Below are 57,481 nucleotides of genomic sequence, written 5' to 3' on the forward strand. Positions count from 1 at the left end.
CTTCGTCGAGCCGGATGATCTTCTCGTTCCCGGAAGCCGTCGCTTCCTCTTCTCTCTCTTTCTCGCTCATTGTCTTGGTTCCTTATCTGAACCTTCCTGAGCACCTCCAAATCAAAAGTGCGAAAAATACCCTACGTTATCACGGAATTTTTTCCTTCATAATCGATACCTTTTTTTCAGGTTAAAATAAAGACGGTGCGTTTTCTATCTGAAGAATTTGTTACGTTATCTCGTGACGATTGGTAGGTCAAGATGTTCGATAACGTCGTAACGTAGGGTATTTTCCGCATATTCAATTCGAACATTACTCGCCACGGACCAAAGTCATAGGCTGCCATCCGCTCTGTCAATCTTTCTGCAAGTTTTCGTGAACTGACCCCTTTTGATCCCTCTTAAGTGGACTTTTTTCGGACTTTTTTGACCCTTTCGCTTTTGGAAAGTCGTGTTCGCCCCTCAACTCTTCATCTGGAAACCCGACTCCTCAAGCAACCTCAAAATCGTCGTTACAACACCATCATTTTGGTCTTTTGGTTTCACTACATCGATGTGGCCAGCACTTAGAATTGGAATCGGGTCAGGGTCAAGACCTGTGGCACTATTTAATGAAACCACTTTATCTTCGTCGCCCACAATACAACGAATTACGCTTTCTTTCGAATAATCACTTGATGTCCATTTGCTCCAATCTGCATTTAATGAAAACAGAAAGCTTGAATCAGTGGCTAAATCTCTGAGCTGTGCTTTTCTTAATGTTGGCACATGCTTACCTATATTTGCCAGATTTGCTCCATTGTGAGGAGATGCAATGAAGACAAAAAGTCGGACTAATCTATCAATCCGGTCCTCACGTTCGAACTGGAGTGACACAAAACGACGAGCCACGACACCGCCCATACTATGTGCCACAATAGCAATTCGTTGAGCTTTTACATTGTTTCTAACCCAGTTGTCGAAGTTCCGTGCAATCATTTCTAGCGAGGGTGATTTTCTCCAGATACCGGTAGGATAGGTATATAAGCCTATTTGGCAGTCTACGTTCTCTGATATGTAGCTTGGCATATCCCCGAACGAGTCTTCACCACCACACCAACCATGAATAAAAAGAACCGAGTCCTTTTGTTTCTCAGGTGCTTTTTTCTCTTCTTCGACTCTTATCCTAAAATGCGAATGCAAGGAGTCGACAGACCATTTTTTACAAAACTCTAAAAAGTCCTGCAATTGGCTTGGAACTTCCCCGTCGAAAGAGCTTCCAATTTCAAAGTATTCAATTAATCTTTTGACAGCTTCATTGTCTAGGTCTCCATCGAAAATTACACATCCGGAAGAAAACCTAACATCTGCAATTTCGTCTACCGGACATCCAGAGATTTTCGATAAATCAGATAGAAATTCAACTCTATCAGAATCACTGAAGTCAGAGAATTCTCGATTCATTCTTATCCGGAGTGATTTTTTTATCATTCTATTTAATCTTCTCTAAGTTTACGTAGACTTAAAGGATTATTGAAGGAATCTGATCAGAATATCGGACACTAACATCATTTTTGACCGGAACTCTACTCTTGATATTTAAGCTACTTATACGAATCTGTCGATATAGATAAGATCACTAAAACAATTAATTACAGCAGCAACAAACCTAGCTAAAGTTGATTATTCATCGCACTTGTCACCTACCGGATCATTAAGAATAAGGAATAAAACAAAAGTAGCACTATAAAAAGATCTTTACGATAAGAATCTACCGAAAAAGATTTTGGTGAAAAAGTTAGTATGAGCTTTGGGCATTAAAACCCTCGAGCAGGTTTAATTCCACAATCTGCGATTTTCTGAAATTTTTTACGCGAAGAATGCAAAGTCGGTAGGTCTGAGGCTAGAAGCATTGCACGAGCTACACCAACTTTCTGGACACTACCTCTCGGAAACCTCCGTTACCGACAAGGATCTCAGAAGACATCAGGTCTTGACTCTTGTGCGCCGAGCAAAGCGAGGCGTTTCCTGCTAGGGGAAGATCCCGGCTATTAAAAACCTAACCAGTATAATATATCGAATGTTGCGCGGATGTGAGCTAAATCGCCAAAAGAGAATGACCCTGATTTAGGAGGTCGAACCGTGAGCTTTGCAAGAGAGGCAACGGGCGGTGGAACAGCATCTGTGAAGCGTACACAGAGAAGGCTGCAGGCCGTAGGGGAGATCGCAGAACCCCGGGAGTTGATACAGCCTCAAAAGGAAGCGTGACACGGGATCAGTCCACGATTTCTTGATTTTGGAGAAGGTCAAAACACTTCTCCCTCCCCAATTTCCGGTGCCTGCTGATCAAACTACTCACGCTATCACGGGTTTCCATTTGTAAACGCGTGTCGATCCATTGGTGCAAAGTACTTTTCCCGAAGCCGTCGAGCGAGTGCGAACACCCAAACCTCGCCTTTACGACTCCGTCAGAAAACTCTTCCGGGCCACTTCGCTCTCAAAGATCGAGATCCGGAATTCTCCACGACTGAGGGTAAGGTATAACGCTCCCGCGCATTCGATCCAAATCTTTTTCGCTAATGCATTCTAATCGAAGGCACGTAGTTGCTCAGTCAACATTTTTGAAAGTTTACGTTGCTGACCACTTTTCGTTCCCGCTTGGGCATGGAACTTTTCGGATAAACTTGCGCTCGTTCTCCAGAAAGATCAGTCTGACGTCACATGGACAGGAAGATGAACTTCTACCTCTACTCCGCGACAACGGATCAAAGCAGCAAGGTGACACTTGAGGAGGATACTTCTCGAAATCGCCAGCAAGCCTCTTGACAAAAGAGAGAAAGCCGTGAACGGAAGAACCATCAGACTCGAAGAGTTAGAAAGAGTAGTGATAGGTGGGAAGAAATACTTTGCTGGTTGTCTTGCTCAATTGCGGAGCATGGCACTTCCCTCAAAAGTTCGAAAGGGGAGCCCTCTTTCTGACCTTGGATTGGATTCCGAAGAGAGTCTAGCGGAACCAACAGGGTTTCTATATCTTCCCGAGAAGGATCGTCTGGTGTATTCTCGAATCCAGAGTTCTGTAGTGATCGGAAACTTCCAAAGGTATCTCTCGGCTTTCGCAGAGAAAGGTGTAGTGCACGTCACACCAGTTATTCGAACAGACGCACTCGAACGAGTGAAGAAATCTAGTTGGCTAAATCGGATGGATCTTAAATTTCAGATGCCCTCTGACGGCAAAATTCCTCAAACAAGTAGCGGTTCTATAGGTGGGGCCATTAAGGCAGCCAGCTCAGTTGGAGGCGCTGTGGTGAAGCTCAGTATATCTGCAAAGGCGGGTAAGAATGACCACCTGAGTAAAAGTAGTGTTATCAGCGATGCGGAGCAAATAATCGCCGAAGCAGAGCAACACCAAATCGCTCTTGACGCTCTGGACATACATGCGAACGTCGAAGGGACCGAACGAGCAGAGAAGATTCCTTTGCTGAATTTTTCGGTCCAGAATTGGCAAGATATTGAGAATGCGACCCGCACTCTAACATGGAAGACTCTTAAGAACGCCGCAATCAGAGCCGCCCGTGAGATTCAGATGTAAAGACTGTAAGATGCCGTGAAAAACCATGGCGATACTCGCGACCTTCTGCAGCGTTTTGCGGAACGGCGGTTTCCTTTCGTGGTTGGCGTTTTGACAGCCATCGTAGTTCTCTCTCTCAACACCAAACCACAGATTGATAAGCTGTTACCATTATCTGTGAGCGTTGCCTCAACCGCTGTCGGATTCTTAGCAGGTGCGATATCGATTCTGATAGCTGTAAAGGACTCAACGGTTGTTAGAATTCTCCGAAGAGACGGGCACATTAAAATTCTTGTAGCATACTTCAGAACCGCAATAACGGCTACCATCGGCCTGATTGTTTTCAGCGTAATCCTGATCGCTTTTACTTTTCCTTGGGGAAACTACGTCGCTGTATTTTGGTTAGGCCTGGGTGCATTCTCAGCAGCAGCTTCGTTTAGAATAGTTTGGCTGCTTATGGGAATCTTGAGAAGCTATCTTGGGGAAGACTGATATTGAAATTTTGAAGGAAACCAATGGGGTCAAAGTTTTCATGCTTGTGCTCGCCTCAGCGATAGAAGCATTCTCGATAAGTCCTCTCTTATGGTCAGAGAAAGCGGCCTCAGAACACAAAGAAGGCGCCTCCCCTCTCGGAGAGACGCCTTGAAATTTCTTATCTCGAAACCTCCTAGACGGCTTGCTCGCTCGTTTCGTCTTCCGGCACCTCTTCGGCGTCGAGGCCTAGGGTGTCGATCTTTAGGTGGCGATAGGTGGGGAGGCCGGAACCGGCGGGGATTAGGTTACCCATGATCACGTTCTCCTTGAAGCCTTTCAGTCCGTCGACCTTGCCGAGGGTGGCCGCGTCGGTAAGGACGCGGGTGGTTTCCTGGAAGGAGGCGGCGGAGATGAAGCTTTCCGTTTCGATCGAGGCCTTGGTAATCCCCAAGAGTACCGGCTCGGCTTCGGCTGGCTTACCACCGGCTTCTTCCAGACGCTCGTTCTCTTCCATGAAGGTGAAGCGGTCGATTTGTTCCCCCCAGAAGAACTCGGAGTCGCCCGGATCGGTGATCCGCACTTTCCGCAGCATTTGAGAGAGAATGACTTCGATGTGCTTGTCGTTAATCGTCACCCCTTGGAGGCGATAGACCTTCTGAATCTCGGTAAGGAGGTATTCCTGAACCGCGTTCGGCCCGAGGATTTCGAGCATTTCATGCGGATCGGCTGCGCCCTCGGTGAGGTGCTGGCCCTTGGTCACGTAGTCACCCGGCTGCACGATAAGGTGCTTGCCGTGTGGGATGAGGTGTTCTTCGGTTTCCTCATCATCCTTCGTGATGCCTTCGCTGGCCACTTCCTCGGGATCCTTCTTCGTGACGAAGAGACGACGCTTCCCGCGGACAGTTCCGGAGATGACCACACGACCATCAATCTTGGCCATGTCGGTCGCATCCTTCGGGCAACGGGCTTCGAAAAGCTCGGCCACTCGCGGAAGACCACCGGTAATGTCCTGGGTCTTGGACGCCTGACGCGGAGTCTTCGCAATCCACGTTCCGCGATCCACTTCGTCGCCTTCTTCCACAACGATCTGTGCTCCCACCGGAATCGCGTAAGTGGCGATTTCCTTGCCCTTCTCATCGAGGATGAGGACCTGAGGGTTCAAGTCTTCCTTGTGCTCGATGACGACGCTGGTGATCCCCTGAGACTCAGGGTCCTGCTCGCGCTTGATGGTAACGCCCGGAATCATGTCCCGGAAGCCGATCTTACCTCCCTTTTCGGAGAGAATCGGAACACTGTGAGGGTCCCATGCGCAAAGCAGGGTTCCCGGAGCGACTTCTTCCCCGTCGTTGACGAAGAGAATTGATCCGACCGGAATCTTGTAGTTCTCGACTTCCTTGTCTTTCTCATCGGAAACGATGATCGAACCGGTCTTGTTCAGGACTACGAAACGTCCGTCTGCGGTTTCCACCTTACGGAGGTCTTCGGAGAAGCTGATCTTACCACCCTTCCGGATGACGATCTTCGGATCACGCAACACCTGACTGGCGATCCCCCCGATGTGGAAAGTACGCATGGTCAACTGAGTTCCCGGCTCACCGATGGACTGGGCAGCGATGATTCCTACAGCGGTTCCGATGTCGACAGTCCGGCTGGAGGCTGGGTTGATTCCATACTCCTTGGCGGTAATTCCGTCGCGCTGACGAGTGGTTAGCGGGGAGAGGATCTTCACGCGCTCGATACCGAGGGTCTCGATCCGCTTCGCGGTCGCTTCGTCGATCTGTTCGGCTTCCTTGACGAGTAGTTCCGAAGGCTCGGTCGGATTGGGAACGTTCTCCGCGGAGGTACGTCCAACAATCCGTTCGGCGAGGCCAACAATTGTTTCGTCACCGTCCATGATCGGACGCTTCCAGATCCCGTTCCGGTTTCCATCATCCTCGACGGTGGTAATGCAATCCATTGCCACGTCGCAGAGCTTACGGGTCAGGTATCCGGCGTCTGCGGTCTTCAAGGCGGTATCCGCGAGACCCTTACGGGCACCGTGGGTCGAGATGAAGTATTCGAGAACGGAGAGACCTTCACGGAACGAGGAAAGAATCGGACGTTCGATGATATCACCGGACGGCTTCGCCATCAGACCACGCTGACCGCAGAGCTGACGAACCTGCTGCTTGTTCCCCCGCGCACCGGAGTGCATCATGAGGAAGACCGGGTTGACGTTTTCAACCGTCGAGCTTGCTTCGAGACCGGTGTAAACCGCCTCGGCGATATCGTCAGTCAGCTTCGACCAGATCGCGATGATCTTGTTGTAGCGCTCACCCGGGGTCAGCTGACCCTTCCGGTATTGCTTCTCCACGCCATCGATCTGCTTGCGGGCCTCGGTGATCATCTTCGGCTTCGCCGGAGGAATGATCATATCGTCGATACCGATTGAGATACCGGCACGGGTCGCGGTCTTGAAACCAACTTCCTTCAAGCGGTCGAGAGTCTCAATCGTCTCTTCCTGTCCAGTCTCGTTGTAAGTCGCGAGAATGAGATCGCCCAGCTTACCCTTCGGTGCGAGGTCGTTGTAGAAACCGACTTCGTCTGGCCAGATCGTGTTGAAGATCACGCGACCCACGGTCGTGCGGAGGATCTTCTTCTCGGGCTTTCCGAAAGTGGTCTTCTTGCCGTAGTCCGGGTTTTGGATGTCGATCCAGTCGTGCTTCTTGAGAACGTGCTCGGCCTCGGCGACCATGACTTCCTCAACGCTCGCCATGAGCGGAACGTGATCTCCTTCGGCCGGCGTTTCCTTTGGCTCCATCGTGAGGTAGTAGGAACCCAACACGATGTCCTGAGAGGGAGTCAGAATCGGCTTTCCGCTGGAGGGCGAGAAGATGTTGTTCGTCGCCATCATCAGCATCTTGGCTTCCATAACCGCCTCGATGGAGAGAGGAACATGGACCGCCATCTGGTCCCCGTCAAAGTCCGCATTGTAAGCGGTACAGACGAGCGGGTGAACACGAATCGCGTCGCCTTCAATCAAGACCGGCTCGAACGCCTGAATCGAGAGACGGTGGAGGGTTGGCGCACGGTTGAGGAGGACCGGATGACCCTTGGTCACTTCTTCCAAAATGTCCCAGACTTCCGGCGAGCGCTTTTCAATCATCTTACGCGCACCCCGAACGGTGTGGACAAAGCCCAGCTCCTTCAGGCGACGGATGATGAATGGCTCGAAGAGAACGAGGGCCATTTTCTTCGGAAGACCGCACTGGTTGAGCTTCAGCTCGGGACCAATCACGATCACCGAACGACCGGAGTAGTCGACGCGCTTCCCGAGAAGGTTCTGGCGGAAACGACCCTGCTTCCCCTTGAGCATATCACTCAAGGACTTGAGCGGACGGTTTCCAGCGCCAGTAACCGCGCGGCCATGACGACCGTTGTCAAAGAGAGCGTCCACCGCTTCCTGCAGCATCCGCTTCTCATTGTGAATGATCACGTCCGGAGTCTTCAACTGGAGGAGGTTCCGCAAACGGTTGTTCCGGTTGATCACCCGACGGTAGAGGTCGTTCAAGTCGGAAGTCGCAAAACGGCCGCCTTCGAGAGGAACGAGCGGACGAAGATCCGGTGGGATGACCGGAAGAACTTTGAGGACCATCCAGCTCGGATCCGACTGGGAATGGATGAAGCCTTGGATGACCTTGAGGCGCTTCGAGAGCTTTTTCTTGATCTGCTTCGACCGGGTGGCGTGCATCTGCTCGTGCAGCTCGTCAACGAGAGGCTCCAGCTCCATGCCTTCGAGCACTTCGTGGACGGCTTCGGCACCCATCTTGGCGACGAAAGCGTCTTCACCGTATTCGTCCTGGGCCTGCAGGAATTCCTGTTCGGTCAGCAACTGGCGCGGCTCGAGAGGAGTCCGGCCGGGATCGGTTACCATGTAGTTCTCGTAGTAGACGACGCGCTCGAGGCTACGGGCGGTCATGTCGAGGAGCAGACCCAAACGACTGGGCATGCTCTTGAGGAACCAAATGTGGGTTACCGGAACGGCGAGGTCGATGTGACCCATCCGCTCCCGTCGCACGCGGGAGACCGTGACTTCGACTCCGCAGCGTTCGCAGACGATTCCCTTGAACTTGATCCCTTTGTACTTTCCGCATCCGCACTCGTAATCGCGGACCGGTCCGAAGATCTTTTGGCAAAAGAGGCCGCCCGGCTCCGGCTTGAAGGTCCGGTAGTTGATCGTCTCGGGATTCCGGACTTCGCCACTGCTCCAGCTCTCGATCGACTCCGGAGAGGCAATCGCGATTGAGACACTGTTGTAGAGTTCCTCTGGTTCGGCGGTGAGGGTTCCGCTACTTTCTTCCATACTCATACTCATTTCAATTTCTCCTTAGGCGGTTGCGGTTACAGCGACATGGTAACTTTACCACGTTTCACATCGAGGCAAAGACTTTGGATCTCTTTCATCAAAACGTTGAACGACTGCGGCGTTCCGGCGGAGAGGCTGCGGTCACCCTTCACGAGAGACTCGTAGATTTTCGTCCGGCCTTGAACGTCGTCAGACTTTACGGTGAGTAGCTCCTGCAGAGTGTATGCCGCCCCATAAGCTTCGAGGGCCCAGACCTCCATCTCCCCGAAACGCTGGCCACCGTATTGGGCCTTTCCGCCGAGAGGCTGCTGGGTGATGAGGCTGTAAGGTCCAACCGCACGGGCGTGGATCTTCTCCGCGACGAGGTGGTTGAGCTTCAGCATGTAGATGTAGCCGACCACGACTTTCTGGTCGAGCTTCTCGCAGGTCTGACCGTCGTAGAGGTCGCTCTTTCCACTTTCAGGAAGTCCGGCGTCTCTCAGGTAGCCGCGGACCTTCTCCTCGGGAATCCCGTCGAAGATCGGTGTCGCTACCTTGATGCCGAGCTTCTTACAAGCCCAGCCAAGGTGAGTTTCGAGGACCTGTCCCACGTTCATCCGGCTCGGAACCCCGAGAGGGTTCAGGCAGATTTCAATCGGAGTTCCATCAGGGAGGAACGGCATGTCTTCCTCGGGAACGATGCGGGCAACCACACCCTTGTTCCCGTGACGACCCGCCATCTTATCACCAACCTGAATCTTACGCTTGGTCGCGACATAAACCTTAACGCTCTTGATGACCCCCTGCTCGAGGTCGTCGCCCTGCTCTACTGCCGTGATCCGGCGGTCGCGATCTCCTTCGATTTCGTCGAACTTCGTTTGGAAGCTCTTGACGATCTCCATGATCTTGATGCGGACCGGCGAAGGATCGATTTCGATGTGCTTCGAAACCTGTGCAAGTTTCCGCAGAAGGGTCTTCGTGATCTTCCGGTTTGCCGGAATGATCAGGTCACCGGTCTCGGAGTTCTTCACGTCGAGTGGGATCTTTTCCCCGAGAAGAATGTTCGAAAGAGACTCGGTCAGCTCTTCGCGCAGGCGCTCGTACTGAACCTTGTAGTCTTCGTTGATCTTCTTCTTCTGACGGTTGCGATCGGAAGCGGAGAGCTTCTCCGACTCGCCTTCCACGCGGGTCGAAACCTTGACGTCCATGACGATCCCATTGACGCCCGAAGGAACAACAAGCGAGGAGTCCTTAACGTCTGCGGCCTTCTCCCCGAAGATCGCGCGAAGCAATTTCTCTTCCGGAGCCAGCTCGGTCTCGCTCTTCGGTGTAATCTTACCGACAAGGATGTCGCCCGGCTTCACTTCCGCACCGACGCGGATCACCCCGTTGTGGTCGAGGTTGCGGAGAGCTTCCTCGCCCACGTTCGGGATGTCGTAAGTGATTTCTTCGGGTCCGAGCTTGGTGTCACGGGCAGTCACTTCGAAGTCCTCAATATGGATCGAAGTGAAGACGTCGTCCTTGATCATCTTTTCGCTCAAGAGAATCGCGTCCTCAAAATTGTAACCGTTCCACGGCATAAAGGCCACGAGAACATTCCGTCCGATCGCGAGATCCCCTTCGTCGGTCGCCGCACCGTCTGCGAGGAGGGTACCCGGCTCCACCTTCTGACCCTTCAAGACACGGGGCTGTTGGTTGAAGCAGGTGCCTGCGTTCGAACGGATGAACTTGCGGAGGTGGTAAACGTAGGTGCCTCTGTTTGGATCACTCTTAGGGTTGCGGGCCAGCTTGGTACTGACTTCGCCGTCCTCAGTGATGATGATCCGACGTGCATCGACAGATGCGACAATCCCTTTGGCTTCGGCCCGGATGACGGTCTTCGAATCACTAGCGACACGGGCCTCGATACCGGTTCCGACAAAGGGAGCTTCCGTCTGGAGGAGCGGCACCCCTTGGCGTTGCATGTTCGATCCCATGAGCGCGCGATTCGCATCGTCGTGCTCGAGGAACGGAATCAAACCAGCAGCCACCGAAACGACCTGCTTCGGAGACACGTCCATGTAGTCGACGCGGTCTCCTTCGACTTCGAGAATCTGGTCACGGAAACGGCAGGTCACCTTGCCAACGAAGTTACCCTTGGAATCGAGTTCGGAGTTCGCCTGCGCAATTACGTGAGGCTCCTCCTGGTCGGCATTGAGGTAAACGACCTCGTCACTGACCTTGCCGTTTTTGACGGTGCGGAAGGGCGTCTCGATGAAGCCAAACTCATTGACCTTCGAGTAGGTCGAAAGCGAGTTGATCAAACCGATGTTCGGACCTTCAGGTGTTTCAATCGGGCAGATCCGTCCATAGTGACTTGGATGCACGTCGCGGACTTCGAATCCGGCACGCTCCCGATTCAAACCTCCCGGTCCCAATGCGGACAAGCGGCGCTTGTGCGTCAGCTCGGCCAAAGGATTGATTTGGTCCATGAACTGGGACAGCTGGCTCCGCGCAAAGAAGTCGCGGATGACCGTGCTGAGAGCCTTCGGGTTGATCAGCTTCTGAGGCATGATCGAGTCGACGCTCTGGTCGAGCAGAGTCATTCTCTCTTTTACGAGACGCTCGGTCCGGGCGAGACCAATCCGGCACTGGTTGGCGAGCAATTCACCTACGGTTCGCACGCGGCGGCTGCCGAGGTGATCAATGTCGTCCACATATCCGTCACCGCGCTTCAACTTGATGAGGTAGCGGGTGGATTCGACAATATCCTCCACGTTCATCACGCGGTTTTCGAGATCAGTCGAAAGATTCAGCTTTTGGTTGATCTTGTAACGACCCACACGGCCCAAATCATAGCGCTTCGGATCCTGCAACAGACGCTTCAACAGTGCCTTCGCATTGGCAGTCGTAGGCGGCTCGCCGGGGCGGAGACGCTTGTAAATATCTTTGAGCGCTTCTTCCTCGTTGCGGGTCGGATCCTTTTTGAGGCATCGAACGATCAGTCCCTCATCCGAAGTGGTATCAATGACCGAAATCTTCGTGATGCCAGCCTTCTCGAAAGAGCGGATCGTGGTGCGGGTGAGTGGCTCAAACGCACGGGCAAGAACGACACCCTTCTCTGCATCGACGATGTCCTCGACGAGGATCAGGTTGGAAACGTTTTCCATCTTGAGACCCTCGGCAACAGAGAGGTCCTTGAGCTCATAGAAAAGATTCAAAATGTCGAAATCGGAGCTGTAACCCATCGCCCGCAAAAGCGTAGTGATGAGAAACTTCCGACGCCGGCGACGGCGATCGAGATAGACGTAGAGAAGATCGTTTTGGTCAAACTGTGCTTCCAGCCACGTTCCTCGATCCGGGATAATCCGGAAAGAATGCAGCATCTTGCCACTGGTATGCGGAGCCTGTTCAAAGCAGAGACCCGGTGAACGGTGTAGCTGGGAAACGATGACGCGTTCGGCCCCATTAATGATGAAGCTACCGCGAGTGGTGATCATCGGGAGTTCTCCCATGTAGATCTCCTCTTCCTTCATCTGTTCTTCCTCGCGGAGGGAGAATTTGACGTAGAGGCCGACGGAATAAGTCACCCCGTCGCGGAGACACTCGATCTCTGAATACTTTGGATCGGTCAGCTTGTAGCTTGAAAAGTCGAGCATGCAGCGGCCGTCGTAACTTTCGATCGGGAACAAATCGCGGAAAACGGACTGTAAACCGACGTTTTGCCGCTGTCCGGGAGCGACCTCCAGTTGCAGAAACTCGTTGAACGAGTCGATCTGGTTTTGGATCAGATTGGGTGGTTCGATGACCTCTTGCAGTTTTCCGAAGTTGATGCGTTCAGACATGATAGCGGTGGTGCTGGCGGTTGGGCTTGGATTCAAACGGGAGCGTTTAAGGCGGATCTATTAAAACAGCACAGCCGCGCAGGATAAACCTGCGCGGTCTGGCTGGAAATGGTTCTGTGGAAAAAAGCTTTCGATATTATTTGACCTCCACTTTGGCACCGGCGGCTTCGAGCTTCTTCTGGATCTCGGCCGCTTCGTCCTTCGTGGTGGCTTCTTTGACTGGCTTGGGAGCGCCTTCAACCAGTTCCTTGGCCTCTTTCAGGCCAAGTCCGGTGATTGCGCGGATCTCCTTAATAACGGCGATCTTGTTGCCTCCGAAGTCCGCGAGGATGACGTCGAATTCGTCCTTCTCCTCGGCTGCGGGTGCGTCGCCTGCGGCGGCTGCTCCGCCAGCGGCTACAGCAACAGGTGCTGCAGCACTCACGCCCCACTTTTCTTCGAGCTCGCTGACGAGTCCTGCGATATCGAGGACCGACTGCGCGCTAAGCCAATCAATTACTTCTTCTTTAGTGATGTCTGCCATGTTTACCTCCTGAGCGGATAGTGATTCAGAGAAATCGTTTTAAGGGAAATTCCCCTACCCGCTTCACTCTTGGTTATTTATTGTTCTGTTTCTTCACCGGAGGAACGTCCTCCGATAGAAATTCTAGTTTGCTCCTCCTTGGTCGGCTTTTGCCTTCAATAGGTTGACCACGCTCTGCGGAACGGCGTTGACTACCGAGACAAACCGCTGAGCAGGAGTGTTGAGAAGAGAAAGAAATTTCGCCTGTAGCTCTTCCAACCCAGGAAGGTCGGCGAGTTTGACGAGATCCTCCGCTGAGAAGGCTTGGTCTCCGAGGATTCCAACCTTCATCTCCACTTTCTCCTTGTCCTCGAAAAACTTCTTGAGGACTTTGGCCACACCGGAGGGATTCTCACCACCCACGATAATCGCAGTCGGTCCGCTGAGGTGCTCTTTGAGGTCCGGCTTTTCCCGACGGCGTAGGGCGAGATTCAAGATGCTATTCTTCACTACGTGAAACTCGGCGCTTTCGGCAGCCAGAAGTTCCCGCAAAGACTCGGTCTCCTCAACGGTGATGCTCTCATAATTCGTCAGGAAGACGTAGTCGGACTTATCGAGATGTCCGTCAACGTCGCTAACGAGGAGTTCTTTTTCAGGTCTCATGGTTTCGAATCTCCTTAAAATTTGTCGTAGGTCGAAGGCGAAAGAGCGATTCCGGGGCTCATGGTAGAGCTGAGGGTGAGGCTCTTGATGAATTTTCCGCGAAGAGTCTCGGGGCGTGCTTTGCCAAGAACTTCGATCGCCGCTAAAGCGTTTTCCTCGACCTGATCGGCAGTGAAAGAACGCTTTCCAATCACGATTGCGACGTTAGCCGTCTTGTCCATTTTGAACTCAACGCGTCCGGCTTTGACCGCCTGAACGGCTTCTGAAAGATTGTCGGAAACTGTGCCAGCCTTCGGATTCGGCATCAGACCACGAGGTCCGAGAACGCGGGCCACTTTGCGGACTTCTTTCATTGCAGCAGTCGTGGCAACCGCTACGTCGAAATCCATCCAACCTTCCTGCACCTTTTCGATCAGGTCGGTCAGTCCAGCTTCGTCGGCTCCTGCTTTCTTCGCATCTTCGACGTTGTCGGTAAAGGCGATCACACGAACGGTTTTTCCTGAACCGTGGGGAAGGCTGACGGTGCCCCGGACCATTTGGGTGCTTTGCTTCGGGTCGACGTAGAGTCTTGCTTGAAGCTCAACGGTTTCGTCAAAAGCGGTTTTGGGCAGGCCCTGGAGGACCGCTACTGCGTCTTTCAACCCAAGAGACTCGGTCTCTGGAGCGAGTTCCGCTGCTTTTCGGTAGCGTTTACTGCGTGTTGCTGTGGCCATTTTACTCTCCTCGATTCGTTTTTCTGTAGTCTTTGTGGGATTAGCCCTCTACCTCGATCCCCATACTGCGGGCGGTCCCCATGATAATCTTGGCGGCCTGATCCGGATCGCTGGCGTTCAAATCGTTCTTCTTCACCGCGACAATTTCGTCGATCTGCTTGCGAGTCACCTTGCCCACCTTGTCGCGGTTCGGCACACCGGAGCCCTTTGCAATACCAGCCGCTTTCTTGAGCAATACCGGAGCCGGTGGGCTCTTGAGAATGTAGCTGAAAGAGCGATCTGCGTAAACCGTGATGACCACAGGGAGGACCGTGCCTGCCTGCTCTTTGGTGCGGGCATTAAAATCCTTACAAAATGCCATGATGTTTACTCCCTGAGCACCCAAAGCGGGACCCACGGGTGGAGCGGGATTAGCCGCTCCTGCAGGCAACTGCAGCCGAATTTCTCCAATAACTTTCTTAGACATCGATAATCCTTACTCTTCGACCCTTTCAACCTGCCAATATTCCAGGTCGACGGGGGTAAACCGTCCAAAAATTGATACCGAGACCTTGAGTCGACCCCGCTCCGGGTCCACTTCGTCGATTTTTCCAGTGAGATTCGAAAACGGTCCGTCGTTAATCTTCACCTCGTCGCCCGCTTCGTACTCTACCTTCGGGCGCTCCTTGCCCTGTGCGTCCGTAATTTGCTTCTGGATGCGGTCAATCTCATCTGCTTTTAGAGGAACTGGCCGCTCACCGCCTACGAAATTGATCACTCCCTGAGCATCTTTAACAAAATACCACGCTTCCTGGTCCAAGTTTCCATCATCATCATAGAGGCGCATCTCGACAAAGATGTAGCCGGGATAGAACTTCCGCGTGCGCTGAGACTTCTTGCCGCTCTTCACCTCCGTAACGGTTTCGGTGGGCATGAGCACTTGAGAAATCCGATCTCCCATTTCCTCAATCTCGACAAACTTATCCAGATACGACTTTGCCTTCTGCTCCTGATTGGAAAGCGTTTGGACTGCAAACCAGCGGTGGCCGCTTATGGTGGTGTTGGATACCATGTTTTCGTGAAAAGGACGGTGGATTACAGAGTCGGACGGGTCCACTCGGTAACCAGCTCAATCGAATTAAGGAGGAAAAAGTCAGAAACTCCAATGAAGGCTCCCAAAATCGCTACCCCAATCAGCACAACGATAGTGTACTCGCGGAGTTCCTTGCGGGTTGGCCACGAGGCTTTCCGGAGTTCGATCATCATCTCCTTCCAGAATGTGCGGATTGAGCGGAATGGATTTTTCATCGGTGATTACAGGAAAAACAGTGGCGGGAGAAGAGGGACTCGAACCCCCAGCCTACGGTTTTGGAGACCGTTGCTCTACCAGTTGAGCTATTCTCCCTGATCTGGTTATTGCTCGTATTTTTTTAGAACGAATGCCGAAGACACGAAAATCGCGCCTTCGGCACCCGAAAAACAAACTCTGATGGAAACGAAACTTACTCGGTTACCTCCGCGATTCGACCCGCGCCAATCGTCCGACCACCCTCGCGGATAGCGAACCGTTGTCCGGCTTCCATGGCGATCGGCTTCTGAAGCACGATATTGATACCGAGGTTGTCGCCCGGCATCACCATTTCGACAGCTTCGGGAAGCTCGACAATACCGGTGACATCAGCCGTTCCAAAGAAGAATTGCGGGCGGTAGCCCTTGAAGAATGGAGTGTGCCGTCCACCTTCGTCCTTCGTCAGAACATAGATCTCAGCCTTAGCCTTCATGTGAGGAGTGATGCTACCGGGCTTTGCCAAAACCTGGCCGCGCTCGATTGCGTCCTTCTCCACTCCACGAAGAAGTAGACCCACGTTGTCGCCAGCCTGACCCGAATCAAGGGTCTTGCGGAACATTTCCACACCGGTGACGGTGGTCTTGCCTTCCTTTTCGAGACCAACGATGGCGACTTCTTCACCAACCTTGACCTGACCACGCTCAATACGACCGGTGGCAACAGTTCCACGACCAGTGATCGAGAAGACGTCTTCGACAGACATGAGGAAAGGCTTGTCTACGGCGCGCTCTGGCTCGGGAACGTCCGAGTCGATCGCATCCATGAGATTCTGGATCGCTTCCTGGCCTTCCGGCTTGTCTTCGAGGGCAGCAAGCGCCGAACCACGGACGATGGTGATATTGTCACCGTCGAACTCGTATTTGGAAAGAAGGTCGCGGATTTCCATTTCGACGAGCTCGAGAAGCTCTTCGTCATCGAGAAGGTCGACCTTGTTCAGGAAAACCACGATGTTAGGCACGCCGACCTGGCGAGCCAGAAGAATGTGCTCGCGGGTCTGCGGCATAGGTCCGTCAGCAGCGCTAACCACGAGAATGGCTCCGTCCATTTGCGCAGCACCCGTGATCATGTTTTTCACGAAGTCCGCGTGGCCTGGGCAGTCGACGTGTGCGTAGTGCCGCTTGTCAGACTCATACTCTACGTGAGACACAGCAATGGTCACGATCTTGGAGGCATCCCGAACCGTACCGCCTTTGGCGATGTCCGAGTAGCTCTTCGCCTCAGCCAATCCCTTACCCGCCTGGGTGTGGAGAATCGCTGCCGTGAGCGTAGTTTTACCGTGGTCGACGTGACCGATGGTTCCCACGTTGAGGTGGGGTTTCGTGCGTTCGAATGATTCCTTAGCCATGAGATGGATTCGTGCTTGTTATCGAGTTAGATTGTTGTGAAAATGGAGCCCTCGAGCGGATTTGAACCGCCGACCTCGTCCTTACCAAGGACGCGCTCTGCCGACTGAGCTACAAGGGCGGCGAATTTGCCTTTTGGGATTAGGTTTGTGCGGGTGTTTTGAAGGTGTGTTTGTGGACGAAAGCGATAAAGAATGAGATTGACCAAAACCCTCGTCAATCCCCGATTTTTCTTTTTTCTCAACAAATATGGAAAAGGCACCCAAAAAATTCGAAATCATCGGCGATGAACTCGCCATTCTCTGGCCGGACGGCCACGAAACCTACTTTTCCCATGAATACCTTAGGGAAAAGTCCCCGAGCGCGGAAAATATGGGTGAAGTGGATATTCTCGGGCAAAGACACGGAGGAGACGGCCCACGCTTTTTCCCCGGAGTAAAAATCGTCGGATGGGAAAAAGTCGGCAACTACGCGATCTGTTTCCACTTCTCAGACGGTCACTCCACCGGTCTTTATTCGTGGCCCTATTTGAGAAAATTGGAGGAAAAGCTGAGTGAAAAAGACTAGTGGGGACACTTTAGCAAATGAACCTACCGGGAGGGGTGAGCTCTGTCTCGTCCGTAAGTCTTAACCAGAAAAGTAGGAGCGCGAATCCCATCCACTCAGTGACTACTAGATCCGGAGACCACTCCACCGCTCGGACGACACAGAGGTCGTCCTTCCCAAAGGAAACGCGTGGCCCAACAACCCAAAAGAATTCTTATTGGTTCCCCACAAACAATAACGCTCGCCGATGGAGAAACTGGTTGTCATTCGCCCGTTGAATAGCCAATCAGACCTTATGAAGAAACCCATTGTCGAGTTCATCGGAACTTTCTTTCTCGTTTTCGCAGTCGGAAGCACTGCAGCAATCGCAGGATTTCCAGGTGCTCTTGCACCACTTGCAATTGCGGCGACCCTAACCGCGCTGATCTACGCAGGTGGTCACATTTCCGGAGCCCACTACAACCCGGCAGTAACGATTGCCCTTTACTTAAGAGGCAACACTCGCTCCGCAGAGGTGATCCCCTACCTCGTCGCGCAGATCGTTGCTGCGGTGTTGGCGGCGATTTGCGTTGGATTAGTCCACTCACCCGCCGAGCTCGCAGCCGCCTCAATTCCAGCAGGACCATCCCTCCTTGCGGAGTTTCTATTCACCTTCGCCCTCGTGTTCGTCATCCTAAACGTCGCGACTGCAAAAGGAACGGAAGGAAATTCTTTCTATGGCCTCGCAATCGGTCTAATTGTGGCTGCCGGTGCCTACGCAGTCGGACCCGTTTCAGCAGCAGTCTTTAACCCCGCAGTGGCCATCGGCGGTATGACCCTCGGTATACTGCCATGGAGCGCGATCTGGATTTACCTCATTGCAAACTTTGGCGGAGCACTGGTAGCCGCAATCGTTTTCCGGATTGTGAGCGACGATTGAGGCCGGGCCTTCAAACAGACAGACGCTACAAAACTCCCGCGTCCGAAAAGCTGTAGTATCCGATCCCGGACGGATCAGCAGCTTTGTTGCCGATCACCACGTGGTCCAGGAGGGATAGATCAAGAGTTTTAGCCGCTTCCCGCAAGTGCCTCGTCACCCGAATATCGGCGGCACTGGGTGAGGGATCACCGCTTGGATGATTGTGGGCGACGATCGCCGCCGATCCGCCTTCGCGAATGACCTCCCGAAAGACTTCACGAGGATGAACAAGGCTGGCGTCTGCGATCCCTTTCGTCACCTGAACCGAACGGATCATGTGGTTCTTGCGGTTCAGCACCAAAACCCAGAATACCTCTACGTCCAATCCACTGGATAGTGGCTGAAGAAACAGAAACACCTTTTCCGGATCGTCGAAGACAACTGGTTTCTCGCGGTCGCTCTGCAGTATCGCCCTCCGGGCTACTTCCATAATGGCTGCCAGCTGCAATGCCTTGACTCGCCCGATTCCTTTCACACGGCGAAAATCAGCCGCTGTCCAGCGCACCAGCTGCGCGACCGATCCCGCCTCATGAATCAGTTGCTCGGAAACCTCCATGACATCGTGACCCGCCGTTCCACTGCGAATAAGAAGAGCGAGAAGCTCTCTATCACTAAGAGCTCCCGCACCATGACGCTCCATCCTTTCCTGAGGACGATCCTCGCGGGCGATCCGTTGGAGACTTGAGGGATAGTCGCTCACAGACTAAGGGGAATTGCACGAATCGGCAGTGACTAGTTTTAGATAGGCCTCCCGGTAATCCTCTAGTCCATCGACCTCGATTGCTTCAACACTCTTGGTCTTCAGCTCAAAGCGGGAAGCGATCTCACCTAGCTCCACCTCTTCGACCATTTTCCAGACACACAGGGCCGTTCCAAACGAGGTAGCCTCGCGCATTTCACTCAGTTTCACCTTGTTTCCGGGGACCAGAGCGGCAAGAAGGCCGCAGTAGAGATCATTCTCAGAAAACCCGCCCTCAACAAAAATCACTCCCCCGTCAGCTCGACCCGTATGGTTCAACAACTCGACAGTCTGGATCGCTATTGACAAAATAAGAGCCGAAAGAAGCTGATCCGCAGTTACTCCATATTCCTCTGGTCCTTGTTCTTTGAGCGTTTTGAATTCTACAAATTTGTCACCGACGTAGAGACCAGGCTCAGAATGGCTAAACGCTTTTGCGTCCTCAACCAAACCACCCGTCAAAAAAAGTTCTCTTTCAATACATACCTGTCGCAGGACCAATTGATCTTTGACTTCAGTGGCCCCTGCAATGTCTGCAAATTCAGAAAACTCCAAACCTCCCGGAAAAATCGCCGCCTTCACAGGACGGTTGAAAGCGCTGAGAATATAAAATGTCTTTGTCCCGAGCTCGTCCGATGCGAAATCAAAGTTGGCTGACGGAGTCATAGCGACGCACCACGTGCCCGTTGAAACGAGGGTAAATTGCCCCACGTCTTTTGCCAGATATGGAAGCAGCGATGCATTTGAATCGTGTATGCCTACCATCACGGGAATTTCACCCTCGATTCCGAAGCGACCAGAAACCCGTGTCGAAATTTTACCCAGCTTTTCCCATGGCGCCGAAATTCTTGAAGGCATCATTCGATCAATCCCCAGAATCTTAGCTATTTCACTGGGCCGATTCTCGGAGAGGTTCCAGAGGTATGTGTGACAGCCGAGGTAGGTGGGGTCAGCGGCAATGTTTCCAGTAAGGAGATATCCAATGTATTGAGGAAAATAAAGGATATGAGCGGCTCTTTCCCAGTCCTCGGGGAACATCTTCTGCAGATAGAAGATCTGCTTGGCGACATTTGCGAAGCCAAACGGTGGTGTGCAAGTCTCCACATGGATCTCCTCCGGCGTTCCAAATTCTCGGTAGAACTCCTCTTCAACCATACTCCCAGCAGGACTGAGGTAGGAGAAAACTGGATGAACCAAATCACCCTGTTCGTCTACCGCCGCGAAGGTTGCTCCATGTGTGGTAACTCCAAATCCACGAATCTGGTATTGGCGCGAATATTCCGCTAGTGAACGACAAGTCCAATCGAAAAGCTCCCCGGTCTTCTCATACTCGAGGCCGTCTCCAGTCGGAGTTGGGTTCAAAGCAATTTTCCGAAAGTCGACCGGGTTGAGTGCCACGTCGTATAAAGCCAGTTTTTTATTCGTCTTTCCAACGTCTAAAACGGCAATCACTTCGGGCTTGTCCATTTCTCAAACTGTCACCTCACCAGTGTCGGCGTCAATCCAGCGAAATCGAAAACGAAGTTTGCGTTTCTTGAGGGACACTGAACCCTCTCAGCTATGGGAGAAAGAGAAAAGAAAAGCATACTTGTGCTGGGTGGTGGTTTCGGAGGCATGGAATTTTGCAACCGCTTCTCGGGCGAGAACACAAAGATCATGCTGGTGGACCATAAGAACCATCATTTGTTTCAACCGCTGCTCTATCAAGTAGCTACCTGCGGTCTTGCTGGACCGCAGATCGCCCAGCCTCTTCGGGGAATTTTTCAGAAGAAGGAGCATGTCGAAACCTACTTGGATGAGATAGAGTCGATCTCTTTGGACGAAAACAAAGCCGAAGGGAAGAAGCGAACCTACGAATATGACTTCTTGATTCTCGCTCTTGGAGCGCAGACCAGTTTTTTCGGAAACGACCAATGGGAAAAACACACCTACGGTCTCAAGACGCTCCAAGACGCGGTTCGAATTCGTAGTCATGTTCTAAAGTGTTTCGAAATGGCGGAAATGGAAGCCGACGAAGCTCGCAGAAAACGACTAATGACATTTTTGGTGGTTGGCGGTGGTCCTACTGGAGTTGAAATGGCAGGCGCACTCGCCGAACTGGGAAAAAATGCTCTGCGAAAAAACTTTCGCCACATCGATCCATCACAGATTCAAGTGATACTCATTGAAGGAACAGATCGAATTCTAGGGAACTACAGCGAATCCCTCTCGCGGAAGGCCACGAAGCAGATCGAAAGTCTCGGAGTTGAAGTGCGGTGTGGGAACAACGTTACCGATGTGCGGAGACACGAGTTGGATGTCGGCAATGAAACCATCCACGCTGAGACGATCGTCTGGGGTGCGGGCGTGCAAGCGGTTCCCCTTACGCGGCAGTTAGGAGTTCCAGTGGACCGCGCTGGTAGGGTCAAAGTGCTACCAGATTGCTCAATACCAGGCTACCCAAATACATTTGCTATAGGAGACCTAGCCCATCTTGAAGATGCGAAAGGGAACATCGTCCCAGGGGTATCGCCCGCTGCGATGCAGACTGCCAGGCATGTCGCTAAAATTATTGAGGAGGAGATAAAAGCGGGCACGCCGAAGAGTCCGGAGAAGCGCAAAGCGTTCGTTTACTTCAACAAGGGAAACATGGCGACTATCGGTCGCTCAAAAGCGATTGCGGAGATTGGAAAACTAAAGTTCTCCGGTTTTCCCGCCTGGCTTGCCTGGCTTTTCGTTCACCTGGTCTTCCTGATCGGCTTCCGCAATCGTATTCTCGTCCTTATCGACTGGTTTTACAGCTACGCCACTTACCGCAGGGGAGCGCGCGTCATTTTTGAGTGAGGCTCTCGGAAGAAGAGCATATCTAGGATTTGAAAAGCAACCGAAAGCCTCGCGTTCGGCAACTGTTCATGAGCCAACGTCTAGAAAGCGCTTCTTCGCTCCAACAGCAAGGAGCGAAAAGGACACTCCTACGGGGACGGCGATTAGTGAGAAAAACAGAATCTGCCAACTAGGGGCTCTTACTGCTTCACCTGAAGCACCCCTCAAATACTCTGTAGCTAGATAAAATCCGAGCCCAACAGCTAGGGTGACCGTGAGACCCAAAGTAAAAACTACTGAAGAAACGAACTCTCCTCTTTTCGTCTTTGCGAAAATGACTCTCCCATATGCCGCTAGGCTTACGAATGGAGGTAGAACAGCCAAAAAAGTAATTACGATCAGCTGCATTCGGATGTAATTTTTATGCGGGGTATTTGGGGGAGGGACGGGCTCCGTCCCGTCCAAATTGTTTCGGCTGGACGACCACTCAGACGCGCGGACCACGCGGAGGTGGTCCCTCCAGAAATACTAATGAGCTTACCTCGTGGATTTAATTGCACCCGCTGAGTTCTCTCTTCATCAATCCTATTGGTAAATTAGGAGGGAGTAGAAAGTGCTTCCGCGCAAGCGGCTCTCATGACTGCTGCATCCACCGGTCTTCCTGTCCAGGTTTCAAGAGACTTAACGCCCTGGTGCACGAGCATGCCTAGTCCGTTCGACACTGGATACCCACGATCGCGACCCGCCTCTAAGAACGGAGTAAGGGAGGGATTGTAGATCATGTCGAAAAACAAGCAGTTCTCTGGAAGGTCTGAAACGGTCAATGGAAGGTGATCAGTAGCCTTGAGCCCAAGCGAGGTCGCATTGATTACTATCGTCCCGGCTCGAATCAACCCTCCCAGCTCATCCGGAGTCACTGCATCAAGTATGCAACTGGATTCAGATCCGCGAAAACGATCAGCAATTCCAACTGCCTTTTCAATGGTTCGATTGGCAATCGTCACCCTGTTTGCCCCAGAAGCAATACACTGGGCAACAGCCGCTCGGCTTGCCCCTCCGGCCCCAAGGATAAGAAATTCGCGTCCTTCTAGACTGATCCCGAAGGCTTCCTCCAATGCCTTCTCCAAACCATAGCCGTCAGTGTTGTACCCGAGAACTCGATCCCCTTCGAAAACGACTGTGTTCACCGCGCCCATTCCTCGAGCCTCAGAAGCGATTTCATCGATGAAGGGAAGGACATCGACTTTGTGCGGAACTGTTAGGTTGACGCCTCTAAATCCCTTCTCATGGAAAAGAGTGATCGCTTCTTCAAGATCGTCCGGTGGCAACTCGAAGGCACTGTAGGTCCAATCCAAAAACCTATCGTCCGTCCTGCTAAGGGCAGACAATGCCGCTTGATGCATGGCAGGACTGATCGAATGCCTTACTGGCCAGCCGACTACACCCAACTGATTAGGACGCGCTGACAGTTCTTGAAGCCCCCCGAGATCGTAAACTGCCTCAGGGGGATTCGCGCTCATAAGCCTGCTCGAATTCCTGAATGTAACCCGCAAATTGACGGGCTCTTTTCAGATCGTTTTTGAGCGTGTATTGATGAACCAGATTGCGGCAAATTCGGCAAATCACCTCGCCAACTGGCGACGGAAGCAGGTATTCCGCCCCGTCCTCAATGTTTCTTGTAAGAAGCATGTGGCGGACCTCATCCTCGGATCGAATCCGACCCCGGTCAAAAGGATCGATATAGAAAGGAGAGTCCTCATTCAGGCTGGCCAACAAGAAGCGGCCTGGGGCACCGATAGGATCGAGGGAAACCCGACACCGGTCTGCGACGAGAAGATAAATGATGCTCAGAGAAATGGGAATTCCCCGCCGCCTTTCAATCACCGAGCGAATAAAGTTGTTCTCAGGGTCATGGAAATGCTCCACGTCACCCTCGAACCCATACTCGTGAAACAGAACCAAATTGATCTGCTTGCATTTCTCGAAAGTGGAGGAGTCGGGATCGATAAACTCACCGCAACGCGCGGACACAGCATCAAGAAACCGTGATACCTCTCGCCAGTCTACGTGTGGGTGAACGGTTCTTTCCAAAAGAAAGCATCCTGTTTCCAGCTCATAGCGCAGTGAACGGATGAAACTGACGAAGTCACCATCCGGATCATCCGCACCCATCGCTTTTAGGATATCCCGGGCGAACTGCTCAACACCACTCCCGGGCTGCCTTGCAACCTCCTGCAAGAATCCAACACCCTCCTCATTTTCATTGGAAATCTCCTGAAGCAAAGCGCGGCGGACTGTCGGACTTTCATCGTCCATCAGTTTGAGAAGAGCCTCTTTCTTTGCCTCCGTAAGCATGGTTCTTAAACTATCAGCGCAGTTCCCTGATGAAAGGCAAATCGTATGCCACAATTCATTTCTGATTGTAGGAACCTGCCTCTAATCCTTTACTGCTCTCCATGTTCGAAAGCCTAACCGACCGAATGAGCCGTGCTCTCCGAAATATCCGGGGGGTCGGTAGATTAACGGAAGACAATATGGCAGAGGCCCTCAAAGAAGTCCGCTCTGCCCTACTCTCGGCGGACGTTCACTTTAAAGTCGCCCGTGAGTTCGTCGAACGGGTAAAGGCGAAAAGTGAAGGAGTTGAAGTCACCAAATCGATTACTCCCGGTCAGCAGATCGTAAAGATCATCAATGACGAACTGGTGGATCTCCTGGGAAGTGATTCGGCCGAGCTGACTTCCGCTCGCCCTCTTCGGATTTTAATGGTGGGTCTTCACGGCTCGGGTAAAACCACAACAACAGCAAAGCTTGCCAAACTCCTTCAGAAGAAAGGAATGACTCCTGGAGTAGTCGCTTGTGACGTCTATCGCCCGGCCGCGATCGACCAAATCGAGACTCTAGGTTCAGAGGGTGGTTTTCCCGTTTACGCGGAGAGGGATAACCAGAAAGTGGTCAAAATCGCAAAGAACGGCGAAAAGGCTCTTTTGTCTGAAGGATGTGACGCTGTCATTTTCGATACGGCTGGAAGACTTCAAATTGAAGATGACTTGATTGGTGAGATTCGGGACTTGAAAGGGCAAATCAAACCAGAGGAAGTCTTTCTGGTTGCAGATAGCGCCCTCGGACAGGAAGCCGTAAATGTCTCGAAGACTTTTCATGAGGCGACTCCGCTGACGGGTATCGTCCTAACCAAATTGGATGGCGACGCTCGAGGCGGGGCAGCTCTATCCATGAAAAGTCTTACCGGCGTTCCGATCACCTTTGTGGGAACAGGGGAAAAAATGGACGCAATCGAACCGTTCTACCCCGACCGAATGGCGTCCCGTATTCTCGGTATGGGAGATGTCGTCTCTTTGGTCGAGAAGGCACAGGAGAACGTCGACCAAGACGAGGCAGAAAGAATGGCGAAGAAGCTGCGGAAGGCAGACTTCAATTTGGATGATATGCTTTCCCAAATGCGTCAGGTTAAGAAAATGGGCTCGCTCGGCTCGATTATGAAGATGTTACCAGGGATGAACGGAGTTGAGATTGGAGACGACGAAAACGCGAAAATGGCCCGCACTGAGGCTATCCTCCTTTCGATGACCCCCAAAGAACGGGCTTCTCCAAACTTGATCAACGGACGACGCCGGATGCGAATCGCAAACGGTTCAGGCACTCACGTCAAAGACGTAAACCAGCTCCTCAAGCAATTCGGACAGATGCGGAAAATGATGAGAAAAATGAAAGGCAAGGATCCTCAAAAGATGATGCGCCAGATGGGTGGTGCTCCAGGCGGTGGTCTACCTGGTGGGTTCCCGGGAAGGTAAAAGGAGAAAACCAAAACCCGAAATCAAAGGTTCTTTACCTTCAAGGGTGCCCTACCTCTTTCTGTCTCCGAACCAAACAGTCTCTCCGATGTAGCGAACGGGACCGATCATGGTCACGCTGAAGTCTTCGCTGAGAGACAGTTCCAGAGTTCCACCGGGCATGTGGACAGTCACATTTGAGTCTATCAGACCCAACTTCTTCGCAACCGAGGCGGCAGCACTGGAGCTACTTCCCGAAGCAAGTGTATATCCCGCTCCCCTTTCCCAAATCTCCAGTCGAATGTTTTTCCTATCAATCACCTGGAGGAACTGAACGTTTGTGCGATTGGGAAAGATCGGATGGACCTCCAATTTTGGACCGAGTTCAACTGCCTCAGCGGCTGATACGTTTTCCCGCAAAACGACACAATGAGGATTGCCGATCGTTGCAGCACAGAAGTTCACCTTCTGGCCATCAATCTCGATCTCCTCTTCCAACACATCCCTTTCACCACCCTCAACCGGAATGTCCGAACTGGAAAACGACACTCGACCCATTTCGACTTCGATTCGGTCAGAGGGATCGTGGACGCAAGCTGCCACGACGCCACCCATTGTTTCGATAGTAAAAGGCGTTTCGCTCACCTCTCCCCTATCGAACAGAAAACGGCAGAATATTCTTAGTCCATTACCACTCTTTTCTGCCTCGCTTCCATCCGGGTTGATGATCCGCAGCCGGAAATCGGCCTTTGATGAGGGTAATGGACCTTCCAAAATTCCATCCGAACCTACACCGAAGTTACGGTGGCAGATTTCTCGGACCGTCTCCTCATCTGGCAGCTCACCATGATTCGGGTCCAGAACAAGATAGTCGTTCCCGAGAGCATGGTATTTTTGCAGCAATAGCCCCACTTTTACGGCACTGCTAGATCGCCTCTACAATTTTATCTACTAACCCGTACTCTATTGCCTCTTCAGCGGTAAGGTAAAAGTCTCTGTCTGTATCCTTTTCAATCTCAGACAGTTTCTTTCCAGAAGCTTCAGCAAGGATCTTGTTCAACTCGTCGCGCACTCTCTCCATCTCCTGCGCCTGGATGTTGATGTCGACTGCCGGAGCGATAAAACGACCACTGATCAACGGCTGATGGATCAATACTCTTCCGTGCGGGTAAATCAACCGACGCCCTTTTTCCGCACCCGAAAGCAGAATTGACCCCATGCTCGCTGCCATTCCCGTCACGATCACGGTTACCGGACTCGAGATGAGTTTCATCGTGTCGTAAACCGCCATCCCGGCAGTGATCGATCCACCGGGAGTGTTGATGTAAAACCGGATTTCCTCACCAGGCTTCTCCGCTTCCAGGAACAAGAGCTTCTCGGTCATTTCCTTGGCAGACTCGTCAGAAACCTCTCCCCAAAGAAATATTTTTCGATCCTTCAGGAAGCGCTTTTGAACCAAATCGCCCAAGCCGCCGGCCTTTTCCTTACTTTCCTCGTCTTTGTTCTTCTCAGTATCCATTTCTCCCTACAAACGTGCAAGTCTTCTCAATGTCAAAACCGGAACTGCCTTCACCCCTCGGGCTCGATCTTGTTGATTCTCCGTTCGTGTCTCCCACCTTCGAAATCAGAAGAAAGCCAGGCATCGGTAATTGCGAGGACGTCATTGATCGTGGTTTGCCTCGCACCAAATGAAAGAACATTTGCATTGTTGTGCTGTTTCGCGAGACGCCCGGTTTCAACGTTCCAACACAAAGCACAACGGATCCCTTTCACTTTATTCGCAGTGATTGCTTCTCCGTTCCCGCTACCTCCAAAAACAATACCAAGGTCAACTTGTCCGCTTGCGACCGCTTCCGCTGCTGGCCGAATGAAGTCAGGGTAGTCCACTGCCTCAATTGAATTGGTCCCAAAGTCAACTACCTCGTGGCCTGCATTCTCAAGGTGTCTCTTTAGAGCTTCTTTGTGCGCTACGCCGGCATGGTCTGTCCCAAGCGAAAATTTCATCCATCGACTCTGACAGTATCCCTGAGTCCGAGCCAACTCTATTTTCCCAGCCAGAGTTTCTGAACGATCTCGACACTGGAACTTCAGGATATTACTTATTCGTTGATGAAAAGTGGAACGCCCAAGCCGTCACCAGAGTTGAATCTCATTGTTGAAACCAAGAGGAACTCAGCCTCCGACTCCTGTTCTATTGTGTCCGAAGCCGCTGCGTGGGTAAAATCCCAGTTGATGGGCGCGAAGGTGACCTTTAGCTACGGAGCCTGCCAGAATGACATCCATACCGCTTTCTCTTCCTTCACCATTCTAAGAATCTCCGAGGGTAGAAAACTCTCCTTTCAACTGAAAATCGCCGAGATTGATCGTTGTCCGTTTGCGTTTGTTGATGTCTATCCAGTTGGACAACCAATGGAGAGGGGTTTCCCGTTCTTTGGAGAGATCAAAAGCGAACAGGGAAGATCGCTGGTTCTCAATTACGTTGCTGACTTCCTCCTTAGTTCCGAAGCGATCGATTAGCTATTTTTACAGAAGGGACGCCAACGTCTCTATCTGCCAAATTCGTTAATGGATCATTCATTTGCCAATTGGATTCTTGCAGCCCGCCTGCAGACGCTCCCAGCTGCCATAACCCCTGTCATTGTTGGTTCCGCGATCGCTCAGAGCGAAAACTCCTTTTCGTTGGCACCGGCAATTCTCTGCGCTGTGTTTGCAGTGTTGGTTCAAGTGGGAACGAATTTTGCCAATGACTACTATGACTGGAAGCAAGGTGCGGACAACGAAGAGCGAAAAGGACCAACCCGATTGGTAGCAGCGGGATTAATTGCTCCTCATACCATGAAACGAGCAGCTTTTGCGACATTGGCTATTTCATTTCTAATTGGACTATCCCTAGTCTACTGGGGTGGTTATTGGCTCGTTTTCATTGGAATTGTAAGCGTAGTTTCCGCCGTTGGATATACGGCTCAGCCAATTGCCCTGGGATACAGAGGACTCGGGGATATTTTCGTCATAACCTTTTTTGGCCTTGTCGCAGTTTCATTTACCGCCTACGTGCAGCTCGGCTATTTTCCACCAGAGGGATGGTTTGTTGGACTATCCATCGGGCTTCTGACGAACAACTTACTGGTCGTGAATAACTACAGGGACCGGGAAACGGACAAGGCAGCAGGCAAGAAGACGCTGATCGTTCGTTTCGGCCCAGGGATCGGCGAACACCTCGTTCTCGCGAGCTTGATCAGCGGTCTTCTCGTATCCCTTGGTTTTGCATTTATCAACGGCTATTGGTTCACCCTCCCTGCAATTCTCGGTCTCTATCCAGTCTACACCGTATGGAAACGCCTTCCAAGAGCCCTCCGGCGATCAGGGTTCTCGGTTCTCCTAAAAAAATCGTCCACCGGGCTTTTCCTGTTCGGAATTTTGCTCTCAATCGGACTGGTTGTTTCCTGACAAACTGCCGGAAAGAGTTTGAGATCACTAGGCGAAGTACTATAACTCGTTCAATGCTAACCGAAACGCGTCCAAAATGGCTCAAAGGTCGCCTCCCGAGCGGACCCGGGTTTGACGAGGTCAAGAACAACGTCGAGAAAAACAACCTTCATACCGTCTGCAGTAGTGCCCAATGTCCAAACATGGGAGAGTGCTGGTCCAGGGGAACAGCCACCCTAATGATTCTAGGTAACGTCTGCACGCGAGCCTGTTCTTTTTGTGCAATTCAGACCGGCCGCCCCACAGAGCTGGACATTGGCGAACCTGCAAGAGTGGCTGAGTCGGTTCGGAGAATGGGCTTAAAACACTGTGTGATCACGTCGGTTGCGCGGGATGATTTGAAGGATGGAGGAGCGTCTATCTGGGCAGCAACGGTTCGGGCCATCCGATATAAAAACCCTAATACCGCTGTCGAAATCCTAACTGCAGATTTCCGTGGCAGAGCCGAACACCTCGACATCGTGCTCGATGCTGAACCCGACATTTTCAATCACAATCTAGAGACGGTGGAGCGACTTCAGAGGCCCATTCGAAGAACCGCCCGTTATGACCGTTCTCTTTGGTGCCTAAAGCATGCAGAATCCCGTGGATTTGTCACAAAGTCTGGGATCATGCTTGGAATTGGAGAAAAAGAAGACGAAATCAAAACGGTTATGCGCGATATCCTCGACGCAGGGGTCAAGATCCTGACGATTGGCCAATATCTATCTCCGTCTCCCAAACACGCACCCGTCGACCGTTGGGTTAGGCCCGAGGAGTTTGAAGAATGGAAGGCTTTCGGGATGGAAATTGGATACGACTTCGTGGAATCCGGGCCACTCGTTCGCTCCTCCTACCACGCAGATGAGCAGTCGGCAAAGTTCAGCGCTCGACGCCAGGAGTTGGCAGCTAGTGCGTAGGTTACCAGCGAAACCCCTACGTTTGGCTTTGAAAAGCGCGGACGAAGGCTGCTTGGACTACTGCAGGGGGCCTGCACGGACGGTTGTTTAAGTCCATAAAGCCGTGAAGGGTTCTACCTTCACACAGCAAAGTTTCATCTTCGCGAAGAACGTTGTAGAAGACTTCTAACCGTGCCTTTGGAAGCTCCCTTACCTCTGCATCGATGACGATACGATCATCGAAGTAGGCCGGCTGGCGGTATCGACAATTCACTTCTACTACTGGCAACCGTACGCCTAACGTCTCCATCTCGCGATAGGAGACTCCCAGATCATCCAACATTTCAATACGGGCGCACTCGAACCAAGGGAAGTAGCGACTGTGGTACACGATCCCCATCATATCCGTCTCCGCGTAGCGCACGCGAACGAGAGTCTTTGATCGGATCACCCCAACTCCGAGAATCGCTGGCCTATTCTGTCATAGGCTTGGGGCTCTGGTAAGATCATAGGCCATACTACCCACCAGGTGTAGAGTAGACCGAACGAAAGAAGAACAAGGCCAGTCCTTTGGGTGAACTGCCTATACTTCTTCTTTCGACGACCTTTAAAATACTTTTCGTAGATCCGGTCCAGATTCCATCCATCAATATTGTAAAAGAGATAACGCAAACCTAACCCGATTAAAACGAAAACAGGAGCGACTTTGACACAAACCAAAGCCGCCAGGATCAAATCTGTAACGCCCATACGCTCTTCCAATAAATTCTTAAAAAACCGAGGACACTTGCCAAAAAATAGAGCCAAGCCAATTCGAAAAAAACCTAATTTTCATACCTTCTCCCACGAGTATTTTCGATACCCCTAGGTGGAGCAATCAGAGTCAACAAGCTTCGTTCATTGCATTGATGAACCCTCAGCGGTCGTCAATACCACCTTCCAGAAACTCCGAAATCCATTTCCGATGAGGCCCTGAAATCGCCTCTTTATTTAAGCAGGAAGTATCTCTCCAGAATAGATCCGAACCTTCAGGCAGTATCAAATCCGGACAATTTTCAACTCGGTAGAACCATTCTGTAATCAACTCATTTCCTATCCCACGCTTTTTCTTAGCAAAAGGTTCCTTGAGAGGATTCCAACGTTGTGGGAGCGTATCAAGTCGAGGCAACTCTACCATCCCTGCAAGTCTCTTCGCGTTTGCGGGAACACGACGAAGTAGAACCTTTCCCCTCCTAAAGATCCACGCTCTGCGGACGGTTTTTTTGACTTTGGATGCTTTCTTGATCCTTGGCAGGGAACTTGCCAAGCCTGAAGCGGCTCCACGGCAATGCGAAACGAGCGGGCAAACCGTGCAGAGAGGAGTTCGGGGTGTACACACCAAAGCCCCCAATTCCATCACACTTTCATTATGAGAACCCGGGTGATCAGGATTCAAAAATCCGTCCGCTAAGGACTGAAAGCTGCGGACAGCATCGCCTGCTGATTTCCAGGGAGTATCGTCAGCCGTTAGTCGAGCCAAGACACGTACCACGTTTCCGTCGACTACTGCTTCTGGAACGCCCAGCGCAATACTCATAATGGCTGCAGAGGTGTAGTCGCCGATTCCCGGTAAAGACTTCCAGCCTTCTCTGGTCTCGGGGATACCGTCGGCAGCCACTCGCTTGGAAAGTCTATGGAGATTCCGAGCCCTCGAATAGTACCCCAAGCCTTGCCAGTGTTGGAGGACCTCCCCTTCTTCAGCGCAGGCAAGAGTCTCAAAGTCGGGGAAAGATTTCGTCCAGCGGTCAAAGTAAGGCAAAACGGTGATTACCCTGGTTTGCTGAAGCATAAACTCGGATACGACTGTGCGGTAGACCGACCGCTCGGATCGCCAAGGCAGGACCCTTGCGTTTACTGCAAACCACCGAGACAGGTCCTCCGAAGCGGCAGACCAATCGATCTCATGAAAACGATTCGAGGAGTCTTTCGACTTCAGCACGTTTTCGTTCGTTTTCTTCCAGTTGTCGCTTAGCACCTTCAATGACCGATTCAGGAGCTTTTTCCAGAAACGCCTGATTCTCAAGCCGCTTCTCAGAACCCAGAATCACTTTGTCCAATTTTACCAGTTCCATCGACAACCGTTCTTTCTCCGCTTCGATATCCATCGAAGAGGACAGGTCCAAATGAAAGGTTCCAAGGGGAGTGACCACCGCAGGTCCGGAGGAGGCAGGCTCTGAGACCGTTTCAATATCAGCAAAGCCCCCGACCGATTCGATTACTGCGAACACCTCTCCCGTGCTGAAGTCGAGATGAAGGGTCGACTCCTCAACGGAAAGACGAACATCCCGCCGGTTGCTCAATTGATAGTCAGCTTTCAAGGACCGCAGGATCGTGACCGCTTCCCTAATTTCATCCACCTGTGCAACCGCATTTCGGTCCAGCGACAAGCCATTGCGTTCAAAAAGGTCTTCAAGATCATCCGAGGAAATGGGGCGTTGGTCTTGAAGGTGACTTCGCTTTCCTCCGAATCCAAGAAGGCGCCAGAGCTCTTCCGTAATAAACGGACAGAATGGATGCAGGAGTAAGAGCGTTTGGCGAAGGATAAGGTCCTGCACTCCAAGACAAGTGTCACGGACACTCTCGTCCCTCACTTTATCCTTGGACACCTCTACATACCAATCGCAGAAATCACTCCAGAAAAACGCGTAGATCTGTTGGGTGATACCGCTGAAGGAGTATGCCTCGTAGGCCTCATCAACCAGTCGTATCGTATCCAGCAAACGTCCGAGAATCGAATGGTCCTGAAGATCCATTTTTTCCGGGTCAATCCTCTGCAACAGGTCGGTGATTTCATATACAGGCTCGACGGTGCCGGAGATCTGCCGGAACCGGCATGCATTCCAGAGCTTGTTACAGAAATTCCTTCCGAGCACCACCCGCTGCTCTCCAAAGCGAATATCCTGACCTTGAGGGGCTATACTCATGATCCCAAACCGCAGACCATCCGCACCAAATTTATCAATCAGGTCGAGGGGATCCGGTGAGTTGCCCAACGATTTGGACATTTTTCGGCCGTCGAGGTCACGAATAATTCCGGTAAAGTAAACGTCCTTGAACGGTATCCGGGCTTCAATTTCCTCTATTGAAAGATTCTCTTTTTCGTCCCCAGCAAACTCGAGGCCAGCCATAATCATCCGAGCCACCCAAAAAAAGATAATGTCGGGCCCGGTGACCAGTGCGGAGGTCGGATAAAAAGCAGCAAAACCCTTCTTCTTCATCGCGCTTTCATCCGGCCAGCCCAAAGTAGCGAGCGGCCAAAGCCACGAAGAAGCCCAAGTGTCTAACACGTCCTCATCCTGCTCCCAATTCTCAGCATCTTCAGGGCCTTCAACCGATATATGCCAGTTCTCAGAGTTCGCTCGATCTTCTCCCTTTCGATACCAGACTGGGATCCGGTGCCCCCACCAAAGCTGACGGCTTATGCACCAATCGCGAATGTTGTCCATCCAGTGCAAGTAGGTCTTCTCCCAGCGCTTTGGATAGAAACGAATCAGACCCTCACGAACTGCCGCCTTCGCTTCCTCAACCTTCGGGTATTTCAGAAACCACTGTTCGGAGAGACGGGGCTCGATCGGGACATCCGCCCTTTCTGAAAAACCAACGTTGTTTTCATAGTCATCCTCGCGAATCAACAAATCAAGTTCCTTCAACCGTTCTGCAGCAACTTTGCGTGCCTCAAAACGGTCGAGGCCTACGAAGGGATCCCCCGCCAGATCGTTCAAACGTCCGTCAGGGGTGAAAACGTCAATCACCTCAAGGCCATTCCGTTCTCCGATTTCAAAATCAAGTGGGTCATGGGCGGGGGTTACTTTTAGAACTCCAGTTCCAAATTCGCGATCGATCGACTTATCCCCGACGATCGGGATTTCCTTTCGTGGAAAAGGGCGCCATGCCCGTTTCCCGATCAAATGATTGTAGCGACTATCCTCAGGGTGAACGGCAATCCCGGAGTCCCCCATAATCGTCTCTGGACGAGTGGTCGCGATCTCAAGAAACTCCCCCGGGGAATCCACCAACTCATACCGCATGTAGTAAAGCTTACTTTTCTGCGGCTTCATGATCACTTCCTCATCCGAGAGCGCAGTCAGGCTCACTGGACACCAGTTGACCATCCGCTTTCCCCGGTAGATCATCCCTCTCTCATGGAGTGAGACAAACGCCTGAATCACCGCTTCGCTGTAATCTGAATCCAACGTGTGAACCGTTCTTTCCCAGTCACAAGAGGCTCCAAGTTTCTTCAGTTGCTGTAAGATGATCCCTCCGTGCCGATCCCGCCAATCGATCGCTTTCTCGACAAATTTCCTTCGTCCAAGGTCATGCCTCGTCATCCCCTTGGCTCTAAGCTCCCTCTCGACACGTGTTTGAGTCGCTATCCCTGCATGATCCGTTCCCGGAAGCCAAAGGGCCGATCGTCCCAATTGCCGATTTCTTCGGATCAAAATATCCTGTATCGTGTTGTTCAGGACGTGACCCATGGTCAAAACGCCGGTCACGTTCGGAGGTGGAATCATGATCGTGTAGCTTTTCCCTTCCTCTTCAGGCGCGCCTTGAAAACAACCGTCTTTGAGCCACTCAGCATAAAGACGATCTTCAACCGATTGCGGATCGTATGATTTCGGAATTTCAGCCATCTTTGTAAACGGACCAGAGTAACGGAGCGGCCATGAAATCCAAGTGATTTTATAGTGGTTTAGGAGGAATCTGCCTGTCTCAAAAGGACTTCCTTCACTTCTGAAAAAACCCGATCGCATTCCAGCGTGGCCAAATTTCCGTCCGGTGCCATCACTACCCGGTTTATATTGCGGTCGAGAGGGTATGGACCGTAGCACCGAGGATCTGTTGGACCGAAGACCCCAACAACCGGTCGATTCATAGCGGCAGCAAGATGGATCGGACCACTGTCGTTGGCCACGGTAACCGACGATTCCCTCACAAGAGCAGGAAGCGAAACCAGAGAAACCTTTTGGCGGCCGTCTATCAACGCGGATATGCCGTGAAGACTGTCTTGGAGTGGCTCAGTGCCAGTCCCCAGCCACACAATCTCTTTCTCCGGAAACTCACTGGAAAGCCTCTTTGCAAGGTCTCCAAACCCGCCCCATTCCTTTTCGGGCCGACGACTCTCAGGAAAGAGGAGAATCGACCCTTTTCGAACGGAAAAATCTGGTCTCTCACTGTTCGCAAAATCGAGGACTCCGGGCGAGAGGTTCTCGAGCCCCATCGAGTGCTGGAACTGCCTTAAAATGTCAATTGCATGAAACGGAGAAGTTCCACTTGGGGGTGCGGTCTGTATCCGGGCGAAGAGGCGTGATCCCTCTCGTCCATCGAATCGTCCAATTTTCACTTTTGACCGAGAGGCCAACAGCATAAGTCCACTTCGAGCCAGGCCCTGAAAATCCAAAACGGTATCGTAGGTCTCGCTCCGAAGTTGCTTCACTATCTGCAAAAATCCTCTCGGCGAGCGATGGAACTCGTAAACCTTCTCCACCAAACCGGAAGCCCTTACAAGACCGGCAAATAGGTCTCTAGCCACCCAGTCGATGCGAGCTCCCGGTAGTTGAGAAAGGATCCTCTCCGCGACAACCAAACCGTGGACAATGTCCCCAAACGAAGAAGGCTTAATGATTAAAATCCGCACGGTCGTTCCTAAACTGAAGGCAGGAACGAACACCAACAAGGACTAATAAAGGGCCCTACAGCAGCCTCGAGTCTTGCTACGCCTTTTCCTGAGCAATCTTCAATTTCCGAAGGTGTCTTCCGAACATCTTCATCACAAAGAGGTGGATTCTAGCCTGCGTCTGTGAATAGAGCCACCAAGGCAGCCGCGGCTGAAAGTCGTGTATCGCTGCAGTCAGGAAACCGTTCTCTGGGAAAAGGCGAAACTCAAACCTGCCGGGCGGATCCGGAGACAAAGTCAAAAAACCACCTGAAATATAGAATGCCCGACGCCTTTGGTTCCTCAACGAATAAGGAGTAGGTTTCAACAGGAGTAGACGCACCTTCGGAAAGACTAAATCGAAAGAGAGTTCTCCTTCAGAGCCAATCGAAACTTTCAAAAGACCCCAGAAGCGTTTCGTCAACCACTTGCCATACTCCTCTTCGACCTGTCCTGCCAACCAGCCTTCAGGAAGTGGCATTCGCTGAACGGAACGCACATGCTTTTCCCTTTTGATTTTTGGGCCGTCTTCCTTGAACACCTCTCGACGGGGATTCGGTAAAGGGTTGCCTTTTCGATCAACGGACTGCCGAAGAGATTCTTCAAACGGAACAGCTGAGCTCGCAATCTCGTCTAGAAGTGGGTTTGGCGTCGCTTCCAGGTCGTGAGTCAAGCTCTCCAACAAAGGCCCTACCAAACTTGTTGAAACGCCTCCAAAAAGGGAGACCCAGTGTCTCGATAGACCAAACGCGTTAACCGGAACGTCCAGGCAGTGGCTCTTATTTCCAAGTTGCTCGCCGGTCTTCAGAATCAGTTCTCGGTAAGTCATAGGTTTATGCCCTCCAAGGTCGAAAATTCCTTCTCCGAAACGGTCGTCGGTAAGGGCGAGGTCAATGGCCCTCACTACATCGTGAATATCGATCGAGTGAGTGCGGGACCGAACCCACCGTGGGAGAATCATGACCGGCAATCGCCTAACGAGTTTGATCAGCATGGTGAACGACGATCCTCCCGGTCCAAAGATCAAGCCCGCACGCAAGGCAACAACTGGGACCGAGCGTGAACGCAGCACACGCTCTACCTCCAGGCGGCTCCGCAGATGGGGAGAGAGGTTGCTGGTATCGTCAGGCAAAAGTCCTCCGAGATAGACGACTCGTTTCACTCCAGCGTCCTCGGCAGCACGGATAAAGTTATCCGCCAGCAACAAGTCCATGTCCGCAAAACTTCCTTGCACCATTCGTGAGGAAGGTGCCATCGAATGAACGAGGTAGATGCCGTAGTCACACCCGGCCAGCGCCTCGGTCACTTTCGGGAGGCTAAAAAGATCGCAATGCCTCCACTCGTTTCCCTGTTCGTCTACCCGACGGTCAGCTACGGTTGGACTACGGGTCAAACCGCGAAAACGGAAACGGGATTCCAGCTCTGATCGAACGAACGAGCCCACAAAACCGCTCGCCCCCGCTATCGCGATTAATCGACGAAAATCATCAGGCTCATCTTGGACCACACCAGTGAAGCTGCGCTATATCCCAAAATGTTCAAACGCCATTGAGAATGAAGCCCAACGGGGAGGAAAAATGCCTCTGATAGCCTGAACGGCCGAGCTTAGGAGGTCTTTGGAGCCGTATCCAAATGGCTTATCTTGAATCCTGTCTCAGGATCCCTTTTACAAACCCCTCAAGAGACCTCCAAGACCACTCTCTTCTTCCTCCTTGTTCTCGTCAGAATCCGAGTTGGCATCGGATTCTCCCGAATCGCCTCCACCACCTAAGCTGTTCAGTAACCCTCCAACGTCCGGCGCTTTGCCCTCACGGAGAGATTCAAGCGATTTTTCAGCCTCCTCCTTCGCCTTCGCGGAAGCTTCTTCCGCCTTCGCTTTCACTTCCGCTGCCGCAGCCTCGGCCTCAGCCTTCGCTTGATCCACCTTCTCCTGAATCTGTTTTCCAGTTCCAGTCGTCATCAGCGCGTTTTGAATTCCTTCGCGGAGACCCTGCATGAAATTGACTTTTGGTTCCTGAACAGTCCCGGAAACGCGGACAGGAAAAGCCAACGAAGCAGGCTGAAAACCTGCAGGGATACCCAATCCTGATCCAAGATCCGGTTGATCGATGAGAACGCGAACAACCGATTTATCAGGATCAAAGACACCGTCTTTTGCCTCGATGACCATATCGAGACCCATCATTCCTCCCTTCAGTTTAAAGTCCTTTTCGAACACTTCGAACATCTGCATCTCGACTGAGTCTACTTTGCCCTCAAGAGAGAAGGTGGGAGTGAGAGGATCCTGGATGGGAGCAATCTCACCATCCACGCGAATCACGAAAAGCTCCTGACTCCCGGCGAGATTACCGGATACCGAAAAAGTTCCTCGATCGGTTGGCTCACCAATCGTCCCTATATTCTCTGCGTTGACCTCTAGGGAGAAACCCAAGTTAAACGGATCCCCACTCTTTTTCTCCTGCACATAACTCAGCAGTGAAGTCACAAAAAGCTGCTCCAGCTGAAACGGAGGAAGCGGTGCTTCCTCGCCAGCGGGCGGTTCTTCGTCCACTGGTTCTTCCTCAGTTTCAACGGGTGCCTCAGATTCACCTTGGAGAGTGGCTAGAAGCACTTCCAAGTTAATGAGACCGTCCGGGTTTCTCACCACGGTCAGGTCTGATTCCTCAATCGTCACTTCCTCGATGCGAATCTCCCTTTTTGTGATCAATGGCAACAGAGCAACATCCTGCACACTGCGGGCGAGCGAGAACATTGACGGTTGCTGAAACCCCTCCGGATTCCCTACGTTGACATTCTCGATCGTCATCGATCCCGCGAACAGGCTGATCGAAGCATTTCCTACCTCGATGGGAACACCCAACTTTTCCTCTACCGCAGGCAAGGCTTTTTGGATAGCTGGAGTCAGTCCTTTCTCAAGAAACCAATTGAGAACGAACACTCCGATTACCAAAAGCAGGACAATTACGAGGATGAGGCGCAGGAGGATTTTCATGCACCAATTAGATCCGAAAACGGGGACAATGGTCGATCTCTTTTTCCTCAACCAGTCTCGCAAAAACGATCCCAGTAGGACCAATAGTGGGCCTAATACCACTTCGAAAAAATTCTGGCGTTTTGGCGGGATGCAGGAGCCGATGGAGCAAGGCGACCTGCGCGGAGGCGGGTCGAGACCCGTGCCGCGCGGGGCAACGCTGCTCCATCGGCTCCTGCGCCCGTCTCTCAGAGATGCGGCGTGGATCGAAGTTCGCAGCGTTACAGGCCTTGGGTCGTATCTCGATACGCTCCCAAGGCCTGCGCCTCGCGCTGCTTCGATTCATGCCTGCACCAAATACGCCAGAATTTTTTCGAAGTGGTATAAAAACCTTCCTCAAGTCATCCTTGCGGTCACCCGTGCAAACTCTCCCGCCCCTATCCCCAATCGAGGTTTTTCAATGCAAATCAAAATGGCAAAGCCACCGATCCGGAAACGCCGAAATCGGCCCTCGTCAAGAATAGCGGATCCGCGCTGGCAACTCTACGAATCAGCGGATTTGGATCTTTGGTCGGCTACTCAATCTCCTGAACCGTCACTTCGTGACTGTGCCCATCGAGGTGAATACGCATTCTGGATCCTCGCCCGACTGGATTTCCGGAAATCCCTGAGGTGGATGGTGCCACTGGAGTAGAGGTAAGCTTGGGGACAGGCGCGGCCGGCGCTGGCGTCTTGTCGACCTTCTTTTTATAGAGATTCTCTATCCCCTGAGGAAACATGGCGTAGATCACGCAATGCTCCTCATCGCTGGGATACCCTTTCTCCTCGAGCTCCTTGGCCAGCTCCTTCATCCTCGGGTCTTGCAGATCTGCTGGACGACAATGAATGGGGTCCTTACCGGCCTTTTTCGCCGCAAGATCCCTTACTTCGGGGTTCACCGGAGCGGGTGTTTGACCATAAAAACCGAGTGCGATGTCCATTGCCTGAGGCGAGAAATTCTTCCAGCGACCGAATTTAACGTTGAGCATCGCTTGAACCCCAACGATTTGGGAGGTAGGCGTCACGAGTGGAATCCATCCCAAAGCCTCACGCACGACTGGAATTTCCGCAAAAACCTCGTGAAATTTGTCCTCCATTTTCTGCTCTTTGAGCTGGTTCCGAAAATTGCTAAGCATTCCTCCCGGCACTTGGTACAGAAGGGTATCGCTGTCTACCACTTCGTTCTTGTGTCCCGTAAAATCGGAAAGTTCGGCATACACTTCTTCAAAGTGCTCCCGTAACGCAGTGAGCTTTTCCACTTTCTCCTTCAGGTCGAAATCGGGTTTTCGATCGTTTCCCTCAAGCAGTGCCATCATACGAACCGTATCGGGCTGACCTGTTCCATTCGCAAACGGGACGATTGAGGTGTCAACCGCATCAACCCCAGCATCAATCGCGCTTAGGTAAGTCGAAGCCCCCAGACCTGCGGTGTCGTGCGTGTGCAGCCAAACCGGAATGGATAACCTCTTCTTCAACCCCGAAACGATGGCCGCCGCCACATAAGGCGGAATCAAACCTGCCATGTCTTTAATCACGATTGCATCGCAGCCCATATCAGCCAGTTGTTCACCTAGTTTGATGAAAGACTCGACGTCATGAACAGGACTCGTCGTATAGCAGATCGTTCCATGCGCCTGAGCACCCGCCTTCTTTGCCGCCTCAATCGCGCACTGCATGTTTCGCGGATCATTCAACGCATCGAATATCCGAAAAATGTTCATGCCATGCTCGGCAGATTTGGCAACGAATGCCGATACTACATCATCCGGAAAATTTGCGTATTGGACAATATTCTGCCCCCGCAAAAGCATCATGTGGGGCGTTCTCGGTGCCGCCTTTTTCAATGCGTCGAGTCGGGCAAACGGAAATTCTCCAAGAAAACGCAGGCCAGCATCAATCGTTGCCCCACCCCAAGTCTCGAGTGCGCCAAAGCCCAAACTGTCTAGAATCGGTGCAGCAGGCAGCATCTGCTCGGTCCTCATACGGGTCGCAGCCAGCGACTGATGCCCATCCCGTAGGACTGTGTTGTTGAATTGGATCGGAGTGGGTTTTGCCATGGGTCAAACTTCCTCCCGACTATACAGCCACCTGTTTCTGAGAACAGAAAAAACGGATGGAGACACCCCCATCCATTTCAGTCATTTGGATCTCTTCTTCGTGTTAGTAGGACAACTTACTCGGCAAGCTGCCTCAAACGGACGTCTTCTTCCATACTCCACTGCCCTTCCTGAAGACCAACCGCTGTCGTCTCTGGAACTTCGAACGAAATCGAAAGAACGCCGGGATTGATTGTTGCCTCCTCTAAGGCAAGTAGGGATTCGCGTTCGTCATTCACAATCGTCTCAACGACGAACGGCTGGCGGAAAGACAGGAGGGAGCGATAGTCAGAGTAGAGTTCGGTCCTGACTGTTCCATCAACCCGAGTTTCACTTTTCACCAAGTCGAGACTCTCAGGATCAACAAAAAAATCAGAAACCGTTCTATCCTCGTTTATGACGCTAATCCTAATCAGGGGACTCTCTCCAGTCTCATCAAGGCTGAGCTCGTCAAGTTCACCCTGACCCTCCAAGAAAAAGTCCATCAGACCACCAAAAAATCGAGCATTGTCCCGAACAGAATCCGCTTCTTCGCCTTCAAGCAGAACGACGTCCCGGATTTTTCCATCCAAAGAAACGGATCTCCATGCATCCTCACCGTCAGTTCCGACGGTTACGGTCGTCCGGTCAATATCGAGGCGATAAATCGTTTTGTTCGGTATCCGTTTCAACAAATAGAATTCGAACTCCCCTTGGCTGTTCGTAATTTTTCCCGTAGCCCGGATGGATACGAGAGAGCGGAGAAACTCCTCCCCACCGTTGGCATCAACATAAGCTTCCGTCAGCAATTCCGGATCGAGAAGGTCTGACAAGTCGCTACCCGCTCCCTCATCCAAGACCTCCGTTCCAAAAAACGCATTGTATAGAATGATGCCAAATACCCCTACCGCCAGGACACAAATCAATCCGACCGCCAACCATTTGATTCGGTCGAAGAGAAGCTCCTCCTTTGAATCTTCCACCTTCGGTTTTTCAGGCCGCTTGCCCTGGGGCTTCAGCTTCGGTAGATCACTTGAAGAGGTAGAACCCGAAGAATCCGAACCAAGTCCTCCCAAACTCTTCAGAGAAGGTTTGGTTGGTTCGGCCAATATATCATCCCTAATCGGACGATAGCCCTCCTCCGAAAACTGATCGCCTTTCTCTTTTCCCTCGCTGGACTCGTCAGCCATACCTTAAGCAAACTCGACAATCAGTCTTTGCAGCAAGAGAAAATTGACTCTTGTAAGTTGAGAAGGAAACCCGCAATCATCCCCTTTTTATGGCAACCGGATCTCACCTTTTTCGATCTTTGCTTTCGTCCATCTTTTTTACGGCGATGGTTTTACTTCTATCTTCTTGCGCCTCGACCGAGAAGGTTGACCTCGGGACCTACATCGCTCCTAAGGGTGTGTCTTACGAGAACAAGGAAACTGTGTCCGCCGAGCTAATCGAAGTATTCGGACCGGTTGATGATGCCGCCGAGCTTCTCAACCCCCAACTTCGCTAAAAACAGGAGCAATCATGGATTTCAAACTTCTTCTTTCGTACTTTGGAGTGCTACTGGTTGTCTCCAGCTCCCTATCGGCGACGGACTTGGAGTCTATGTTGGAAGCAAGAGAACGGATCATCGAACGCCTACCTGAAACCGAAAATCTCTGGAACCGGGGCCTCACCGGCGAATCGAACGAGGGTTTTGTAGCAGCCCGATCTTCGCTAAGAAGAGACCAAATCACTCTCATTGAGGAAGAAAATCGGGACCGTTCCATCCTTTACGAATATATCTCCAACAAAACAGGGACTCAGATGCTCGCGGTCGGCAGGGAGCGCTCGATCATGATCGCACGGATGGCAAAAAACGGCCTCTGGGTCCAAGCGCTCAACGGAGACTGGGAAAGAAAATAGGCTAGACCGATCCGTTGTCGGCACGAATCACTTCTCCCGTGATCGAAGCGGAACGGGTGGAGAGAAGATATTCTACGGTCTGAGAGACCTGCTGTGGATCCGTCGGACCGTTCAGTGCAGAACGTCGATAGATTTTCTCACGTGTGCCAGCATCCAACGAGCCGGTCATAGCGGTTTCCATAAACCCTGCAGCGACGCAGTTGGACCGGATACCCCGCTGACCCCATTCTCGAGCTACATTCTTTGAATACGCCTCAAGCGCTCCTTTTGTAGAAGCGTAAAACGAAAGTCCCTTGTATCCCGTCCTCGTTGAGACAGAGGAGAGATGCACCAAAGATCCGTTGGTGTTGTGGAGAAGGAAATTTTTGATACAGCCGCGAGTGAGGATCATCGGTGCAAACACGTTGATGCGATACATTTGCTCCAACTCCGCCAAATCAAGATTCGTCGCAAGATCATCGTAGGCAAAAGCAGCGTTATTGACGAGTCCCCGAAGAATCGTTTCCTTGGACAGAAAGTCACGGAATACCTTTTCCTCCAAAGAATCGCTCACAGAGAGGTCGACTGAGAAGAATTCAAAGCATCCTGGGTACATCTCCTGCAGGGCACTCAAGTCATCCGTAAGATTACGGCTCAATCCAAAGACTCTGTAACCTGCGTCCAACAGCACACGAGTGATCGCGAGCCCTAACCCGCGGGAAACTCCGGAAACGAGAATACAATCCCCTTTCATCGTTCTATTTTTCCACTCCTCGAAAGCTTGAGGTGGTCCACCTTATCGATTTTCCGTGGAACCTCATGTTGCTCAACTCGTTCCACGAAAAACGCCCTCATCTCTTTTTCCGAAACGTCCACCTTTGTGGCGACATACTCGGCCACCAAGACGTTGCCGAGCAACGAATTTTTTCGCGCATAGACCCTACCCTGGGCCACGGCGGGATGAGATAACAGCACATCTTCCACCGCAGAGACATTCACATTGTAACCTCCTACGCTCACGTTATCGGCCTCCCGCCCGATAAACCGAAACTCAAGGGGATTTTCCTGCAACACCTCTACTCGGTCCCCAGAATCATACCACTCTCTGCCTAAGAAATTAGTGCTGGTCTGCATTCTAAACTGAAGCCTTCCATCGAGCACTCGAAAGTCCCTCGCCTGGGAATCAGGAATACGAAACCGATCCGACTGAGACACCAAAAGAGTCCCTCCCTCCGTGGATGCATAGATGTTGTTGATCCGTGCGTTGGGGAAAAACTCCTTCAGTCGTTCTCCCAGAATCGGATCGAATTTCTCACCGCCACAGGTGACCCGTTGAACACCTGAAATCGGTCCAACGGATTCCAAACTCGGAAGCAGGAGCCTAAAATAGCTCGGTGTAGCCGAAAGGTGGGAGATTCTACGATCCTGAATACGTTGAACCGCTATATGCGGATCGACACCGAAGAGTTGAACCAGATCCGAATCGTTCCAGACAGCCTGAAGAAACACCTGAATTCCGGCTATGTGGCTCGGATTGAACGCCAAGCCCCAACATTTACGCTGATAATCTTCACCGATTTTGACTCCTTTGAGAAGGGTTGAAATCCCATGCTCGACTACCGTCGGTTTCCCCGTAGTTCCGGAGGTCAAAAGCGTGATCGAACCATCTGAGCCGTTCATGGAAACCCCTTCCAAAATTTCCTCTATGGTAGAAATCGCCTCTCTCTCAAATCGGAGGCTGCGATCACAAGGTTCTGATCCTAAGTCTCTCTCAGGCAAATTCGACTGCTCTACAAACCGATCTAAGATCGTCAGTTTTCTCCCACTCAAAAAAGCCGCTAAAACAGACGAAAAGACCTCCAACGGGTCATCCGATTGCAAGGTCCAATGCTCAGAGCCCACGGTCCTGTCCAAAACCGCCCGAACCAACTCCCCTTCTGCGACTACAGAACGGCCTACCAGATCGAAGATTCTCATGAAGCCTCGCCGAGCTTTAACTCCACTCGGATATCTCCAACGGTTTCTACTACACGGTTTGAGAAGACGTCTATCCCAGTCGCATCCTCAAGCCTTACGCCTAACTCAGCAAGCGCAAGGGAGTCCATCCCAAGATCACGCCGCAACTGTGCCGCGTCATCCAGATCCGAAATCGCTGGCAAATCGAGATTCTCGCGGACGGTATTGATCGCATCAACGACGGGATCACTCATCGCGCTTTGGCCTCGCAAATACTTTCATTTGACGACTGGTACAGAGCTGATTCGGTTCGAGGTCACGGCCAACATAAGTGAGGGCATCAATCCGGCAATCATCTCCTATTGACAAACCAGCTGCGATGAAAGAATTCGCGCCCACAAGAACCCTTTGACCGATCAAGACGTTTCCGCTGATCGCAGCCCCAGGGTTGACGACCAAGTGTTCCCCGGCGACAGCATCATGCCCGAAAGTCGCATTTAGATTCAGGATTGAATGGGGCGCCAAGGTCGCATTCGAGGAAATGATTGCGCCCGGAGCGATATAACATCCTTCACCTACAGTAGCAGAGGGGGAAACGATAGAAGTTGGATGTATTATCGTCATCGGCACAAGCCCCAACCCCAAGGCAAAGGACGTGCAGCTCATGCGTCCATCTCCATCGGCAAATGGAACGATAAAACGATGCTCCCCCTCCCGATTGTCCACCAAAACTGGTAAATCTTTATCGCAGATCATCTTATCATTTTCCGGCTTTTCCTCATTCCGAATGACAAGGTAAACGTCGAAGTCAGGCACCACTAGAGCGGCGGTCTCAGCGATTTCTATCGCAGTACTCGCCTTTCCAAAGATGCAAAGCGTTTTCATAGCCGAAGCACCTCTCATTTACTTTTTGGGAGTATATCGGTCCATTTGGGACACAGTGTTGAGGGAGATCGCTCGGAAAGTCGATCTTGCAGAAATCTATCGAACTATCGAAAATTCTTCACTATGCTCCTGAAATAATATGTTCCCTTCGACTTCATACACCCTCAGCCCGTCACCTCTCGGCAAACTCACCCTAACTGCAGATTCCTCAGGCCTTACCGGAGTCTACTACGAAGACCACTGGCATCCACCGGCGGAGGATCTCACCTCAGCAGGAGGAAGCTCTCCGGCTCTTGCAGAAACTCTCGATTGGCTCGCGACGTTTTTCGGATCGGGAATTCGTAAAAGCCTTCCCACCTACACTTTCGCCAGCGGAACCGCCTTTCAGAAGAGGGTCTGGAGCGCGCTCGCTAAGATCCCCGACGGAGAAACTTGCACCTACGGCCAAATCGCTGAGCAAGTCGGATCTCCCAAAGCAGTGCGAGCAGTTGGTGCTGCGATCGGGAGAAACCCGATTTCCATCCTCATTCCCTGCCACAGAGTAATTGGAAGCGATGGATCACTCACTGGTTACGCAGGCGGCCTAAAGCGAAAAAAGTGGCTGCTTGAGCACGAAAAAGTGCTTTTGCCACTTCAAGTTTGAATCCCCCAACAATGCGCCTGTTCCTGACTCAATGAATCTACGAATTCATCTTTGATCCACTACAGGCACGCCTTTGCTAGTGGACTAGGACGATAGAGAGTTGTCCGCCATCAGGTAAGGTCTAGCAGATCACTGCTCATTCCGGGCTCCTCAGGGATTTGGTAGACGCCGTCTTTGACCACGCAGGGATTTTTAAATCTACCCTGGAGGTGTGGAATGTGTTCGAGCATGAGAGCCTTGTGGCCGATGCCAATATGATTGTAGAGGACTAGGTGCTGATGGTTCTGTCCCATATCGCCCACATGTGGGACCACTGGAATATCGTATTTTTTAGCCATCAGGCTTACGGCAAGAAATTCACTCACTCCGGCCACGCGGACGGCGTCTACCTGGCAGACGCCGAGGGCCTTGGCCCGAAAATAGTTTTTAAAGATAATACGGTTGGGAACATGTTCACCGGCGGCCACGAGCGAGGGCTGGTACGCCTTTGCCAATTCCGCATGACCCAGGATGTCATCAGGGTGGGTGGGCTCCTCAATCCAGAACAGGTTGAAAGGTTCGGCCTGCTTACCGTACTCAAGAGCACGTGGCACACTCCACTGCTGGTTGCAGTCCACCATAACGGTGGCATCTGGACCGGCACCTTCCCGCACGATCTCGGTGCGTCGAAGGTCTTTTTCCATATCGGGGTCACCTACTTTCAGTTTCATGGCTGTGAATCCATTGTCGACCGAGTGACGCACATTCTCCTTTACCTGTTTATCGCTGTAGTTGAACCAACCGATAGAGGTATCATATCCGGGGTAGCCTGTTTTCAGAATGCCCATGCGTTCGCTGCGGTTTGCCCGCGCTGCGGTCAGAACCGAAATGGCCTCGGAGGGAGTCAGAACATCCTCCAGGTAGGAAAAATCGATCGTGGCGGCAAGCGCCTCCGGGGTTAGGTCGAGCAGTCGCTGCCACAAAGGCACACCATGCTTTTTTGCCCAAATGTCCCAGCAGGCATTGGTGACGGATGCCAATGCAAGCTGAACGACACCCTTGTGTGGTCCAAGCCAGCGAAGCTGTTGCTCATTCGACGCGGCGCACTGCCAGCTTCCAAAGCTTTCCATCAGTTCGTCGACGTCCTTGCCAACCAAATCCCGTGCTAAAAAGGAAGCCGCTTTGCAGACGAGGTGGTTACCTTCACCGAGGGTAAAGGCTAGGCCGATGCCGGAGTGACCGGAATCATCCTTTAGCTCGGTGACTGCATAGGAGTAGACGGGATCACGGTGAATGGCATCGCTTCCGGCACCGGGTGCCAATGGGAAACGTTTATCATGTGTCGCAATGTCTGTAATCACCTGAAACCTACTATCGTAAAACGTTACTGATCCTCACCGACTGATGCCAAGAGCCGTTCGGCTGAATCCAATCCTTTTTTGCTTAAGGCATTGCCGACAGCATGTGGACCATCCAACTGTTGTAAGTGCTCTTCAAGCAAAGGCCATCTAGTGTCAAATCCTGTCATCTCGAAGGCTACAGTTCTTTCGCTCGTTTCGTCCAACCAAGATATTCGTAGTATTCTTTCAAAGTGCCTACAAAATATCGTCTGACATCTTCGCTGCTTGAAGTTCCAGAATGCCGAGAGACGGTATGGTGGTCAACATGTCCTGGCCATGGGATTCTTTCACCGTTTTTCCTCTTTGGGATGACGGAGTGCCACTGGCTAAGTGGATCGAGATTCTGAAAGGACACTTTCCCGGAAGTAGGTATTACAATCTCATAGTGATCATCGACCTTCGGTATACTAATGGCTGTTTCATCGGGCTTGATTACTATCTCACCGTGAAAACCATCTTCTATGATGAAGTGAACCTGTGGCCCAGAGTCTGAACAGCCGACAACGAGGAGAGATAGGAACGCTATCCAATGTGCTAGTTTCATTTCTTACCGAAAGCCAAGGGCAGGCAACCCGCCGTTGAAGCTACCTAGTCAGCTTGGTTTTCGGAGTTCTTCGAGACGGTTGTCGAGTTGACCTCCTCCCCCGAGTTAGGATCCGTCTTTTTCTGCAAATAACTCCAAGAACCCATTGATTATCGAGTCCCGATCCTCTTTCGAGGGAACTGTTACCCCAAGCCGCAAAGGAGATACTGTCCCTGTTGAGCCCGTCACCATCGTGTTTAATTTGAATTCGATGTAGTAGGCTTCAGGTTTCGTCCACGCTTCGCTCTCAATCGCAATTACGTCTTCTTTCTTAAAAACATGCTGCTTTTCCCTGTTGTTGGCGGGATCTACCTCAATCTCAATGAACGATATTATCGTGTAGCCACTTTTCTCTGTGATCGAAGGCAAATTTCCATGTAGGAACGAGCCGGACAGCAAAATGGTCATGAATAGAATTGGTGTGCTCACAGTTTTCATGATTCTTGTTTCTTCATAAGGTGGCGACGAGTTAACCAGCCTGCAAGGCTCAGGGGTCCGGTTGATTCTTAGGATTTTCCGAATGCGCGTCGAATTGTCTGCTCAAACTAGTTAGACTCACTCGTCACTCTTTCCGTCAGAGCATATATACTTCGTGCAACCTATTCCTGAAATCACCAGTATTATAGGCACAACCATACCTATTCCCGTCACCGACAATGCCAGTGCATCTCCTAAGATCATTATGGCAGCAATTGCAGCCCAGACAATGAGTAGAGCAATGAGTTTATGTGTGGATTTCATATCCTTTTTTCTTTCGTAGATAGCGTGGGTGACAGGAAAACCGTCAGTGGCGTTCCTAGTCCAGTTGATTTTCCGAAATAGGTATCAGGTTGCCAATGCCTGCTGATTCGAAAATCGGGTCATTCGGGCGGACGAAAGCACCACACCCTGGCTTAGAATGCTCCTCAGGCGACTGCTCCGAAGCAAATGCATATCAGGCCGTTTTCACTCACCTTGAACCCCAAAACGGATTCATCCGATTTCTCCCAAGACGTTCCAAGCCCAAATAGGTCAAAAACGACTAAACAGCTTACAGTAGCACCGATCAAAAAGTGGACAATCGCCCAAAACATAGGACCCTTTATCAGGGCATTCATCAAACCTCGGTGACTGACGCTAAGAAACTCAGCTTGAAGGGTCCAGAAAACTAAGGCCTCGGCCGAGCCTCGAAATCTCAACCGAAACATGACCGGGTTTACTGAGATGGTATCCTGGTTTTGACTAACGCGACCAAACGCACACCTGCCGCGATGCCAGCCGCTCAGAAGTTTCGAAGTGGAACACGAGCCACATCCTACGAAACTCTTTTGTGCCACACCTCCTCGAAGGCGTTGCGGGTGTTCGAACGGTGCAGGATCTACTCGGTCGTAAGAGTGCGGAGACTCCCCGAGTCTACTTGCACGTCATGCAAAAACCGGGGCGAGAAAGCGGTATCCGCTGGACAGTCTGTAGGAGACAGCGCGTAGTTGGTTTACTTTCCGAACCAGGGACTGTCCTGCTGTTCCTTTTCATAACTACCGCCTGTGGTCGGTTCGGTGATTCAGTTACTCCTTTATGTGCTGCCGCGGCTGATCGGATCAACCGTGCTGCGTCCATCAAGGAAGAGGTAATTCTGAGCACCAAGATGCCGGTGGACAAAGACACCCGTTAGGGTGCCGCAGCAGGTCTTACATTAGGAAAATTTCCGATTCGATCCCGGTTTGTAGTTCGATTGGAGCGGTTCCGATCTGCAGACCGGTGAGGATTACTCGAGGGATCGTGACTACGATACCAACTCGGGCATGGAGGTTGCTTCTCTGGGCGTTTACTCCGCAACTCATTTCTCGGTTTTATCTATGGATGCTCTCTTTCTCGCTATCGCTTTTGCCTGTGGACTACTCGTTCGGCAGGTCGGCCTTCCACCGTTGGTTGGATTCCTTGGCGCCGGATTTGTGCTCCATGCCCTCGGTCAAACGGGTGGAGTGACTCTCGATGAAATCGCCGATCTGGGAGTAAAGCTCATGCTCTTTGCAATCGGGCTGAAGCTTCGTATCCGGAGTCTGCTCCGACCCGAAATTTGGGGAGGAACGAGTATTCACTCGTCAATCGTCGTCGTGGTTTTTGGACTACTGTTTTTCGGGGCGAGTCACCTTGGGCTTCAGACCCTGGCAGGGTTCGATTTCGCCACTTCATTTCTCCTTTCGTTTGCACTGAGTTTTTCGAGCACGGTCTTCGCCATCAAGATCCTCGAGGAAAACGGGGAGATGGGGTCCCTTCACGGTCGCGCTACTGTCGGAATCCTTATCATGCAGGATCTGATTGCTGTGGTCTTTCTTACTCTTTCCCTCGGGAAGATTCCTTCCCTTTGGGCGATCCCTTTAGTGATTGGCCTCATTGCTGCCCGCCCCTTGATCGGCTTACTAGTGTCGCGCTCTGGTCACGGCGAGATGACCACTCTTTGTGGCCTCTTCCTTGCTCTTGTCTTGGGGGCGTATGCATTCGAGTGGGTCGGATTGAAGGGAGACCTTGGAGCGCTCTTTATCGGAATCCTCATCGGGCAGCACCCAAAGGCGAAGGAAATCAGCAAATCCCTCGTCAGTATCACTGACCTGTTCCTTGTCGGCTTTTTCCTCTCCATCGGCCTTAAGGGGCTGCCAAGTTGGGATGGGCTAGTGGCTTCCGTAATTCTTCTTCTGCTCATTCCCTTCAAGTCTGCCCTATTCTTCTTCATTCTCACTCGATTCAATCTGCGTTCCCGAACCTCTTGGATGGGGTCGCTCCACCTTTCGACCTACAGCGAGTTCGGACTCATTGTCATCGCAGTTGGATCCGCAAAGGGATGGATCAGCGAAGAGTGGCTCGTCAATTTGGCGATCGCTGTCTCTTTGAGTTTTCTCGCAGCAGCGCCGTTTAACCGACGAGCCGAGAGCGCCTACCGTCTGCTCCATGAGAGGCTCCTTCGTTTCGAAACGGCAGGCCATCATCCGGACGATCTCCCCGTCAATACCGAGCACGAACGGATCGCGATCTTTGGAATGGGGCGAATGGGCTTATCGGTCTACACTTACCTCAACAATCAATTTCCAGGACGAGTCATCGGGTTCGACATGGATCCCGTCCAAGTGGCCACCCATCAAAATCTCAACCGAAACGTGGTTCTCGCCGATGCAACTGACTCTGATTTCTGGGAGAAAGTGAAAATCGATCAGGATATCGAGCTTGTCGTTCTCGCGATGCCGAAACACGCCGCCAACCTTCACGCAGCAGACGTGCTTAAAGAGACTGGCTACGAAGGGGTCGTGACGACCACCGCAAAATTCGACGACGAGGTGCGGGAACTACGCGAATTGGGTGTCGATTCCGCTTTCAACTTCTACAACGAAGCTGGTGCGGGCTTCTCCCGTCACGTTTCGAGCGTCTTAAAACAGCAACGTCCAGACCTGCTAATGGAACTACGGCAAGCCCCAAGAGAAGAGAACGGGTGAAAGCAAGACGAGTCTGGGGACTACTACCCAATATACTGACTCGGGAGTCGAAACTCCAAGAGATCGACAAAACGACTATTGAGTAGTAAAGAAAAAAGCACTTTTTTAAGCCCTAGATCACACCCTTTTCGGGAAGCTCATGTGAACCCCTCGAAAGCCGCAGGTGTATGCGGATTCGACCAGGCAACCACTTCTCAAAATATCCAGATCGGGTCCGTGAGCCTGAAGATTAACTTCGCACTTTTTCATCTCCCATGGAGGATGCTCGACTGTGAATCGCAGAGTTTGCTGTAGACGCTTGGTGTAGGCGTGGTAGCGCTCATGCAAGAAATGGAACAGCGTGCCTTCCGGCGCAGCCGGTTTCGCTTCCTTCTTGTAACGCGCCCTCACCTGCAATCGATTTGGACCAGCCCGTAGCAGTGCCTCAAAAGTCCCTTCCTCTTCGTTGTTTTGGAAATGACGACCAAGACGGTAAGGAAGGCCGTAGGTAAGAGGTCCAACGATCCTTCCTGGCCAATTGTCGATCCACTCCCTCAGAAAGTAAATCCCAACCTCTTGACCCACTTTAACGTAGGTCCGCAGATTCACAAAATGATGATCACTGAGCGGCCGCAGCAGAATCCTTGTCCAGTCCCCTGCCCTCCAAAGCGAGAGGTTCTCCTGGCGGAAAAACACTAAGCTTACAAATGCCTCTCCGTTATAGGTGTCCAGAGGGAGTGGGACCTGCGACTGCAGTCTTTCGGGCAGAACCGCGAAATGAATCATCAAGAGGTTCCGCCAATCCGCCCTAAATCCACTGAGTCTGAACTTCACCGCCCCACTCCCTCCTTCCTCGTATCAGGGCAAGAGGGCAACCCAGCCGTAGACCACGGCGAGATAAGCGAACAACCCGTTGAAGAACCACGCTCCCGTCCGATACAGCCGGCGAGTGCGAGTAATCGTCATTGTGTCGTAGTAGCCCAGAGCAACTATGAGCCTCCCTCCCCAATAGAGAGCGATCACTCCAGAAAGGGCCCGGCTGACCGGATGACCATCCAATAGGTAAGGAGCCAGACCTAGAGTGATGACACCAAAGACAAAATTGATTCCCTGGATATACCGACTGTAGGTGTGGACGATCTGGCGGTTCCAAATGTGAGACATTCGGTCAACGTCAGCATCCCAGTCGAGAATTCTGCGAACCCACTCGTAAATCAGAGCGACAAAAATCTGGCCGGCACCACCGATATAGAGGCAAATGAGAAGAATATTTTGCGTGTTCATGTTATTAAAGTTTCAAGAATTTTTGAATGTTTGATTTAAGAAAAAAACCTTACTTCGATTTGCGGCGGCCCAGGCCAAGGGCTTTGATGATGAGGGGAACCACCTTGCTTCTCTCCCTCTTCGCCACGTTTTCCATCACCGAGTCTGAGAGCTCCACGAAATCAGCGAGTGAACGAATGACTGACCGGAAAGACTCGGCTTCCTTTGAACGATCTGGCTTTGAAATCTGCTCGCACTCCCGCAACACCTTACCGGCAGGTTCAATCTCCCTCCTCTTTCTCTCCCGACTAATGGCGCAAAAGATCTTCCATACGTCCTTCTCCGCCTCGAAATACTCCTTACGGTCGCCCGGAACGAAGAAACTTCGAACCAAACCCCACTCCACAAGTTCCCGGAGATTCATGTTCGCATTCCCACGACTAATCTGCAGCTGCTCCATGGCCGCGTTTGTGTCGACAGGGCCATTGTGAGCGAGGAGGAAAGCATGGACTTGCGCCATGGTCCTATTGATCCCCCAGGAACTACCCAACGCACCCCACTGGGCGATGAAGGTATCTCTCGCCTGTTGTAGTGGTGTAGGTTTCGCCGGCATTAGAATTTAGTATTTTCAATAATTAATGAAAGTTTGATCTACGATGTCAATGGTGATCTTCGAAAACATAAGCATATTACACGGATTTACTGCGCCCGCGGCCACAGGAAGGGTTTGGAGGCAATCCCTTACCCTTAGAAAAGCGACCACTCAATTGGGACTCTCCCTTTTGAAGTTAAAAATTGGGAGTTGAGTATTCCGTCGTTTTCGACTGCGAAAGCGATTTGGATTTGGATCAGAACACATGTGACAAATTTCTGACAACCATCTGACAGAGCCCTGACACTTTTCATGGCAAATTCGGATAAAGATATCACGGCGAAGTGGATTCTCTGCCTCGCGCAAATCATCCAAAACACAAAAAAATGAAAAGTCTTGCTCCTCTTCCTCTTCTCGTTTCGTCAGTCCTGACGCTATCCGCAATGATCGATCCTCCATCTACTCTCTCAGAGACCTCGAAAAGCTTAGCTGAACCATCAGAGGGTGATTTGGAGTCTTCGGAAGATAGGCAACAAGTCGAAGTCGCATTCATCCTCGATACGACTGGTTCGATGAGTGGGTTGATTGAAGGAGCAAAGCAGAAGATCTGGTCGATAGCTCAGGAAATAGTTTCAGCAGAAGATCAGCCTCACGTGAAGTTCGCTTTAATCGGCTACCGGGATCGCGGCGATGACTACATCACCAAAACCTACGACCTGACCAGTGATCTCGATCTGATCTATGCACACCTCATGGAGTTTACTGCAGACGGTGGTGGTGACCTGGCTCATAGGAAAGCACTGTTTCGAGTTAGTTGTTATCGGTTTTTTCCGGGAAGGATTTCACGATCTTCCTGGGATCGACCGTTGATCCGTCGCCAAGGATAATGCGGGAAAAGACCACCTTAGCCGCGGTGACTTTTCCTTGTGACGGCATGGTCATCTTATAGGTCTGTGTTTCACCGCTTGGCAGATCGTTCTTCTTATCCTGGGACACAACCCATTGTGCGTGATTACCAACGACCTTGTCGTCTTCACCCATTAAGAATATCCAAGCTCGTGCGCCTTTAATTAGCGTATTGAGCGTGTTTTCCATCTTGAACTCAACGACTGTTTTACCAGGGGCACCAGAAACAACTTCGGGCTTGCCGACATAGAGCGCTTCCTGGGCTTGTAAGCTGGTTATCGCCAGAAGCGTGATGATGGCTGAAAAAAATAACCGCTTCATCGTCTTAGGTTTTTAGTTCTTCGAATGAGAAAAATGTAAGCCGCTGCCAAGAGACCAACGATCAGACCAGCACTGGATTGTTCCGGGACTATCGCGGTGCCGGATGCTTCAAATGATGGTAAATCCGATTGCGGTATGACAGGTAAAAGGTCCGTAACGATAATCGAAGGTTCATCGCGCAGTATGACCCAATTGCTTGGGTTTTGGAAAGAATCATAGGACGGTTCATCAATGATTAAAATACCATGAACAACCTCGATGTCTTCGCCAATTAAGTCGCCATCAAGGATCAATTCGCCTTGTCCAGCTTTGGTGATGGACTGATTCATCGTTAAGGCCGAGAGGCCGCTTTGGTAGGTCTGCAAGGAAAGCTCCGCAGACAATGGCTGAGTGAATATAATGAACGCGCTCAAGAAAACTACAGAAGATGGATTTAAAAAGGTTCCCGCTTTCACTTTAATAGTCAGTTTGTGATTTCACTGCGATCCGAACAGTCTAAAGTTGTTTCTATTACATTTTTCCATTTTCCGGTCAGCATGCTACGCGTGGCATAAAGCTCAACGGAACCATCATCTCCTTCCAGATAGATCTTGTTCACGTTATCTCTAAATCTTAATCCGCAGGATTCACATTTCAGCATCATATGTGGATGGTCCTTCGTCGGGTAGCTCTTGTCCAATACCAACTCACTTCCGCAACTGCAACGTGGGTATTTGGAGTCTTTGTGCCATCCAAAAAAACGACGGGTTGTTTTTGCATAACCGGCCAAGGAGAGCATTGAAAGAAAGAGAATGAGTGGCAGCAGCAGGAAACCAACTATAGCCCCAAATATCGCTGCGATAACGCCATGCTCATTGTATGCCCAAACAGAGACCTGCACGGCAATAATGGCATTTATCAGAAAAAATAGAACTTCAAGCAGACTCATATCAAGGACGGCTACTTGGATTACTTCCCATCGGAGTCACAGTTGCACTATTTGCAGCATTTAGAAGAAATGGCGCGGACTGGAAAACGGAATCTGTTGGGCCAGATAACAGGCCACCTCTTTCTTTGCTCCTTCCAGCACCAAGAAAAACACTGCTCTCAAAGGCAAAAGGAAATGGTTCACCATTTTTACCAGCGGACATTATCCAAGCACCTGCCTCAGACAAGGCACGATGTCCGCGTGTCTCAGCCGAGAGAAGGCCTTTGGCGCCAGGAGTCGGGCTATTCCACCACGCATCCCTGAACTGTGAATGCCCGACCTCTTCAAAGAAGTTACGTTTTGCTGGTCCTACAATAAGTCCGATATTAACAGCATTCTCAAAGTTATCAACAAACGAAATATAGCTTGGGTCGTTGATGAACGCCTTACCATCGCTGTAAATTTTAACCGGGAAATCATAGGCTATTCCTTTGCCAGTATCCAACGCGGTATTAACCGGATCAACAAATACGCCGGTTGTGAAATCGGTGGTGCCGAGGCCAAAGTTGCCAAAGAAATTAGCCGAGCGATAAAGCGAGTATTCGAAAGTTCCAATCTGGCCCGTTTCAAGTTTCTGGTTCATTTCATGTTTAACTTGTGAGGTAGCGATTTGTGCGCCTTCCATCGTGTCTGGAATACTCAAGAATCCACCGGCTGCCGTCAGTATGCCTCCACCGACTTTTTGGAAGAAATTCGTATCCGGGTCTTTCACAATAAGCTGACCTTGTCTAATCAGGCCAATCGACCAATCTTTCTCGCCAGTAAAATCAACGCCATGCACTACACCGTCTTCACCCTTTGGAAAGCGTCCAGTGGGATCAAAGAAATTGATTGGGTCGCCTCCCGCATAGCTGTAGAGATCAAGCGTGGCTTCATGGCCAAGCGGGTCGGTTGAGATGAACGATCCTGATATGGGATCATAATAGCGTGTTCCCATGCAAAACAGGCCAGTCGGATCAATTCTACGACCTTGCCAGGCAAGCGAGAGAACCAAATCGCCGCTTTCTTCTAAAGCCTTCATCTGGTAACCGGGCAGTGGTCCGTAGCCTGACATCTGGATTTCCGTCCAGAGAAAGACATCATCGCCGGTGTTATCGAGCGTGCCGGTATTAACATGCCCAACAACGTTACCGAAATTATCATCAATGATGGGATAGAAGGCTCCTGACTCTTCGTCTACGACTGCTTCAAGCCCTCCAACGCCCTGAAAGCTTCCGTAGTCAGCATCCAAGTCTGGACCATGAAACTTCCACCAGCGTTTGCCCTGTGTTTCAACGGCTACTTCCAGAAACTCAATGGACGGGTCATACCAGCAATGAATAGCTCTGGCTGCTTCCGCGCCGGCTTGCGGCGCATTGCTTGGCACGAAGGTTGTTTTGATGCGTCTACCGCCACCATCGTAAATCGCAGTCCAGGTGTAATCGGGAAGCAACGGAGTGGTGCGCGTATCTGCCTGCACGACTTTCACCAGCTTACCACCGGCATCCCAGGTCATGTTTTGTGTGACCTGACCACTGGCCCAGGAGCGTGCGATCAGCTTTCCTGAATAATCGTAGGTGTTGGACACTGTTCTTTGTTCACCACCTGCCGCAATCGTAAAGGTGCTGGTGCTGGTGCTGGTGAAGCTGCTCGAAGGGTGTGAGTGCTCTGCTTCGGCCCTTAAGGTATATTGGCCATCCGGCAAGGATAAGGGCACTTGCCATTGACCACTGCCATAATCCGGGTCTGGGAAAACGGTATTGACGAAATCCCATGTTGTCGGGCTTACGCCTTGGCCGATCCAAAGAGAAAACTTGCCGGGACCAACTGCATCACCTTGAGCGATAAAGGAATAAAAATCGCTAACCCGGTCTTCCTCCGCAATACGCTTGAACGCATCCAGGCCATTATTAGAGGGGTCTGCCTCCCAAAGCGTAGCGCTATCAGTCTGGTTCTCCGCCTTTATCCGCACGCCAAGATCATCATCATCGAATGTGTATT

The 57,481-nt window shown here is 51.5% G+C and carries 56 protein-coding genes and 2 tRNA genes (1 of these 58 cut by a window edge); 15 read left to right on the forward strand and 43 right to left on the reverse strand.

Annotation, left to right across the window (positions count from 1 at the left end):
- Positions 1-453: 453 nt before the first annotated feature.
- Complete coding sequence (locus AAGJ81_10165; GenBank protein MEM0966501.1) at positions 454-1,434, reverse strand: hypothetical protein; 981 nt, start codon at positions 1,432-1,434, stop codon at positions 454-456.
- Between the two features lie 1,321 nt (positions 1,435-2,755).
- On the opposite strand from AAGJ81_10165, the gene AAGJ81_10170 reads away from it, so the two are divergent.
- Complete coding sequence (locus AAGJ81_10170; protein MEM0966502.1) at positions 2,756-3,559, forward strand: DUF6731 family protein; 804 nt, start codon at positions 2,756-2,758, stop codon at positions 3,557-3,559.
- Between the two features lie 15 nt (positions 3,560-3,574).
- Positions 3,575-4,030, forward strand: a complete 456-nt coding sequence (locus AAGJ81_10175; GenBank protein MEM0966503.1) for a hypothetical protein — start codon at positions 3,575-3,577, stop codon at positions 4,028-4,030.
- 175 nt (positions 4,031-4,205) lie between these two features.
- On the opposite strand, the gene rpoC is transcribed toward AAGJ81_10175, so the two are convergent.
- The 11 genes from rpoC to AAGJ81_10230 all read right to left on the reverse strand — a co-directional run bounded on the left by rpoC (position 4,206) and on the right by AAGJ81_10230 (position 16,829).
- Positions 4,206-8,366 carry a DNA-directed RNA polymerase subunit beta' gene (rpoC, locus tag AAGJ81_10180; protein MEM0966504.1) on the reverse strand — a complete coding sequence of 1,387 codons (4,161 nt, stop codon included), beginning with the start codon at positions 8,364-8,366 and terminating at the stop codon, positions 4,206-4,208.
- Positions 8,367-8,392: 26 nt separating this feature from the next.
- A complete protein-coding gene (gene rpoB / locus AAGJ81_10185; protein ID MEM0966505.1) occupies positions 8,393-12,160 on the reverse strand; it encodes a DNA-directed RNA polymerase subunit beta in 3,768 nt (1,255 codons plus the stop codon).
- A 136-nt stretch (positions 12,161-12,296) separates the two neighbouring features.
- On the reverse strand, positions 12,297-12,683 hold the full coding sequence (gene rplL / locus AAGJ81_10190; GenBank protein MEM0966506.1) for a 50S ribosomal protein L7/L12: 387 nt from the start codon (positions 12,681-12,683) through the stop codon (positions 12,297-12,299).
- A gap of 123 nt (positions 12,684-12,806) precedes the next feature.
- Positions 12,807-13,325 (reverse strand): 50S ribosomal protein L10, encoded by a 519-nt coding sequence (rplJ, locus tag AAGJ81_10195; protein ID MEM0966507.1) that lies wholly within the window; start codon positions 13,323-13,325, stop codon positions 12,807-12,809.
- A 14-nt stretch (positions 13,326-13,339) separates the two neighbouring features.
- The gene (rplA, locus tag AAGJ81_10200; protein MEM0966508.1) at positions 13,340-14,038 is read right to left on the reverse strand and encodes a 50S ribosomal protein L1; all 699 of its coding nucleotides are present in this window, start codon (positions 14,036-14,038) and stop codon (positions 13,340-13,342) included.
- A 40-nt stretch (positions 14,039-14,078) separates the two neighbouring features.
- On the reverse strand, positions 14,079-14,504 hold the full coding sequence (gene rplK / locus AAGJ81_10205) for a 50S ribosomal protein L11 (GenBank protein MEM0966509.1): 426 nt from the start codon (positions 14,502-14,504) through the stop codon (positions 14,079-14,081).
- A 9-nt stretch (positions 14,505-14,513) separates the two neighbouring features.
- A complete protein-coding gene (nusG, locus tag AAGJ81_10210) occupies positions 14,514-15,089 on the reverse strand; it encodes a transcription termination/antitermination protein NusG (GenBank protein MEM0966510.1) in 576 nt (191 codons plus the stop codon).
- A 23-nt stretch (positions 15,090-15,112) separates the two neighbouring features.
- On the reverse strand, positions 15,113-15,325 hold the full coding sequence (gene secE, locus AAGJ81_10215; GenBank protein MEM0966511.1) for a preprotein translocase subunit SecE: 213 nt from the start codon (positions 15,323-15,325) through the stop codon (positions 15,113-15,115).
- A 21-nt stretch (positions 15,326-15,346) separates the two neighbouring features.
- Positions 15,347-15,422: transfer RNA gene (locus AAGJ81_10220), tRNA-Trp, on the reverse strand.
- Between the two features lie 97 nt (positions 15,423-15,519).
- Positions 15,520-16,710: an elongation factor Tu gene (tuf, locus tag AAGJ81_10225; protein ID MEM0966512.1), complete on the reverse strand. Its 1,191-nt coding sequence runs from the start codon at positions 16,708-16,710 to the stop codon at positions 15,520-15,522.
- A gap of 43 nt (positions 16,711-16,753) precedes the next feature.
- Positions 16,754-16,829: transfer RNA gene (locus AAGJ81_10230), tRNA-Thr, on the reverse strand.
- Positions 16,830-16,957: 128 nt separating this feature from the next.
- On the opposite strand from AAGJ81_10230, the gene AAGJ81_10235 reads away from it, so the two are divergent.
- Both AAGJ81_10235 and AAGJ81_10240 read left to right on the forward strand, forming a co-directional pair.
- Entirely contained in the window at positions 16,958-17,275 is a 318-nt protein-coding gene (locus AAGJ81_10235) for a DUF971 domain-containing protein (GenBank protein MEM0966513.1), read from the forward strand.
- Between the two features lie 274 nt (positions 17,276-17,549).
- On the forward strand, positions 17,550-18,173 hold the full coding sequence (locus tag AAGJ81_10240; GenBank protein MEM0966514.1) for an aquaporin: 624 nt from the start codon (positions 17,550-17,552) through the stop codon (positions 18,171-18,173).
- Positions 18,174-18,198: 25 nt separating this feature from the next.
- Here the strand turns inward: AAGJ81_10240 and radC are convergent, their stop codons facing one another.
- Positions 18,199-18,912 (reverse strand): DNA repair protein RadC, encoded by a 714-nt coding sequence (gene radC / locus AAGJ81_10245; protein ID MEM0966515.1) that lies wholly within the window; start codon positions 18,910-18,912, stop codon positions 18,199-18,201.
- Between the two features lie 3 nt (positions 18,913-18,915).
- Positions 18,916-20,418: an FGGY family carbohydrate kinase gene (locus tag AAGJ81_10250; protein ID MEM0966516.1), complete on the reverse strand. Its 1,503-nt coding sequence runs from the start codon at positions 20,416-20,418 to the stop codon at positions 18,916-18,918.
- A gap of 93 nt (positions 20,419-20,511) precedes the next feature.
- On the opposite strand from AAGJ81_10250, the gene AAGJ81_10255 reads away from it, so the two are divergent.
- Complete coding sequence (locus AAGJ81_10255) at positions 20,512-21,774, forward strand: NAD(P)/FAD-dependent oxidoreductase (protein MEM0966517.1); 1,263 nt, start codon at positions 20,512-20,514, stop codon at positions 21,772-21,774.
- 66 nt (positions 21,775-21,840) lie between these two features.
- Here AAGJ81_10255 and AAGJ81_10260 read toward each other — a convergent pair whose 3' ends face one another.
- From AAGJ81_10260 to AAGJ81_10270, 3 genes are all read right to left on the reverse strand, one after another.
- Positions 21,841-22,161, reverse strand: a complete 321-nt coding sequence (locus AAGJ81_10260; protein MEM0966518.1) for a hypothetical protein — start codon at positions 22,159-22,161, stop codon at positions 21,841-21,843.
- Between the two features lie 188 nt (positions 22,162-22,349).
- Positions 22,350-23,273 carry a shikimate dehydrogenase gene (aroE, locus tag AAGJ81_10265; protein ID MEM0966519.1) on the reverse strand — a complete coding sequence of 308 codons (924 nt, stop codon included), beginning with the start codon at positions 23,271-23,273 and terminating at the stop codon, positions 22,350-22,352.
- Complete coding sequence (locus AAGJ81_10270) at positions 23,254-24,108, reverse strand: transglutaminase-like domain-containing protein (GenBank protein ID MEM0966520.1); 855 nt, start codon at positions 24,106-24,108, stop codon at positions 23,254-23,256. The genes aroE and AAGJ81_10270 overlap by 20 nt, the downstream gene beginning before the upstream one ends.
- Before the next feature lie 101 nt (positions 24,109-24,209).
- Here AAGJ81_10270 and ffh point away from each other — a divergent pair, with 101 nt between their 5' ends.
- Complete coding sequence (ffh, locus tag AAGJ81_10275; GenBank protein ID MEM0966521.1) at positions 24,210-25,562, forward strand: signal recognition particle protein; 1,353 nt, start codon at positions 24,210-24,212, stop codon at positions 25,560-25,562.
- 51 nt (positions 25,563-25,613) lie between these two features.
- Here the strand turns inward: ffh and dapF are convergent, their stop codons facing one another.
- The 3 genes from dapF to rpiB are packed head-to-tail and all read right to left on the reverse strand — an operon-like array spanning position 25,614 to position 27,545.
- Positions 25,614-26,453 (reverse strand): diaminopimelate epimerase, encoded by an 840-nt coding sequence (dapF, locus tag AAGJ81_10280; GenBank protein MEM0966522.1) that lies wholly within the window; start codon positions 26,451-26,453, stop codon positions 25,614-25,616.
- Positions 26,454-26,466: 13 nt separating this feature from the next.
- Complete coding sequence (locus tag AAGJ81_10285; protein MEM0966523.1) at positions 26,467-27,060, reverse strand: ATP-dependent Clp protease proteolytic subunit; 594 nt, start codon at positions 27,058-27,060, stop codon at positions 26,467-26,469.
- 50 nt (positions 27,061-27,110) lie between these two features.
- The gene (rpiB, locus tag AAGJ81_10290) at positions 27,111-27,545 is read right to left on the reverse strand and encodes a ribose 5-phosphate isomerase B (protein ID MEM0966524.1); all 435 of its coding nucleotides are present in this window, start codon (positions 27,543-27,545) and stop codon (positions 27,111-27,113) included.
- A 105-nt stretch (positions 27,546-27,650) separates the two neighbouring features.
- Between rpiB and AAGJ81_10295 the strand changes: the two genes are divergently transcribed.
- The 3 genes from AAGJ81_10295 to lipA are packed head-to-tail and all read left to right on the forward strand — an operon-like array spanning position 27,651 to position 29,926.
- On the forward strand, positions 27,651-28,058 hold the full coding sequence (locus tag AAGJ81_10295; protein ID MEM0966525.1) for a hypothetical protein: 408 nt from the start codon (positions 27,651-27,653) through the stop codon (positions 28,056-28,058).
- 48 nt (positions 28,059-28,106) lie between these two features.
- Positions 28,107-28,988: a 1,4-dihydroxy-2-naphthoate polyprenyltransferase gene (locus AAGJ81_10300; GenBank protein MEM0966526.1), complete on the forward strand. Its 882-nt coding sequence runs from the start codon at positions 28,107-28,109 to the stop codon at positions 28,986-28,988.
- Between the two features lie 41 nt (positions 28,989-29,029).
- Complete coding sequence (gene lipA, locus AAGJ81_10305; GenBank protein MEM0966527.1) at positions 29,030-29,926, forward strand: lipoyl synthase; 897 nt, start codon at positions 29,030-29,032, stop codon at positions 29,924-29,926.
- Between the two features lie 16 nt (positions 29,927-29,942).
- Here lipA and AAGJ81_10310 read toward each other — a convergent pair whose 3' ends face one another.
- The 9 genes from AAGJ81_10310 to AAGJ81_10350 form a co-directional block, all read right to left on the reverse strand.
- Positions 29,943-30,356 carry a thioesterase family protein gene (locus AAGJ81_10310; protein ID MEM0966528.1) on the reverse strand — a complete coding sequence of 138 codons (414 nt, stop codon included), beginning with the start codon at positions 30,354-30,356 and terminating at the stop codon, positions 29,943-29,945.
- Complete coding sequence (locus tag AAGJ81_10315) at positions 30,353-30,655, reverse strand: hypothetical protein (protein MEM0966529.1); 303 nt, start codon at positions 30,653-30,655, stop codon at positions 30,353-30,355. Before AAGJ81_10315 ends, AAGJ81_10310 begins: the two co-directional genes overlap by 4 nt.
- Before the next feature lie 166 nt (positions 30,656-30,821).
- Complete coding sequence (locus tag AAGJ81_10320) at positions 30,822-31,883, reverse strand: A/G-specific adenine glycosylase (GenBank protein MEM0966530.1); 1,062 nt, start codon at positions 31,881-31,883, stop codon at positions 30,822-30,824.
- The gene (locus AAGJ81_10325) at positions 31,846-34,575 is read right to left on the reverse strand and encodes a valine--tRNA ligase (protein ID MEM0966531.1); all 2,730 of its coding nucleotides are present in this window, start codon (positions 34,573-34,575) and stop codon (positions 31,846-31,848) included. Before AAGJ81_10325 ends, AAGJ81_10320 begins: the two co-directional genes overlap by 38 nt.
- 59 nt (positions 34,576-34,634) lie before the next feature.
- The gene (locus AAGJ81_10330; GenBank protein MEM0966532.1) at positions 34,635-35,579 is read right to left on the reverse strand and encodes a glycosyltransferase family 9 protein; all 945 of its coding nucleotides are present in this window, start codon (positions 35,577-35,579) and stop codon (positions 34,635-34,637) included.
- 76 nt (positions 35,580-35,655) lie between these two features.
- Positions 35,656-37,104 (reverse strand): NAD(P)H-binding protein, encoded by a 1,449-nt coding sequence (locus AAGJ81_10335; GenBank protein ID MEM0966533.1) that lies wholly within the window; start codon positions 37,102-37,104, stop codon positions 35,656-35,658.
- 159 nt (positions 37,105-37,263) lie between these two features.
- Positions 37,264-38,589 carry an AsmA family protein gene (locus AAGJ81_10340; GenBank protein MEM0966534.1) on the reverse strand — a complete coding sequence of 442 codons (1,326 nt, stop codon included), beginning with the start codon at positions 38,587-38,589 and terminating at the stop codon, positions 37,264-37,266.
- A 554-nt stretch (positions 38,590-39,143) separates the two neighbouring features.
- A complete protein-coding gene (locus tag AAGJ81_10345; GenBank protein ID MEM0966535.1) occupies positions 39,144-40,664 on the reverse strand; it encodes a pyruvate carboxylase subunit B in 1,521 nt (506 codons plus the stop codon).
- 116 nt (positions 40,665-40,780) lie between these two features.
- Positions 40,781-41,872 (reverse strand): hypothetical protein, encoded by a 1,092-nt coding sequence (locus AAGJ81_10350; protein MEM0966536.1) that lies wholly within the window; start codon positions 41,870-41,872, stop codon positions 40,781-40,783.
- Positions 41,873-42,018: 146 nt separating this feature from the next.
- On the opposite strand from AAGJ81_10350, the gene AAGJ81_10355 reads away from it, so the two are divergent.
- On the forward strand, positions 42,019-42,189 hold the full coding sequence (locus tag AAGJ81_10355; GenBank protein ID MEM0966537.1) for a hypothetical protein: 171 nt from the start codon (positions 42,019-42,021) through the stop codon (positions 42,187-42,189).
- Positions 42,190-42,203: 14 nt separating this feature from the next.
- On the forward strand, positions 42,204-42,584 hold the full coding sequence (locus AAGJ81_10360; protein MEM0966538.1) for a DUF1318 domain-containing protein: 381 nt from the start codon (positions 42,204-42,206) through the stop codon (positions 42,582-42,584).
- Between the two features lies 1 nt (position 42,585).
- Here AAGJ81_10360 and AAGJ81_10365 read toward each other — a convergent pair whose 3' ends face one another.
- Genes AAGJ81_10365 through AAGJ81_10380 form a run of 4 tightly spaced genes read right to left on the reverse strand, consistent with a single transcriptional unit; the run spans position 42,586 to position 45,422 of the window.
- Positions 42,586-43,317 carry an SDR family oxidoreductase gene (locus AAGJ81_10365; GenBank protein MEM0966539.1) on the reverse strand — a complete coding sequence of 244 codons (732 nt, stop codon included), beginning with the start codon at positions 43,315-43,317 and terminating at the stop codon, positions 42,586-42,588.
- Positions 43,314-44,540: an AMP-binding protein gene (locus tag AAGJ81_10370; protein MEM0966540.1), complete on the reverse strand. Its 1,227-nt coding sequence runs from the start codon at positions 44,538-44,540 to the stop codon at positions 43,314-43,316. Before AAGJ81_10370 ends, AAGJ81_10365 begins: the two co-directional genes overlap by 4 nt.
- Positions 44,537-44,773 (reverse strand): acyl carrier protein, encoded by a 237-nt coding sequence (locus AAGJ81_10375; protein ID MEM0966541.1) that lies wholly within the window; start codon positions 44,771-44,773, stop codon positions 44,537-44,539. The genes AAGJ81_10370 and AAGJ81_10375 overlap by 4 nt, the downstream gene beginning before the upstream one ends.
- Entirely contained in the window at positions 44,766-45,422 is a 657-nt protein-coding gene (locus AAGJ81_10380) for a DapH/DapD/GlmU-related protein (protein ID MEM0966542.1), read from the reverse strand. The genes AAGJ81_10375 and AAGJ81_10380 overlap by 8 nt, the downstream gene beginning before the upstream one ends.
- A gap of 121 nt (positions 45,423-45,543) precedes the next feature.
- On the opposite strand from AAGJ81_10380, the gene AAGJ81_10385 reads away from it, so the two are divergent.
- Positions 45,544-46,047, forward strand: coding sequence for a methylated-DNA--[protein]-cysteine S-methyltransferase (locus AAGJ81_10385; protein ID MEM0966543.1), 504 nt, complete (start codon positions 45,544-45,546; stop codon positions 46,045-46,047).
- 110 nt (positions 46,048-46,157) lie between these two features.
- Here the strand turns inward: AAGJ81_10385 and AAGJ81_10390 are convergent, their stop codons facing one another.
- The 3 genes from AAGJ81_10390 to AAGJ81_10400 all read right to left on the reverse strand — a co-directional run bounded on the left by AAGJ81_10390 (position 46,158) and on the right by AAGJ81_10400 (position 48,447).
- Entirely contained in the window at positions 46,158-47,387 is a 1,230-nt protein-coding gene (locus AAGJ81_10390; protein ID MEM0966544.1) for an enolase C-terminal domain-like protein, read from the reverse strand.
- Positions 47,388-47,562: 175 nt separating this feature from the next.
- The gene (locus AAGJ81_10395) at positions 47,563-47,970 is read right to left on the reverse strand and encodes a hypothetical protein (protein ID MEM0966545.1); all 408 of its coding nucleotides are present in this window, start codon (positions 47,968-47,970) and stop codon (positions 47,563-47,565) included.
- Between the two features lie 105 nt (positions 47,971-48,075).
- The gene (locus tag AAGJ81_10400) at positions 48,076-48,447 is read right to left on the reverse strand and encodes a hypothetical protein (protein MEM0966546.1); all 372 of its coding nucleotides are present in this window, start codon (positions 48,445-48,447) and stop codon (positions 48,076-48,078) included.
- 871 nt (positions 48,448-49,318) lie between these two features.
- On the opposite strand from AAGJ81_10400, the gene AAGJ81_10405 reads away from it, so the two are divergent.
- Together AAGJ81_10405 and AAGJ81_10410 are read left to right on the forward strand one after the other, a co-directional pair.
- Positions 49,319-49,660, forward strand: a complete 342-nt coding sequence (locus AAGJ81_10405) for a hypothetical protein (GenBank protein ID MEM0966547.1) — start codon at positions 49,319-49,321, stop codon at positions 49,658-49,660.
- 130 nt (positions 49,661-49,790) lie between these two features.
- Positions 49,791-51,473, forward strand: a complete 1,683-nt coding sequence (locus AAGJ81_10410; GenBank protein MEM0966548.1) for a cation:proton antiporter family protein — start codon at positions 49,791-49,793, stop codon at positions 51,471-51,473.
- Between the two features lie 117 nt (positions 51,474-51,590).
- Here AAGJ81_10410 and AAGJ81_10415 read toward each other — a convergent pair whose 3' ends face one another.
- Genes AAGJ81_10415 through AAGJ81_10425 form a run of 3 tightly spaced genes read right to left on the reverse strand, consistent with a single transcriptional unit; the run spans position 51,591 to position 53,328 of the window.
- Positions 51,591-52,286, reverse strand: a complete 696-nt coding sequence (locus AAGJ81_10415) for a DUF2071 domain-containing protein (GenBank protein MEM0966549.1) — start codon at positions 52,284-52,286, stop codon at positions 51,591-51,593.
- A gap of 24 nt (positions 52,287-52,310) precedes the next feature.
- The gene (locus tag AAGJ81_10420) at positions 52,311-52,736 is read right to left on the reverse strand and encodes a hypothetical protein (GenBank protein MEM0966550.1); all 426 of its coding nucleotides are present in this window, start codon (positions 52,734-52,736) and stop codon (positions 52,311-52,313) included.
- A gap of 49 nt (positions 52,737-52,785) precedes the next feature.
- On the reverse strand, positions 52,786-53,328 hold the full coding sequence (locus AAGJ81_10425; GenBank protein ID MEM0966551.1) for a transcriptional regulator: 543 nt from the start codon (positions 53,326-53,328) through the stop codon (positions 52,786-52,788).
- Positions 53,329-53,693: 365 nt separating this feature from the next.
- On the opposite strand from AAGJ81_10425, the gene AAGJ81_10430 reads away from it, so the two are divergent.
- Entirely contained in the window at positions 53,694-54,194 is a 501-nt protein-coding gene (locus AAGJ81_10430) for a VWA domain-containing protein (protein ID MEM0966552.1), read from the forward strand.
- On the opposite strand, the gene AAGJ81_10435 is transcribed toward AAGJ81_10430, so the two are convergent.
- The 4 genes in view from AAGJ81_10435 to AAGJ81_10450 are tightly spaced (at most 8 nt apart) and all read right to left on the reverse strand, a layout consistent with a single transcriptional unit that may run on beyond the window.
- A complete protein-coding gene (locus tag AAGJ81_10435; GenBank protein ID MEM0966553.1) occupies positions 54,118-54,534 on the reverse strand; it encodes a hypothetical protein in 417 nt (138 codons plus the stop codon). The two genes, AAGJ81_10430 and AAGJ81_10435, sit on opposite strands and share 77 nt — an antisense overlap.
- Complete coding sequence (locus AAGJ81_10440; protein MEM0966554.1) at positions 54,531-54,989, reverse strand: hypothetical protein; 459 nt, start codon at positions 54,987-54,989, stop codon at positions 54,531-54,533. The genes AAGJ81_10435 and AAGJ81_10440 overlap by 4 nt, the downstream gene beginning before the upstream one ends.
- 8 nt (positions 54,990-54,997) lie before the next feature.
- The gene (locus AAGJ81_10445; GenBank protein MEM0966555.1) at positions 54,998-55,462 is read right to left on the reverse strand and encodes a hypothetical protein; all 465 of its coding nucleotides are present in this window, start codon (positions 55,460-55,462) and stop codon (positions 54,998-55,000) included.
- Between the two features lies 1 nt (position 55,463).
- Positions 55,464-57,481 carry the 3' end of an RHS repeat-associated core domain-containing protein gene (locus tag AAGJ81_10450; GenBank protein ID MEM0966556.1) on the reverse strand. 6,715 nt of this gene lie beyond the right edge of the window, so the window shows 2,018 of its 8,733 coding nt (coding positions 6,716-8,733); its start codon lies off the right edge, out of view — the gene reads right to left on this strand; it ends in the stop codon at positions 55,464-55,466.

The sequence above is a fragment of the Verrucomicrobiota bacterium genome (assembly GCA_038744685.1).
In the GTDB taxonomy this organism is placed as follows: Bacteria; Verrucomicrobiota; Verrucomicrobiia; order Opitutales; family Puniceicoccaceae; genus Puniceicoccus.

Coding starts and splice junctions, on each gene's coding strand:
- AAGJ81_10410 (MEM0966548.1), top strand. CDS start 49,791: ATGGAGGTTGCTTCTCTGGGCGTTTACTCCGCAACTCATTTCTCGGTT.
- AAGJ81_10315 (MEM0966529.1), bottom strand. CDS start 30,655: ATGGGCGTTACAGATTTGATCCTGGCGGCTTTGGTTTGTGTCAAAGTC.
- AAGJ81_10165 (MEM0966501.1), bottom strand. CDS start 1,434: ATGAATCGAGAATTCTCTGACTTCAGTGATTCTGATAGAGTTGAATTT.
- AAGJ81_10355 (MEM0966537.1), top strand. CDS start 42,019: ATGGTTTTACTTCTATCTTCTTGCGCCTCGACCGAGAAGGTTGACCTC.
- AAGJ81_10235 (MEM0966513.1), top strand. CDS start 16,958: ATGGAAAAGGCACCCAAAAAATTCGAAATCATCGGCGATGAACTCGCC.
- AAGJ81_10425 (MEM0966551.1), bottom strand. CDS start 53,328: ATGCCGGCGAAACCTACACCACTACAACAGGCGAGAGATACCTTCATC.
- rplK (MEM0966509.1), bottom strand. CDS start 14,504: ATGTCTAAGAAAGTTATTGGAGAAATTCGGCTGCAGTTGCCTGCAGGA.
- AAGJ81_10325 (MEM0966531.1), bottom strand. CDS start 34,575: ATGGCTGAAATTCCGAAATCATACGATCCGCAATCGGTTGAAGATCGT.
- AAGJ81_10350 (MEM0966536.1), bottom strand. CDS start 41,872: ATGGCTGACGAGTCCAGCGAGGGAAAAGAGAAAGGCGATCAGTTTTCG.
- AAGJ81_10255 (MEM0966517.1), top strand. CDS start 20,512: ATGGGAGAAAGAGAAAAGAAAAGCATACTTGTGCTGGGTGGTGGTTTC.
- AAGJ81_10270 (MEM0966520.1), bottom strand. CDS start 24,108: ATGCTTACGGAGGCAAAGAAAGAGGCTCTTCTCAAACTGATGGACGAT.
- rplL (MEM0966506.1), bottom strand. CDS start 12,683: ATGGCAGACATCACTAAAGAAGAAGTAATTGATTGGCTTAGCGCGCAG.
- AAGJ81_10260 (MEM0966518.1), bottom strand. CDS start 22,161: ATGCAGCTGATCGTAATTACTTTTTTGGCTGTTCTACCTCCATTCGTA.
- nusG (MEM0966510.1), bottom strand. CDS start 15,089: ATGGTATCCAACACCACCATAAGCGGCCACCGCTGGTTTGCAGTCCAA.
- AAGJ81_10340 (MEM0966534.1), bottom strand. CDS start 38,589: ATGAAAATCCTCCTGCGCCTCATCCTCGTAATTGTCCTGCTTTTGGTA.
- AAGJ81_10420 (MEM0966550.1), bottom strand. CDS start 52,736: ATGAACACGCAAAATATTCTTCTCATTTGCCTCTATATCGGTGGTGCC.
- AAGJ81_10360 (MEM0966538.1), top strand. CDS start 42,204: ATGGATTTCAAACTTCTTCTTTCGTACTTTGGAGTGCTACTGGTTGTC.
- rplJ (MEM0966507.1), bottom strand. CDS start 13,325: ATGAGACCTGAAAAAGAACTCCTCGTTAGCGACGTTGACGGACATCTC.
- AAGJ81_10385 (MEM0966543.1), top strand. CDS start 45,544: ATGTTCCCTTCGACTTCATACACCCTCAGCCCGTCACCTCTCGGCAAA.
- aroE (MEM0966519.1), bottom strand. CDS start 23,273: ATGAGCGCGAATCCCCCTGAGGCAGTTTACGATCTCGGGGGGCTTCAA.
- secE (MEM0966511.1), bottom strand. CDS start 15,325: ATGAAAAATCCATTCCGCTCAATCCGCACATTCTGGAAGGAGATGATG.
- ffh (MEM0966521.1), top strand. CDS start 24,210: ATGTTCGAAAGCCTAACCGACCGAATGAGCCGTGCTCTCCGAAATATC.
- AAGJ81_10375 (MEM0966541.1), bottom strand. CDS start 44,773: ATGAGTGATCCCGTCGTTGATGCGATCAATACCGTCCGCGAGAATCTC.
- AAGJ81_10365 (MEM0966539.1), bottom strand. CDS start 43,317: ATGAAAGGGGATTGTATTCTCGTTTCCGGAGTTTCCCGCGGGTTAGGG.
- rpoC (MEM0966504.1), bottom strand. CDS start 8,366: ATGAGTATGAGTATGGAAGAAAGTAGCGGAACCCTCACCGCCGAACCA.
- AAGJ81_10250 (MEM0966516.1), bottom strand. CDS start 20,418: ATGGACAAGCCCGAAGTGATTGCCGTTTTAGACGTTGGAAAGACGAAT.
- AAGJ81_10395 (MEM0966545.1), bottom strand. CDS start 47,970: ATGAAACTAGCACATTGGATAGCGTTCCTATCTCTCCTCGTTGTCGGC.
- AAGJ81_10240 (MEM0966514.1), top strand. CDS start 17,550: ATGAAGAAACCCATTGTCGAGTTCATCGGAACTTTCTTTCTCGTTTTC.
- AAGJ81_10435 (MEM0966553.1), bottom strand. CDS start 54,534: ATGAAGCGGTTATTTTTTTCAGCCATCATCACGCTTCTGGCGATAACC.
- rpiB (MEM0966524.1), bottom strand. CDS start 27,545: ATGAAATTTTCGCTTGGGACAGACCATGCCGGCGTAGCGCACAAAGAA.
- AAGJ81_10430 (MEM0966552.1), top strand. CDS start 53,694: ATGAAAAGTCTTGCTCCTCTTCCTCTTCTCGTTTCGTCAGTCCTGACG.
- AAGJ81_10285 (MEM0966523.1), bottom strand. CDS start 27,060: ATGGATACTGAGAAGAACAAAGACGAGGAAAGTAAGGAAAAGGCCGGC.
- AAGJ81_10445 (MEM0966555.1), bottom strand. CDS start 55,462: ATGAGTCTGCTTGAAGTTCTATTTTTTCTGATAAATGCCATTATTGCC.
- rplA (MEM0966508.1), bottom strand. CDS start 14,038: ATGGCCACAGCAACACGCAGTAAACGCTACCGAAAAGCAGCGGAACTC.
- AAGJ81_10380 (MEM0966542.1), bottom strand. CDS start 45,422: ATGAGAGGTGCTTCGGCTATGAAAACGCTTTGCATCTTTGGAAAGGCG.
- AAGJ81_10300 (MEM0966526.1), top strand. CDS start 28,107: ATGGATCATTCATTTGCCAATTGGATTCTTGCAGCCCGCCTGCAGACG.
- tuf (MEM0966512.1), bottom strand. CDS start 16,710: ATGGCTAAGGAATCATTCGAACGCACGAAACCCCACCTCAACGTGGGA.
- rpoB (MEM0966505.1), bottom strand. CDS start 12,160: ATGTCTGAACGCATCAACTTCGGAAAACTGCAAGAGGTCATCGAACCA.
- AAGJ81_10345 (MEM0966535.1), bottom strand. CDS start 40,664: ATGGCAAAACCCACTCCGATCCAATTCAACAACACAGTCCTACGGGAT.
- AAGJ81_10370 (MEM0966540.1), bottom strand. CDS start 44,540: ATGAGAATCTTCGATCTGGTAGGCCGTTCTGTAGTCGCAGAAGGGGAG.
- AAGJ81_10295 (MEM0966525.1), top strand. CDS start 27,651: ATGAAAAGTGGAACGCCCAAGCCGTCACCAGAGTTGAATCTCATTGTT.
- AAGJ81_10400 (MEM0966546.1), bottom strand. CDS start 48,447: ATGAAAACTGTGAGCACACCAATTCTATTCATGACCATTTTGCTGTCC.